Below are 57671 nucleotides of genomic sequence, written 5' to 3' on the forward strand. Positions count from 1 at the left end.
CACCACCACGCTCTACCGATCTGCACCCCCCACCAGGCCATTGTCGTCCGACCTCCCCTGTCCCTCACCACCGCAGCCACCCGCCCCACGCCCGCGCCGCCGCCCCCCCCGGAGGGCGGGGGCAGCGGCGCGTGCGCGGCCGGGGGTCACACCCCGGACGAGACTTCCGCCTTGTCGTCGTCCGACTGACCAGAGCCTTCCCCGAGACGGCGGTTGCGTACCACCGACGACCAGTAGGACGCCGCGATCAGGACAACGCCGACCAGGCCGGTGATGACCTCGCTGACGTCGTACTTGATCGTGATGAGCAGGATGACCGCCAGCGCGCCGATCGCGTAGTGCGCGCCGTGCTCCAGGTAGACGTAGTCGTCCAGGGTGCCCTTGCGGACCAGGTAGACGGTGAGCGACCGGATGTACATCGCGCCGATGCCCAGACCCAGGGCGATCTCGAAGATGTCGTTGCTGATCGCGAAGGCGCCGATGACGCCGTCGAAGGAGAACGACGCGTCGATGACTTCCAGGTACAGGAACATGAAGAACGCGGCCTTGCCGGCCAGACCGACCGTCCGGGCCACGTTGGCGCCGCTGGTGGCCGCGGGGACCTTGGCGCCCAGCGAGGGTTCCTCGACGGCCTTGGGGCCCTCGCCGTCCTCGTCGCCGTCCTCGTCCTCGTCGTCCTCCAGCCGCTCCTCGAAGAAGCCGGAGATGCCGCCGACCACCAGGTAGGTGATCAGACCGGCGACACCCGCCAGCAGGACCGTCTCGGCCTTGTCGACCGTGCCGTGCCCGCCGTGCAGCGGCACCGAGTCCGCGACCGTGGTGCCCGCGATGACCAGGACGATCATCGCCACCGCCACCGACAGCATGTCCAGCTTGCCGAGCTTGGCCAGCGGCTTCTCCAGCCAGGACAGCCAGTTGATGTCCCGCTCCTCGAAGATGAAGTCGAGGAAGATCATCAGCAGGAACATGCCACCGAAGGCGGCGATCGCCGGGTGGGCGTTGGAGACGAGGTTCTCGTAGCGGTCGTGGTCGTTGACCGCGATCCGGACCGCTTCCCACGGGCTGAGCTTCGCGGTGACGGCCACGATGATGATCGGGAAGACCAAGCGCATGCCGAAGACCGCGATCAGCACACCGATGGTGAGGAAGATCTTCTGCCAGAACGCGTTCAGCTTGCGGACGATGCCCGCGTTGATGACCGCGTTGTCGAAGGAGAGCGAGATCTCGAGGATGGACAGGATCGCCACGATGGCGAGCCCTTTGCCTCCCCAGAGGATGCCGGCCAGGGCCAGGCCGGCGGCAGTGATGCCGAGTGACCAGCCGAATGTTCTGAGGAGCACGTGCTTCCCACCCAATCCCTTGTGATCCCTTGAGCCAAGGGTCCCCCGCGCGGTGCGCGGCTTTACGAAACGTTGACCCCGAAGTCTAGGGCGATACCGCGCAGCCCCGAGGCATACCCCTGGCCTACTGCACGGAACTTCCACTCGCCGCCGTACCGGTACAGCTCGCCGAAGATCATCGCCGTCTCGGTCGAGGCGTCCTCGGTGAGGTCGTAGCGGGCCAGTTCGACGCCGTCGGACTGGTTGAGCACGCGGATGTAGGCGTCGCTGACCTGCCCGAAGGTCTGCACCCGGGCGTCGGCGTCGTAGATCGAGACGGGGAAGACGACCTTGTCGACGGTGGCCGGCACCTTCGTCAGGTCGACCAGGATCGTCTCGTCGTCACCGCCGCTGCCGCCGGTGAGGTCGTCGCCGGTGTGCTCGACGGAGCCCTCCGGGCTCTTCAGATTGTTGTAGAAGACGAAGTACTCGTCCCCCAGCACCCGGCCGCCGGAGCACAGCAGCGCGCTGGCGTCCAGGTCGAAGTCGGCACCGGTGGTCGAACGGGCCCTCCAGCCGAGGCCGATCTGCACCTGGGTGAGATTCGGCGCGGCCTTGGACAGGGAGACGTTGCCCCCCTTGGCGAGCGTGACGCCCATCGTGGTCCTTTCCCCCTCAAACGTGGTGGTGGGCAGCGTGCCGGCGGTCAGACGTTGACGCCGAAGTCCTGGGCGATGCCGCGCAGGCCCGAGGCGTATCCCTGGCCGATCGCGCGGAACTTCCACTCCGCGCCGTGCCGGTACAGCTCGCCGAAGACCATCGCCGTCTCGGTCGAGGCGTCCTCGGTGAGGTCGTAACGGGCCAGTTCGGCGCCGTCCGCCGCGTTGACCACGCGGATGTAGGCGTTGCGCACCTGGCCGAAGCTCTGCTGGCGCGGCTCGGCGTCGTAGATGGACACCGGGAAGACGATCTTCGCCACGTTCGCCGGCACGGTGGCCAGGCTGACGTTGATCACCTCGTCGTCGCCCTCGCCCTCACCGGTGAGGTTGTCGCCGGTGTGCTCGACCGAGCCGTCCGGGCTCTTGAGGTTGTTGAAGAAGACGAAGTGCTGGTCGGAAAGGACCTTGCCCTGCTCGTCGGTGAGCAGCGCACTCGCGTCGAGGTCGAAGTCGCTGCCGGTGGTGGTGCGGGCGTCCCAGCCCAGACCGACGACGACCGCCGTGAGGTTCGGCGCCTCCTTGGTCAGCGAGACGTTGCCACCCTTGCTGAGGCTGACTCCCACGAGTCCTCCTGTCGGTTTCCCCGCCCGTCGGTGCGGTGTGGGTCGTTGTGTGCTGCGCTTGCTGGATCAACGTCCAGAGCTTAGTGACCCGTTCCCGATTGGCTACAGCGCGGACAGCGCTTTCGCGTACTGGCCGAGATCACGCGCGTCCGGCAGGCCGTTCACCACGGTCCACCGCACCAGACCCTGCCGGTCGATCACGAAAGTGCCGCGCAGCGCGCAGCCCTTCTCCTCGGCGAAGACGCCGTAGGCGCGGGAAACCGTTCCATGCGGCCAGAAGTCGCTCAGCAGCGGGAAGTCCAGGCCCTCGGCGTCGGAGAAGGCGCGCAGTGCGTGCATGGAGTCGCAGGACACCGCGAGCACCTGGTTGTGCTCGTTCTGGAACGAGGCCAACTCGTTCTGGATCGCCTGGAGTTCGCCCGAGCACACGCTGGTGAAGGCGAACGGGAAGAAGATCAGCAGGACGTTCTTGACGCCCCGGAAGTCGTCCAGGGCGACGGTGCGGCCGTGCTGGTCCCTCAGCCGCAGATCAGGTGCGGGTCCGCCCGCGTCGATCGGCATGAAAACGGCTCCCTGCGCCAAGCGGACATGAGGTTCCCCCCGCCCCGGGTGCGGCCGTGCCTACCCGGGGCGCGGGGAACCGCGCGACAAGCCACGGCGGCGGCGCGGCCGGAAACGGACCGCGACCCACTACGGCGCGGTCCGTACCGCCTACCGCTTGCCGGCTTTGGCCGCCTTCGGGGTCACCAGACGGCTGCCCGTCCAGTCCTTCGCCGCGTTGACACTGCTGGTCTGGGCCAGGCCGGCAGTCTGCGCCGCTTCACCGATCTCGCTCGGCTCCACGTGGCCGTCACGCCCGGTCTTCGGGGTCATGAGCCAGATCGGGGCGCCGGGGTCGATCGTCGACGTGGCGTCGACGAGCGCGTCGGTGAGGTCGCCGTCGTCCTCGCGGAACCACAGCAGGACGGCGTCGGGCACGTCGTCGTACTCCTCGTCGGCGAGCTCCTCACCCGTGAGCTCCTCGATCCCCTCACGGAGCTCCTGGTCGCAATCCTCGTCGTACCCGAGCTCCTGGACCACCTGTCCGGGCTCGAAACCAAGCCGGCTCGCCGGGTTGGTCCGCTCCTCCGCGTGGTCCGCGGTCGCGCTCACGCTTTGCCTCCTGTCATGGGCACAGATTTCGTGCGGGTCTTCATGGTCTGTATGTGCCCGCGACGGTGCGAGCTTATTGGCGGTAGTCCACACGGGCGGGGCGGATCGCGCAAGTACCCGCCGTACGAGACCGTCGAAACGGTGATGATTCGACCGTCTTCATGGCAAGTTCCCCGCTTCACCGCCGCCCTGCGCACTCTCCCATGGTGACGCAGATCACGGACATCTGCCGGGGTTGCCCGTTTTGCAGAGTGTTGGCACCGCGAGTCGGTCGTACGTCCGACTGGGCGTAGAGTTCGGATTTGGCCGCCCACCTGGGGTTACCGCCCGGTAGAGATGACGTATCGAACGGCCTCGGTACACGATGGACGCGGCGCGTGCCGCCGTCGGCGGCCACTCCATCACGTCCAGAGACATCCCGTAGCAGTCCTAGTGAGCGAAGGAACAGCGTGGCTTCCGGATCAGATCGCAACCCGATCATCATTGGCGGCCTTCCCAGCCAGGTCCCGGATTTCGATCCCGAGGAGACGGCGGAATGGCTCGACTCGCTCGACGCGGCCATCGACGAGCGGGGCCGGGAGCGCGCCCGCTACCTGATGCTCCGCCTGATCGAACGGGCCCGCGAGAAGCGTGTCGCGGTCCCCGAGATGCGCAGCAGCGACTACGTCAACACCATCGCCACCAAGGACGAGCCGTTCTTCCCCGGCAACGAGGAGATCGAACGCAAGATCCTCAACGCCACCCGGTGGAACGCCGCGGTGATGGTCTCGCGCGCCCAGCGCCCCGGCATCGGGGTCGGCGGCCACATCGCGACCTTCGCCTCCTCGGCGTCGCTGTACGACGTGGGCTTCAACCACTTCTTCCGCGGCAAGGACGACGGCCTCGGCGGTGACCAGGTCTTCTTCCAGGGCCACGCCTCGCCGGGCATCTACGCGCGCGCGTTCCTGCTCGACCGGCTCACCGAGGCGCAGCTCGACGCGTTCCGGCAGGAGAAGTCGAAGGCCCCCGACGGCCTGTCCAGCTACCCGCACCCGCGGCTGATGCCGGACTTCTGGGAGTTCCCGACCGTGTCCATGGGCCTCGGCCCGCTCGGCGCGATCTACCAGGCCCGGATGAACCGCTACATGGAGGCGCGCGGCATCGCCGACACCTCCAAGTCGCACGTGTGGGCGTTCCTCGGCGACGGCGAGATGGACGAGCCGGAGTCGCTGGGCCAGCTGTCCATCGCCGCCCGCGAGGGCCTGGACAACCTGACCTTCGTGGTCAACTGCAACCTCCAGCGGCTCGACGGCCCGGTGCGCGGCAACGGCAAGATCATCCAGGAGCTGGAGTCGCAGTTCCGCGGCGCCGGCTGGAACGTCATCAAGCTGGTCTGGGACCGCTCCTGGGACCCGCTGCTGGCCCAGGACCGCGACGGCCTGCTGGTCAACAAGATGAACACCACCCCGGACGGCCAGTTCCAGACGTACGCCACCGAGACCGGCGCGTACATCCGCGAGCACTTCTTCGGCAGTGACCAGCGGCTGCGCAAGATGGTCGAGGACCTCACCGACGAGCAGATCCTGCACCTCGGGCGCGGCGGGCACGACCACCGCAAGGTCTTCGCCGCCTACACCGCGGCCCTGGCGCACAAGGGCCAGCCGACCGTGATCCTCGCCCAGACCATCAAGGGCTGGACGCTGGGCCCGAACTTCGAGGGCCGCAACGCGACCCACCAGATGAAGAAGCTCACCGTCGACGACCTCAAGCGCTTCCGGGACCGGCTGCACCTGCCGATCACCGACCAGCGGCTCGACGAGGGCTACCCGCCGTACTACCACCCCGGCCGGGACTCCGAGGAGATCCAGTACATGCACGACCACCGCAAGGCGTGCGGTGGCTACGTACCGACCCGGATCGTCCGCGCCAAGCCGCTGACGCTGCCGGAGGACAAGGTGTACGCGGCGGCGAGGAAGGGCTCCGGCCAGCAGTCGATCGCCACCACGATGGCGTTCGTCCGCATCCTGAAGGACCTGATGCGGGACAAGGAGATCGGCAAGCGGTTCGTGCTGATCGCCCCGGACGAGTACCGCACCTTCGGCATGGACGCGTTCTTCCCGAGCGCGAAGATCTACAACCCGCTCGGCCAGCAGTACGAGTCGGTCGACCGCGAACTGCTGCTCGCCTACAAGGAGTCGCCGACCGGCCAGATGCTGCACGACGGCATCTCCGAGGCGGGCTGCACCGCCTCGCTGATCGCCGCGGGCTCGGCGTACGCCACCCACGGCGAGCCGCTGATCCCGGTCTACGTCTTCTACTCGATGTTCGGTTTCCAGCGCACCGGCGACCAGTTCTGGCAGATGGCCGACCAGCTCGCGCGCGGCTTCGTGCTCGGCGCGACGGCCGGCCGGACCACCCTGACGGGTGAAGGTCTCCAGCACGCCGACGGCCACTCCCAGCTGCTGGCCTCGACCAACCCGGCCTGCGTCGCCTACGACCCCGCGTACGGCTTCGAGATCGCGCACATCGTCAAGGACGGCCTGCGCCGGATGTACGGCGAGACCGCGGACGGCAAGCCCGGCGAGGACGTCTTCTACTACCTCACGGTCTACAACGAGCCGATCCAGCACCCGGCCGAGCCCGCCGACGTGGACGTCGAGGGCATCCTCAAGGGCGTGCACCGGTTCCAGCCGGGCAGCGCGGGCGAGATCCCGGCGCAGATCCTCGCGTCCGGTGTGGCGGTGCCGTGGGCGCTGGAGGCCCAGCGCATCCTCGCGGCGGAGTGGAACGTGCGCGCCGACGTCTGGTCGGCCACCTCCTGGAACGAGCTGCGCCGCGAGGCCGTGGCGGTCGAGGAGCACAACCTGCTGCACCCCGAGGAGGAGCAGCGGGTGCCGTGGGTGACCCGCAAGCTGTCCGGGGCGCAGGGGCCGTTCGTGGCCGTGTCGGACTGGATGCGGTCGGTGCCGGACCAGATCGCCCGCTGGGTGCCGGGGCGGTACGCCTCGCTCGGCGCGGACGGTTTCGGCTTCGCCGACACGCGGGGGGCGGCGCGCCGCTTCTTCCACATCGACGCGCAGTCGGTGGTGCTGGCGGTGCTCACTGAGCTGGCTGCCGACGGGAAGGTCGATCGCTCGGCGCTCAAGCAGGCGGTGGACCGCTACCAGCTGCTGGACGCCTCCGCGGCTCACCCGGGTGCGGCGGGCGGCGACGCGTAGCGCTGCGCTGCGCTCCGCGGTCAGCGAGACCACGGGTGGGCCCGCACCGGTTTTTCCGGGGCGGGCCCACCGTGCGTTCGGGGGTGACGGGACCGCCCGGGCGGGGGCGTTCTGTCCGTCCCCGGACCACCTGCCGGTGGGGGGCTTGTCGCGCAGTTCCCCGCGCCCCCGAAAAGACCCGCCCGGGCAGGGGGCACTGCCCACACCCGGACCACCTGTGAGCGGTGGGCTTGTCGCGCAGTTCCCCGCGCCCCTGAAAAGACCCGCCCCGGGCGGGGGGCACTGCCCACACCCGGACCACCTGCCGGTGGGGGGTTCTCGCGCAGTTCCCCGCGCCCCTGAAAAGACCCGCCCGGGCACGGGTGTTCTGTCCGTCCCCGGACCACCTGCCCCGCGCCCCTGAAAAGACCCGCTCGGGCAGGGGTGTTCTGTCCGTCCCCGGACCACCCGCCCCGCGTCCCCGAAAAGACCCGCCTGGGCGGGGGTGCCCGCGGCGGGGCCCAGGGGGAGCACTTCGGGTGCCGGTGGGCGGGGTGGGCGGGCGCGGCGGCGGGGTGAGGGGTGGGGGGTGCCGTAGCATCCCGGACGAACCGTAGGAAGTGACCGCAGCCCGTACATCCCCCGGGACGGAGCCCGCAAGGCATGAGCGAGTGACGCTGCCGCCCGCACGTACGGGCACGCTGTCCCCGAGTGGTGGGCGCCCGGTCAGGGGTCCGCACGGACGGGTCGCCGTGCCCGCGAGCCGGGCGCCGAGGGACGCGCCCGTGGGCGTGTGGGCGCCGGCCGGCGGGCGGGGACGGCGCACCGGGGGGCGGAGGCGCCAGGGGCTCCCGGGCGGGGCGCGTCCGCTGGTGGCCCTGGCGGTCATCTTCGTGCTGCTGGCGACCACCGGGTGGACGGCCACGCTGTCGCCGCGCGCGGCGAAGGACGCGATGGCCGCCGCGCTCGCCGCCTGGACCCACGGCACCGTCGGCGCCCGGCGGCTGCCGGACCCGGACGCGCCGCCCGGCGCCGTCGCCCGCTTCTTCGCCTCGCTCACCGGCGCCCAGCGGCTCGGCCTGGCCCGGCGCTACCCCCTGGTCGTCGGCAACCTCGACGGGGTCGACCCGGCCCTGCGCTACCGCGCCAACCGGCTCGCGCTGACCCGGCAGCGGGCCGCCGCCCTCGCCGACGAGCGCAGCGACGCGCTCACCCCGGTCGGCCGCGCCGCCATGACCGACCTCGCCGACCGCTACACGTCCCTGCTCGCCGGCCACCGGCAGATCCTCGCCTTCGACCCGACCGGCGACGGCCACATCGCCGAGGTGCTCGGCGACCTGCGCACCGCGACCCACGTCGCGGTGGTCGTCCCCGGCGTCGCCACCGACCTGGCCGACTTCGAGCGGGACGACGCCAAGCGGTACGCCGCCACCGCCGGCATGGCCCGCGCGCTGTACGGCGCCGAGCGGCTCGACCGGCCGGACGCCCGCACCGCGGTGATCGCCTGGGCGGGCTACACCGCCCCGGACGGCCTCGGCCTGGAAGCCTCCACCGGCACCCTCGCCGCCCGAGGAGCGGTCCGGCTCGAATCGCTCCTCGCCGCGCTCCCCCGCCGCCGCGACGTGGCGCTGTTCTGCCACTCCTACGGTTCGGTGCTGTGCGGGCTGGCCGCTCCGCACCTGCCGCCCGGCCGGGTCCGCGACATCGCCGTCATGGGCAGCCCGGGCATGCGTGCCCGCGACGTCGCCGCCCTGCACACCACCGCGCACGTCTGGGCGGCCCGGGACTCCGGGGACTGGATCGGCGACGTGCCGCACGTGGAGTTCGCCGGGCTCGGCCACGGCCCCGACCCGGTCTCCGGCGGCTTCGGCGCCCGGGTGATCAGTACCGACGGCGCCGACGGCCACGGCGGCTACTTCGTCCCCGGGACGACCAGTCTCGCCAACTTCGCGGACATCGCTCTCGGCGACTACTCGGCGATCACCTGCCCCACGGAGAACACCTGCACCAGTGGTCTTGGCTGAGCCGGGCGCGGCCGGGAAAACCCGTCCCCCTTTCGATGACGCGCGTAGCGGGTAAGGGGCGCAGTCCGCCGAGGCGGCCATAAGCTGGGCCTTATGGGTGAAGTGCTGGCCGGGAGCAACGCCGTGTGGGAATTCGAACCCGACGCCGTGGTGATCCGGTACAGCAGAGGCGTACGAGGCTCCCGGCTACTCCAGGCGCTCGGTGAGCGGCGGGTGCCGCACGAGGCGCTGGAGGACGTGGAGCTGGTGCCCGGCCGCCGCGGCACCGTGGTCCTGCGCGCGACCCCGCACCCCGGCGTCGACCCGCTCATCGAGGTCGCCGGCGGGCAACTGCGGGAGAGCGCCGATCCCTACCGGCTGGTGCTGCCCGAGCAGAGCGCCGAACTCGCCGAGGCCGCCCGGGACGACCTGCTGGCCGCCGTCCGCACCGCCGCGGTCACCGCGGACCCGCCCGGCGGGCGCTACCTGGTGCCGGCCCCCGCGGTGCCGCGCTCCTTCAAGGCGTACGACGCGAAGGCCACCTTCGACGGCCACGCGGTCGGCTTCCACTGGTTCCGCACCGGCGCCTCCACCGCGAAGTGGAACTCCGGCGACCAGACCTTCCCCGTCGAGGAGTTGTGCGGCGTCGACTGGCGCTCACCGGAGCAGGTCCACGGCCACCTGCGGCTGCTGCTGCGCGACCCGGCCGAGCCGCTGCCCCCCGCCGACCGCGACCCGGCGAGCGTGATCTTCGGGCTCGGGTACGGCTCGGTGCACGAGTCGCTCCCGTTCGCCGCGGCGGTGCTGGCGGCGATCCGTACCAGCCGCGTCAGGCCGTAGGACGGGGACGGCGGCGGCGCGGCGGCGCTCCGCTCACGCGGTCCGTTCCGGCGCCCGGGAGCAGGCGTAGGTGCTGATCTTGTGGTCCAGCACCGTGAGGGTGTCCTGGAGTTCGGCGATCCGCCGGACCACGTCCACCCGGGTGGACTCCAGCAGCGCCTGCCGCTCGCCGTAGGTGTGGTCGCCGGCCCGCACCATCTCCGCGTACGTCACCATGTCCGCGACCGGCATCCCGGTCAGCCGCAGCTTCCCGACGAAGGCGAGCCAGTCCAGGTCCCGGTTGCTGAACCGGCGCTGGCCGGTGTGCGAGCGGTCCACGTGCGGCATCAGCCCGATCCGCTCGTACCAGCGCAGGGTGTGCGCGCTCAGCCCGGTGAACTCCGCGACCTCGCTGATCGTGTACTGGTCCTGCCCGTCCGGCCGCAGATGCGTCTCCGGGTCCTCGCAACTCGCTGTGTTGCTCGGCTTGCTCTTCGCCACCTGCACGACCGTCATACCTCTTACGCTAAGACCTTCGAGCGCACTCTAGGCAAGTAAGCAAGGCGCCCCCGGTGGTGGACGTCTTCCCGCGGGGCGAGCCGCGCATGTTCAGGGGCGCGGGCAACTGCGCGACCGGCCCCGACTCGCAGGTGGTCCCGGAACCGGCAGAACCCCCCACCCCGTAGGGTCAGGCCCCATGGACAGCTTGGCGATGATCGCGCAATGGCCGGTGCCCAACGCCTCCGCCGGCGTGGTCCGGGCGGACGGCACCGTGGCCGGGACGTACGGCACCCTCCAGCGGAGCTACCCCCTGGCGTCGGTGACGAAGCCGCTCGCGGCGTACGCGGTACTCGTGGCCTGGGAGGAGGGCGTGTTCGAGCTGGACGACCCGGCGGGCCCCGAGGGCGCGACGGTTCGGCACCTGCTCGCCCACGCCTCCGGCCTCGCCTTCGACGCCCCGAAGGTGATGGCCGCCCCCGGCACCCGCCGCATCTACTCGAACTCCGGGTTCGAGGCGCTGGGCGAGGCCCTCGCGAAGGCGGCCGGCATCCCGTTCGCGGAGTACGCCCGCCAGGCGGTGCTGGAGCCGCTGGGCATGGCGGACACCACGCTGGACGGCTCCCCCGCGGCCGACGGCGTCTCCACCGTCGCGGACCTGCTGAAGTTCGCCGCCGAGGTGCAGGCCCCGCGGCTGCTGCACCCCTCCACCGTCGCGACCGCGACCTCCGTGGCGTTCCCCGGCCTGAAGGGCGTACTGCCCGGCTACGGCCGCCAGGACCCGAACGACTGGGGCCTGGGCTTCGAGATCCGCGCCGCCAAGTCCCCGCACTGGACCGGCGCGCTCTCCTCCCCCGCGACTTTCGGCCACTTCGGCCAGTCCGGCACCTTCCTGTGGATCGACCCGGTCGCGGGCGCGGCCTGCGTGGCGCTGACCGACCGCCCCTTCGGCGAGTGGGCGCTGCCCCTGTGGCCGCGGCTGACCGACGCGGTGCTCACCGAACTGCGGGCGGCCGGATGACCGCGGCGGGCGAGGTGTGGCGGGCGGAGCGCCGCTACACCGGCGGAGACCCGTCGGCCGGGATCGAGACGCGGCACGCGTTCTCCTTCGCGGGCTTCTACGACCCGGCGAACGTACGGTTCGGGCTGCTGCTGGCGTGCAACGAGGAGCGGTTGGCGCCCGGCGCGGGCTTCGCCGAGCACACCCACCGCGACACCGAGATCGTCACCTGGGTGATCGAGGGCGAGTTGGAGCACCGCGACACCGAGGGCGTCGCGACCCGGCTGCGCGCCGGCGACGCCCAACTGCTCAGCGCGGGCGGCGGCGTACGCCACGTCGAGCGCAACCCGGGCGCCGATCCGTGCCGTTTCCTCCAGATGTGGCTGCACCCGGACCCGGCCGGCGGCCCGTCCCGGCACTCCGTGGCCACCGACGTCGCACCGCCGGGGCCCGGCCCCTACCTGCTCGCCTCCGCCGCGCCGGACGCGCCGCTGCCGCTGCGCCAGCCGCACGCCGCGCTGCACCTGGCGCGCGGCTCGGGCCCGTTGCCGGACGCCCCGTTCCTCTACCTGCACGTGCTGCGCGGCACGGTCCGGGTGGACGGCCGCGAACTCGGCCCCGGTGACGCCCTGCGCGCCGCCAACTCCCGCGCCCGGCAGGCCGAAGCGCCCCCCGACGCCGAGTACCTGGTGTGGCGGATGACCGCCGAACCGTCGTACGGATAGCCGAAACGGACAACCCGCCACCTGCGCGGCCACACCCATAAGGCAGGCTTGGACCGTGCCTCCTCCCGCGCAACGCCCGCAGAACCCGCAGAAGCGGCAGCCCCCGCACGCCTCCTCGGAGCCGCCCCGCGGCGACCACGCCGCGACCCTGCGGCGGCTGGAGAAGTCCGCCGGCCGGCTGGCCGCGCACGCCATCGCGCGGATGGACGAGCAACTTCCCTGGTACCGGGCGATGCCCCCGGAGAACCGCAGCTGGATCGGGCTGGTCGCGCAGGCTGGTATCGCCGCGTTCACCGAGTGGTTCCGCCACCCCGAGGCCCCGCAGGCGATCAGCACCGACGTCTTCGGCACCGCGCCGCGCGAGTTGACCCGGGCCATCTCGCTGCGCCAGACGGTGGAAATGGTGCGCACCACCATCGAGGTCATGGAGTCGGCGATCGACGAGGTCGCCGCGCCCGGCGACGAGGGCGTGCTGCGCGAGGCGCTGCTCGTCTACGCCCGGGAGATCGCCTTCGCCACCGCGCAGGTCTACGCGCAGGCCGCCGAGGCGCGCGGCGCGTGGGACGCCCGGCTGGAGTCGCTGGTGGTCAACGCGGTGCTCTCCGGGGAGGCCGACGAGGGCGTGCTGTCGCGGGCCGCCGCGCTCGGCTGGAGCTCGCCGGACAAGATCGTGGTGGTGCTGGGCACCGCGCCCAACGGCGACAGCGAGCTGACCGTGGAGGCGATCCGGCGGGCCTCCCGGCACGCCAAGCTCCAGGTGCTCACCGGGGTGCTCGGCGAGCGGCTGGTGGTGATCGCCGGCGGTGACGACGACCCGATCCGGGTGGCGAAGGCGCTGATCGGGCCGTTCGCGCCGGGTCCGGTGGTGGCCGGCCCGGTGGTCGGCGACCTGCTGTCCGCGACCAGGTCCGCGCAGGCCGCCGCGGCCGGCCTCAAGGCGTGCCGGGCCTGGCCGGACGCGCCACGCCCGGTACTCACCGACGATCTGCTACCGGAGCGTGCGATGGCGGGCGACCGCTATGCTCGCAGTCAGCTGGTGGAGGAGATCTACAGGCCGCTTGAAGAGGCGGGCTCGGCGCTACTGGAGACTCTGAGTGTCTACCTGGAGCAGGCATCCTCGCTCGAAGGTGCCGCACGGATGCTGTTCGTGCACCCCAATACGGTTCGCTACCGGCTGCGACGTGTGACTGATGTCACCGGTTGGTCACCTTCCGACGTGCGTTCGGCGTTCACCCTGCGCATCGCGCTGATCCTGGGACGTCTCTCGGACGGCGACCGGCCTCGCTGACTCGTTTGTTGGACACCCACAAATCGGCTGACACTTCTTCGTCCTTGTCCCCACGGGCGGTGACACCCGCCCGCGAGAGAGAGTGTGAACGTGCTCGTACTCGTCGCTCCCGGCCAAGGCGCCCAGACGCCCGGCTTCCTGTCCCCCTGGCTCGACCTGCCCGGCGCGGCCGACCGCCTCGCGGGCTGGTCCGACACGGTCGGCCTCGACCTGGTCCACTACGGCACGAAGGCCGACGCGGACGAGATCCGCGACACCAAGGTGGCCCAACCGCTGCTGGTGGCCGCCGGGTTGCTGTCGGCCGGTGAGCTCGGCCTGTTCGGCAACGGCGGCACCGGCCGGCCCGACGCGGTCGCCGGCCACAGCGTCGGCGAGATCACCGCGGCCGTGCTCGCCGGGGTCCTCTCCGAGCAGGACGCGCTGTCGTTCGTGGCCACCCGCGGCCGCGCGATGGCCGAGGCCGCGGCGGTCACCGAGACCGGCATGTCCGCGGTGCTCGGCGGCGACCAGGACACGGTGCTCGCCCACCTGACCGGCCTCGACCTCACCCCGGCGAACATCAACGGCGCCGGCCAGATCGTGGCGGCCGGCACCCTGGAGCAGCTCGGCGTGCTCGCCGAGCAGCGGCCGGAGGGCTCCCGGGTACGGCCGCTGGCGGTGGCCGGCGCCTTCCACACCGCCCACATGGCCCCCGCGGTGGCCGCGCTGGAGGCGCTCGCGCCGAATCTGACCGTCGCGGACCCCTCTTTGCCGTATGTCTCGAACGCGGATGGGCAGAAGGTGGACAAGGGCGCGGAGGTCGTGCGCCGACTGGTCACGCAGGTTTCGCACCCGGTGCGCTGGGACCTGTGCATGGAAACGTTCAAGCAGCTCGGGGTCACCGCGATCATCGAGGTGTCGCCGGGTGGCACGCTGGTCGGCCTGGCCAAGCGCGCCCTGCCAGGGGTCCGCACCCTGGCGCTGAAGACACCGGAGCACCTGGCGGCCGCGCGCGAGCTGGCCGCCGAGACGGCGGGCAACCCGCCGCAGGGTGCGCCGGCAGACTCCATCCCGCAGGACGCGACAGAGGAGCACCCGCAGCGATGACAGCGAAGATCAGCCCCAGCAAGGGTGCCCCCCACGCACGCATTCGCGGGGTGGGCGGCTACCGCCCGGTCCGGGTGGTTCCCAACGAGGTCATCCTCGAACACATCGACTCCAGCGACGAGTGGATCAGGTCCCGGTCCGGGATCGCCTCCCGGCATTGGGCCGGGCCGGACGAGACCGTCGCGGAGATGTCGATCGAGGCGGCCGGCAAGGCGATCGCCGACGCCGGCATCGACGCCTCCGAGATCGACGCCGTCGTGGTCGCGACCGTCTCGCACTTCAAGCAGACCCCGGCGGTCGCCACCGAGATCGCGCACCGGATCGGCGCGGGCAAGCCGGCCGCGTTCGACATCTCGGCCGGCTGCGCGGGCTTCACCTACGGCCTGACCCTCGGCAAGGGCATGATCACCGACGGCACCGCCGGCCATGTCCTGGTGATCGGTGTGGAGCGGCTCAGCGACCTCACCGACAAGGAGGACCGGGCGACCGCCTTCCTCTTCGGCGACGGCGCGGGCGCGGTCGTGCTCGGCCCGTCGAAGGAGCCCGCCATAGGACCGACGGTCTGGGGCTCCGAGGGCGACAAGTCCGGCACCATCACCCAGACGGTGGCCTGGGACCAGTTCCGCGGCGGCGACGTGTCGCAGCTGCCGGTGGACTCGCACGGCGAGGTCAAGTTCCCGGCGATCACCCAGGAGGGCCAGGCGGTCTTCCGCTGGGCGGTCTACGAGATGGCCCGGGTGGCCCAGGAGGCGCTGGACGCCGCCGGGATCTCCGCCGCGGACCTGGACGCCTTCATCCCGCACCAGGCCAACATGCGCATCATCGACTCCATGATCAAGGCGCTCAAACTGCCCGACCACGTCGCGGTGGCCCGGGACGTGGAGACCACCGGGAACACCTCGGCGGCCTCCATCCCGCTCGCGATGGAGCGGCTGCTCGCGTCCGGCGCGGCCAAGAGCGGCGACACCGCTCTGATCATCGGGTTCGGGGCGGGGCTGGTCTACGCGGCCACGGTCGTTACTCTCCCCTAGACACACCTCGCGGCGCCGCAGTCCCGCACGCCGCATCGACAGCGAAACATCAAGGAGCGCCCCAGACATGGCAGCCACCAAGGAAGAGATCGTCGCCGGTCTCGCCGACATCGTGAACGAGATCGCCGGCATTCCCACCGAGGACGTGCAGCTCGACAAGTCCTTCACCGACGACCTGGACGTCGACTCGCTGTCCATGGTCGAGGTCGTCGTGGCGGCCGAGGAGCAGTTCAGCGTGAAGATCCCGGACGACGACGTCAAGAACCTCAAGACGGTCGGCGACGCGGTCGACTACATCCTCAAGGCCCAGAACTGAGTCGGCTCCCCAGCCGCCTCACCCCCCGTGACGGGTCCCGCGCGGACCCGTGAACACCCGGACGACGCGCCTGTCGCCCGCCCTTCTAGACGTGGAGAGACAATTCCTGTGAGCCCGACCAATCACACCGTGGTCGTCACCGGTATCGGAGCAACCACACCGCTGGGTGGCGACAGCGCGTCGACCTGGGAAGCGCTGCTGGCCGGCCGTTCCGGTGTCCGGACGCTTCCGCAGGAGTGGGCGGCCGAGCTGCCGGTGCGCATCGGCGCGACCATCGCCGTCGAGCCCGGCGAGGTCCTGCCCCGCCCGCTCGCCCGCAAGCTCGACCGCAGCGCGCAGTTCGCGCTGATCGCGGCGCGCGAGGCATGGGCGGACGCCGGGTTCACCGCGAAGGCCGGCGAGGACCCCTCGGTCGACCCGGACCGGCTGGGCGCGGTCATCGCGTCCGGCATCGGCGGCGTCACCACGCTGCTCGACCAGTACGACGTGCTGAAGAACCAGGGCGTCCGCAAGGTCTCCCCGCACACCGTGCCGATGCTGATGCCCAACAGCCCGGCGGCGAACGTCGGCATCGACGTGAACGCCCGCGCGGGCGTGCACACCCCGGTCAGCGCCTGCGCGTCCGGCGCGGAGGCGATCGGCTACGCGATCGAGATGATCCGCACCGGCCGGGCCGACGTGGTGGTGGCCGGCGGCACCGAGGCGGCCATCCACCCGCTGCCCATCGTGGCCTTCGGCAACATGATGGCGATGTCCAAGAACAACGACGACCCCGAGGGCGCCTCCCGGCCCTACGACGCGGCCCGCAACGGCTTCGTGCTCGGCGAGGGCGCCGGCGTGGTGATCCTGGAGTCCGTGGAGCACGCCGCCGCGCGCGGCGCGCGCGTCTACTGCGAGGCGGTCGGCCAGGGCATCTCCGCCGACGCGCACCACATCACGCAGCCGGAGCCGTCCGGGCGCGGCATCGCCTCGGCGCTCCAGCACCTGATGGAGAACACCGACATCAAGCCGGCCGAGATCGTGCACGCCAACGCGCACGCGACCTCCACCCCGCAGGGTGACATCGCCGAACTCAAGGCGCTGCGGAAGGTGTTCGGGGACGACGTCGACCACATGGCGATCTCCGCGACCAAGTCGATGACCGGTCACCTGCTCGGCGGCGCCGGCGGGATCGAGACGGTGACGACCGTGCTCGCCCTGCACAACCGGCTCGCGCCGCCCACGATCAACCTGGAGAACCCGGACCCGGAGATGGACGCGGATGTCGTCCGCGGCGAGCCCCGTCCGTTGCCCGCCGGCACCATCGCGGCACTCAACGACTCCTTCGGGTTCGGCGGCCACAACGTCGTCCTGGCCCTGCGGACACTGCCGCAGTAACGGGACCCTCCGGGGTGCCCGCACCCCTGGTGCCGGGACCTTGCGGTCCGTGGATGGCTGTTCGCGCGGTTCCCCGCGCCCGTTGGTAAGGGCGGCCCCTACCGACGGACGCGGGGAAACGGCTATTCCTGCGGGAAGCTCGCGAAGTAGTTGGCCGCCATGTCGTCCGCGCCGTGGCCCTGTTCGGCGGCGCGCCGGAAGCGCTCCGCCCCCGCGGCCGCGAGGTCGAGCCGGACTCCGTTGCGCTCGCCGGCGTCGGCGATGAGCCGTAGGTCCTTGAGGGCGCCCTCGACCGTGAAGGACGGCGTGTAGTCGCCGGAGCGGATCGCCGCGGCCTTGAGCCGCAGATACGGCGTGTCCATCGGCCCGCCCTCGATCGCCTCGAAGAAGCGGTCCGGGTCCACCCCGAGCGCTTCGGACAGGGCCATCACCTCCCCCGCCGCGTTGGTGATCGCCAGCACCCAGCTGTTGATCACCAGCTTGAGCGCGCTCGCGGCGCCGCCGGCCCCGTCGTCGCCGACCCAGATGACCTTGCGGCCGATCGCCTCGAAGACCGGCCCGGCCAGCGCCTTCGCCGCGGCGGGCCCGGCCGCGAGCACCGTCAGGTCGCCGCTCTCCGCGGGCGCCTTGGTGCCGAGCACGGGCGCGTCGAGGAAGAGCAGGCCGTTCGCCGCGGCGACCGCGGCCAGTTCGCTCTGCGCGTCCGGCCCGACGGTGCTGCTCTGCACCCACACCGCGCCCCGCTCCAGCGCGGGCGCGGCCGTGCGCATCACGTCGAGCACGGCGGGCCCGTCGAGCAGCATCGTGAGCACCACGTCGGCGCCCCGGACGGCCTCGGCCGGGTCGGCGGTGACATGGACCCCCGCCTCGGCGAGCGGCTGCGCACGGGCGATCGTACGGTTCCAGGCGCGGACCTCGTGTCCGGCGGCGGCGAGGTTGCGGGTCATACCGGCACCCATGATGCCGGTGCCCAGGACTGCGACGGAGAGCTTCTGCGATGGCATGCGAGCAGGCTATTGCGCGGCCGCGGCGAACACAGGACGGCGCGTACGACGGGACGCGGCACGGTCGTCCGGCTGGTCGTACGACTGGTCATACGGCGGTGGCGCGGCCGGACGGACGGCGCGGGGTGTCGCGGGCGGTCAGACCACCTGGTGCAGCCAGCGGACCGGCGCGCCCTCGCCCGCGTAGCGGAAGGGCTCCAGTTCGTCGTCCCAGGGTTTGCCGAGCAGCCGGGACAGCTCTGCCTCCAGGTCGGCCTCGCCTTTGCGGGCGCGCTGCATCGCGGCGCGCAGCCGGTCCTCGGGGATGAGGATGTCGCCGTGCATGCCGATGACCGCGTGGAAGATGCCGAGTTCGGGGGTCGCGCTGTAGCGCTCGCCCTCCGCGGTCGCGCACGGCTCCGCGGTGACCTCGAAGCGCAGCAGCTGCCAGCCGCGCAGCGCGGACGCCAGCTTCGAGGCGGTGCCGGGCTCTCCCTGCCAGGAGAACTCGGCGCGCCAGGTGCCGGGAGCCGCGGGCTGCCGGACCCAGTCGAGGTTCACACGCACGCCGAGGACGCCCGCGACGGCCCACTCCACATGTGGGCACAACGCGCGCGGTGCGGCGTGCACGTACAGAACACCACGTGTCGTCACCGGTACCTCCAGTGTGGGACGAGGTTCGCCTTCCCCAGCGGCCTCACCCTCGTACTGGTTGAACCCGGGGCAACATGACACATTCTGCACTATTCAGCTGAATCAGGACAACTTTCGTCACCGTCGCCCGTCGGCCGTCGACCTCCCGTCAGATCGGTTCGCCTGTCAGGGAAAAGCTACCCTGCGGCGTCTTCCTGGGAGTGGCGTACGGTCGGGCTGACGGCAGATGTCACCCACTCGTCGGAGGGAAGAAGCGCATGCGGATGCTGTCGCGACACGCTCTGGCACTCACCGTGACCGCGGTTCTGCTGGGCGGATGCGGATTCGGCGGCGGTGCGCCGCACGGTGGCCGGGGGACGCCTCCCGCACACAGTTCGCAATCCGGGTCCGCCGCGCCCTCCGGCGGCACCCCGCGCGAGGCGGCCCCGGCGCGGCCGTGGAACACCCACCCGAGCAGCGTCGCCGCGCTCGGCGACTCCATCACCCGCGGCTTCGACGCCTGCAAGCCGGTGTCGGACTGCCCGGACGTGTCGTGGGCCACCGGCGGCCGGCAGCAGGTCGACAGCGTCAGCACCCGGCTGGGCGCCGCCAGCAGCTGGAACGTGGCCCGGTCGGGCGCGCACGTCGCCGACCTGCCCGACCAGGCCCGCGCCGCGGCGGCCCACCACCCGGCGATGGTCACCGTGCTGATCGGCGCGAACGACGCGTGCGCGGCCGACACCGGCACCATGACGTCGGTGGCCGACTTCCGTGCCTCCTTCGACAGCACCCTGTCCTATCTGCACCGCACGCTGCCCACCACGCAGGTGCTGGTCGCCAGCATCCCCGACCTGCAACGGCTCTGGTCGGTCGGCAAGGCCAACCCGCTGGGCCGCGAGGTGTGGAAGCTCGGGCTGTGCCCGACGATGCTGGACGACCCGACCTCCGACAGCCCGGCCGCCACCCAGCGGCGTACGGCGGTGCGCGACCGCGTGCAGGCGTACAACACGGTGCTCGGCCAGGTCTGCGCGACGTACCAGCGCTGCCGTTACGACGGCGGCGCGGTCTTCGCCTACCGTTTCGACACGAGCGACCTCAGCGACTGGGACTGGTTCCACCCCAACCCGCAGGGAGAGTCCCAACTGGCCCGGATCATGGCGGCGGTGGCCGGCCGCCCGGCGACGGCGACGAGCTAGCCGGCGCCCTCCGAAAGGCGCCGGCGCCCCCTGCGCAGACCTACCGAAACGACAGGAAGCGAGCCCATGGACTCGATCCGCATCCGCACGGCCCGCCTCGACGAACTGCGGCTGCTGCAGGGCGTGGAGGCCGCCGCGGGGCGGTGTTTCCGCGAGATCGGCATGCCCGAGATCGCCGACGACAGCCCCCTCCCGCTCGCCGAACTCGCCCATTACCAGCAGGCCGGGCTCGCATGGGTCGCGGTCGACGCGCGAACGGGGCAGGGCCCGGGTCCGGACACGGACACCGGCCCGGGAGCGGGCGTCAGCGCGGGCCCGGAAGCGGGCGCCGGGCGGGACAAGGAGACGCCCGTCGCGTATCTCATCGCCGACCCCGTCGACGGCAACCTCCACGTCGAGCAGGTCTCGGTCCACCCCGACCGCGCGCACCGGCGGATCGGCCGCGCCCTGCTGGACCACCTCGCCGACCACGCCTCGGCCCGCGCGATCCCCGCGCTGACGCTCACCACCTTCACCCAAGTGCCGTGGAACGCGCCGTACTACGCGCGCTGCGGATTCCGCGCCCTGGACGACGCCGAGCTCACCGCCGGGCTCCGCCGTATCCGCGCCCGCGAGGCCGCCTACGGCCTGGACCGCTGGCCCCGGGTCTGCATGCGCAAGGACCTGTGACCCGGCCGGCGACGCCGAAGACCCGCCGTGCCGCGCGCCTCAGCCGGCCGGGTGGGAGAGGACGGCGGACAGCCGGGAGTCGGCGCCGGAGCGGGCCGCGTCCAGGGTGAACGGCCCCGGCGCCGGCCGCCATCCGCCGGCCGCCTCGTCCCAGAACTGCGCGGCCCGCAGCGGCAGTTCGAGCACGGCCTCGGCGCTCCGGCCCGGCTCCGCCGTCACGGTCGCGAACCCGGCCAGCCGGCGGGAGCCGCCGGACGGTGTGAGGTAGACCTGCACCACCTCCCGGCCGGCCCGGTCGCCGCTGTTGCGCACCGTGACCCGTACCGTGGCCAGCACGCCGTCCGCCGGGGAGGGTTGCGCCTCCAGCGCGGTGTACTCCCAGGTGGTGTAGCCCAGTCCGTGCCCGAAGGGGTACGCGGGGGCGGGCCCGGTGCGGGCGGCCCAGGCGCGGTAGCCGATCGACGGCCCTTCGTCGTACCGCAGTTCGCCGTCCCGCGGGGTCACCTGGCTGATCGGGGCGTCGGCCAGCCGGGTCGGCCAGGTGGTGGGCAGCCGGCCGCCCGGCTCCTCGGCGCCGAGCAGCACGTCGGCCAGCGCCGCCCCGGCCTCCTGGCCGGGGAACCACGCCAGCAGCACCGCCGCCACGTCCTCGCGCCACGGCATCTCCACCGGCGCGCCCGCGTTGACCACCACGACCGTGCGCGGGTTGACCGCGGCCACCCGCGCCACCAGCTCGTCCTGCCGGCCCGGCAGCCGCAGGTCGGTCCGGTCGAAGCCCTCGGACTCCACCCGCTCGGTCGTCGCGACCACCACCACGGCGGTCTCCGCGGCAGCGGCCGCCGCGACCGCCTCGGCCAGCAACTCCTCCGGGTCCCGCTCCGGTTCGCCGTGCAGCAGGCTGAACCCGACGGCCTGGATGGGCAGTTCGGCCAGCTCCGGCGGCAACTCGTAGCGCAGCGCGACCCGTACCGGCTGGTCGGCGGCCAGCTCCACGGTTCCGCGCTCCGCCGGGCGGCCGAAGAACGCCTCGAACGGGTCCTCGTGCGCGTCTGCCTGGACCCCCTCGAAGAGCACCCGCCCGTCGACCTCCAGCCGGAACCCGCCGTTGCCGCGCGTGCCGAAGCGGTGCGCGCCGGCCACCGCCGGCACGAACTCCCCGCGCACCTCGACCGCGCTCACCTCCTCGTACACCACGCCCTCGGGCAGGTCGCCCATCCACTGCACCTGCCCGCTCGGCAGCGGCTCGCTGCCCAACTCCCGCCCCCGCGCGTCCAACGCGACCGCGTGCAGCGCGAAACCCGGCCCGGCGGTGCCCAGTTCGTCACTCGGGTCAGCGCCCACCGCGTACACCAGCGGCTCCTGCCGCGGCAGCGCCGCCCGCAGCCCGTCCAGCGGCGAGACCACATGGTCGGGGAAGACCTGCGCCGACCCCCCGCCGAGCACCCGGGCGTGCCGCGCCGCCGCGCCGATCAGCGCCACCCCGCCGCCGTACGGGTCGATCGGCAGCACCGGGCGGCCCTGCCGCGGCTCGTTCCGCAGCAGCACGCAGCCGCGCACGGCGACCTCGCGGGCCAGCGCCGCGCCGTCCACCTCGGCCGGCGGTTCCACCACGTCCGCCGGCGCCCCCGCGAGCACTCCGGCCCGCGCCGCCAGCCGCAGCACCCGCGCCGCCGCCTCGTCGACCAGCCGCTCGTCCACCTCGCCGGCCCGCACCGCCGCGACCAGCGCCTCGCCGTACACCGTCATCGGGCCGGGCATCGCGATGTCCAGCCCGCCCACGAGCGCGCCCACCGTCGACCGCGCCCCGAACCAGTCCGACACCACCACGCCGTCGAAGCCCCACTCCTCGCGCAGCACCCCGCGCAGCAGCGCCTCGTGCTCCGTCATCGACACGCCGTTCACCGCGTTGTAGGCCGCCATCACCCCCCACGGCCGCGCATCCCGCACGATCGCCTCGAACGGCGCCAGATACAGCTCCCGCAGCGCCCGCTCGCCCACCACGTTGTTCACCGTGAACCGCTCGCTCTCGGCGTCGTTGGCCACGAAGTGCTTCACCGTGACCCCGACCCCGCCGTCCTGCACGCCCCGGACGTACGCCGTGCCGATCACGCCGGTGAGATACGGGTCCTCGCTGTACGCCTCGAAGTGCCGCCCGCCCAGCGGGCTGCGATGCAGGTTCACGGTGGGCGCCAGCAGCACATGGACCCCCTTGCGCCGGGCCTCCTGTGCCAGCAGCCGCCCCACCCGCCGGGCCAGTTCCGGGTCCCATCCCGCCGCCAGCGCCGTCGGGCTCGGCAGCGCGACCGACGGGTCCACCGCCGTCCAGCGCCGCCCCCGCACCCCGATCGGCCCGTCCGACATCACCAGCTCCCCCAGCCCCACCTCGGGCACCGCCCCCAGGGCCCACATGTCCTTGCCCGCCAGCAGCCCCGCCTTCTCCGCCAACCCCAACTTCCCCAACGCCTCGGCGACCACCCGTTCGACCGCGCCCTGCTCCGCCATCCCGCCATCCCTCCGCCGCCGACGACTGATCCGCGGCCCCAGTATCACCGCCCGCCCCCACCCAGGAGGAGACCTCGGCAGGTCCGGGCCCATGACGCCGCTCGCCCCCCGGCAGGGCGCCGGGGGGCGAGCGGGGAAAGCGAAAGGGCGGCGAAACGGAGCGGGGCGGGTCAGATCACGCTGAGCCGCACATCCACGTTCCCGCGCGTCGCGTTGGAGTACGGGCACACCTGGTGCGCCTTCTCCACCAGGTCCTTCGCCGTGGCCTCGTCCACCTTGGGAATCGACACCGCGATCTCGACGGTCAGCCCGAAGCCGCCGCTCTCGATCTTCCCGATCCCCACCTTCGCGGTCACCCGCGATCCGGAGATGTCGGCCTTCGCCTGGCGCGCCACCACGCCCAGCGCCCCCTGGAAGCACGCGCTGTACCCCGCCGCGAAGAGCTGCTCCGGGTTCGTCCCCGCCCCGCTCCCGCCCATCTCCTTCGGCGGGTTCACCACCACGTCGAGCTTGCCGTCGTCACTCGCGACCCGGCCGTCCCGGCCGTTCTCCGCGGTGGCAACCGCCGTGTACAGGACATCTACGGACTGGATGGTCATGAACGGTTCCTCCTGAGGAACGGTCTCGCGTCGCGCCTGCAATGTTTCCTTGCCTAATGAACGATGTCCTTGATGTTTCAGATTGTCAAGGAAACAGGTACCCTCGCCCCCATGACCCGCCGCATGGACCCGCTCACCGCCGAGGTGCTCGACCTCATCGGCACGGTCGTGGCGCGCTACCACCAGGAGTACGACGCGGCCGCGGCCGTGCACCACCTGACCGGCGCGCAGGCCCGGGTCCTGGCGCTGCTGGCCACCGACCCCTTGCCGATGCGCAAGATCGCCGAGCGGCTGAAGTGCGAGCCGTCCAACGTCACGGGCATCGTGGACCGGCTGGAGGCGCAGGGCCTCGCCGAGCGCCGCAACGACCCGGCCGACCGCCGGGTCAAGCTCGCCGCGGCCACCGACCGGGGGCGCGCGACGGCCGAACAGCTCAGGGACTCCCTGGAGTTCGCCCGCGAACCGCTGGCGGCGCTGTCGGAGGGGGAACGCGGCGTGCTGCGGGACCTGCTCGCCCGCATGGTGCGGTAGGGCCGCACGGCTCGGCAGGCCCGGACGGTTCGGCGAGCACCGTACGGATCGGCGAGCACCGGACGGATCGGCGGGCACCGTACGGCCATCCGCACCGGTGCGACGCCGCTACCCCGCCCGCTTCGTCGTCACCCCGCCCCACATCGCCAGGCCCCGCACCCTGATCCGCGGCGCCCCCGCCACCCCGGGCCCGCTCGCCTTGCGCCCGAACAGCCCCAGGAGCCCCACCCCGTTGACGTACACCTCGGCGTCCGCCGGGACCACGATCTTCATCCCGCCCCAGAACGCGTACGCGCGGATGCGGGTTTCGGCCCCGGTGAACCGCGCCTCGCTGAGGTCGATCACGCCGCCGCCCCACACGCACAGCGCCGTCATCGAACGCGGCACCGCCCAGGCGCCCTTGCGCGCGAACCCGCCGAAGACGGCGACCGCCCACCGCGACCCCCACCCCGCCCGGGCCGCCGACGCCCCGCTATCCCCACCCGCGCCCGCGGGCAGGTCCCGGGTGAGAGCGTCCAACTCGGCGTAGCGCTTGGCGCCGTAGGCCGCGCTGATCCGCGTGTCGAGTTCGGCGAAGTCGATCCGCCCCTCGGCCGCCGCCTCGCGCAGCGCCTCGGCGACCTGCTCGCGGTCGCGGTCGGAGGGCCGCAGCTCCTCCCGGCGGACCCGCGCGGGGAGTTCCGTCATGCCCCGATGCTCTCACGCACCGGCCGCGGAAGGGCCGACGCGGCCGAGGATTCAGGCGGCGGTGACCGGGCGACGAGTCAGGCGGCGGCGACCGGGCGGGGCCCGCTCGATTCGCGCACGACCAGTTCGGGCTTGATGAGGCGGCGCACCGGTGGGCTCGTCTCGCCGGCGACCCGCTGGAGGACGAGCGAGACGGCGAGTTCGCCGATCAGCCGGGTGGGCAGGCGGACCGAGGAGAGCGAGGGGCGCATCCACGCCGAGTATGCGTGGTCTCCGTAGCCGACCATGCGCACGTCGTCCGGCACGCGGATGCCCCGCTCCGCCAGCGCCCGGGCGACCCCGAGGGCGAAGTAGTCGTCCCCGACGGTGACGGCGTCGAAGGCGGTGTCCGTGTCGAGGAACTCGCGGCAGGCGCGATACGCCTCCTCCGGTCGCCAGTCGGACTCGCCGGTCTCGAACCGCCGGCTCGGCACCGGAACCGTGCGCGAGGTCGTGCCGGCCACCTCGGCGAGCGCGCGGGCGAACCCGCGCTGCCGGTTGGCGATGGTGCTGATCGCCAGGTCCTCCTCGAAGCTGACGATCGACCGGGCGCCCCGGCTGAGCAGATGGCGGACGGCGGCGTACTCCCCGGCCTCGCTGTCGACCCCGACGAAGTCGCAGCTGAGCTGGTCGATCTCGCGTGACACGGCGACGACGGGGATGCCCTCGGCGCGGACCCGGGCCCACGGGTCGCGCTCGCCCTGGACGGGGATCACCACGGCTCCGGCCAGGCCGGCGTCGGTGATCTGCGTGGCGATGCCCGCCTCCTGGCTCGCGCTCTCCTCGGTGACGAAGAGATCGAGCGAGTAGCCGGCCGCGCGGGCGCCGGCCTCGATCGCCCCGATCAGCTCGGAGGCGAAGACGTGGGTCGAGGACGGGATCGTCAGGCCGATGGTCCGCGACCTCGACCGGGCCGAGGGGGCGTCTTCCGTGCCGGGGCGGGACGCGCCCGGCGTGATGTACCCGATCCGGACGGCCTCTTCGAGGACGAGGTCGCGGGTGCGGGTGCCCACGCCATCCTTTCCTCTCAGCGCCCGGGAGACCGTGTTGACCGACAGGCCGAGGTTCTCGGCGAGGTCGCTCAGGGTGCTGCGTCGCATGGTGGCCACCGTCCTCGACCCGCCTCCTTGTCGTCACGTCACTCTATCCACCGCCGCCTCGGCCGGTTCCCGCTCCCCGCCGCTCCCCGCCGCTCCCTCGGCCTGGTCCCGGGTCCCGCTCCCGGCCGGCGCTCACTCCTTGAGGGCGAGGTAGATCCGCGCCAGCGGAGCGGTGCGCCCGCCGGAGCGCCGGACGACCAGCCGCAGCCAGTGGCCGAAGTCGCGCAGCGGGAGGGTGATCAGGCCGCCGGCCGCAACCTCGACGGCGGGCGCCTCGTGGTCGACCCAGGCGAGACCGTCGGCGGACACCTGCGGGGTGAGGGTGACGGTGGCGTCCTCGCCCGGTTCGAGGAACTGCACGAACCAGCGGGCCTCGCCCGCCCACGCGACTTCGAACGGCTCGGTGGCGAACTCGTCCTCGACGCGGATGCCGCGTTCCAGGACGGCGGTCTGGGATTCACGCATGGTGGTCACCAATCTGCCGAGATCACGACGGAGTCGAGGTAGAGGAAGTTGCGCTGCCCGCTGAGCGTGCGCACGGAGAAGTAGAAGTTGAGCAGGTTCTCCAGCGAGCCGTAGCGCTCCTCGTAGGGCGGGACGGGGACGTGCGACCAGTCCATGGTCCGGTCGTTGAGCTGGAGTTCGACGTTGCGGCGCGCCTCCGTGTCGATCACCCAGCGCAGGTAGTGCCAGTTGACCTTGGTCGGCACCTCGTTCATGCACAGTTCCTGCGGGTCGCCGTAGGGCCGCCAGTCCTCCGGGTTCGGCGCCGTGAAGTCGGCGGTGTACGGGTGGTCGACCTTGCCCTCGAAGTGCTCCCGCGGGGTCGGCTCGGGGACGACGGGGTACATCCACTGCCGCCGCATCCGGCCCTCGGCGTCGGCGTTCTGGTAGCGCGCCACCGTGTGGTAGCGCAGCCCGCCGTCGCCGCACAGGTCCGTCGCGACGGTGAAGGCGCCGAACTGGGCCTCCGACGGGTGCTGGTTGCCGTCCCACGCCATGTCGCCGAACCCGTCGACGGCATCGGGCCCGACGGTGGCCTCGGCCTTGTAGGCGAGGTACGCCTCGATCTGGAGCAGGCCGCGACCGCTCATCGTCAGCCGGCGGATCGCCGTCGCCGTGTGGCCGGGGTGGGGGCGGGTGGCGAGCTTGAGCGCGTAGGTGCCCGACATCGCGCCGTGGGTGCCGACGTCGAAGAAGTCGCACGAGGACAGCTGCGGCGGGCGGAAGTCGCGGAAGTGGCGGTCGAGCGAGTCGTAGTCGCCCCGCCCGTTGTAGTTGCCGCCGAGCTCCACCCAGCCGTGCAGGCCGGAGTTGAAGTCGTCGTGGGCGAGTATCCGGCGCAGGGGGTTGAACCGGGACAGCGCCGGGTCGGTGCTGCGCAGGGCGTCACGCAACTGGGACCCGAGGTCGCCGTCCGGGGTGGACGTTGAGGTCGTCATGGTCGTTAACGTTATTGCTAACGTGAAAAAAATACAAGAACCTTGATTCTTGGCGGATGCGGTCGTTAGGGTGCCGATGTCCACTGACGGAAGGTTCAGCAATGGCGCGAACTCGACGGCTCACGCGTACCACCCTCGCTTCCGCGGTCGGCAGCGCCCTTGAGTGGTACGACTTCTCCCTCTACGGCACGGCGGCGGCGCTCGTGCTGCCCAAGGTGTTCTTCCCCGGCGACGGTGCGACGGCCGGGACCCTCGCGTCGCTGGCGACGTTCGCGGTGGGCTTCTTCGCCCGACCGGTCGGCGGCATCGTCATCGGCCTGCTCGGCGACCGGTTCGGGCGCCGGCAGATGCTGTTCGTGACGCTGCTGCTCATGGCGGCGTCCTCGGTCCTCATCGGCTGCCTGCCGTCCTACGGGCAGGTCGGGGTCGCCGCGCCGGCGCTCCTCGTCGTCCTGCGGGTGTTCCAGGGACTCGGCGCCGGCGGGGAGTACGCCGGGGCCATGCTCCTGTCGGCGGAGCACGCCGAGAAGGGCTCCCGCGGCTTCCACGCCTCGATACCCAGCGTCGGCAACGCCTTCGGTTCGGTGATCGCGACCGGGATCTTCTTCCTCTTCCAGCAGACCCTCTCCGAGCACGCGTTCCTCGCGTGGGGCTGGCGCGTGCCGTTCCTGCTCAGCGTGGTCCTCGCCGCGGCCGGCTACCTCATCCGGCGCAAGGTGGAGGACAGCCCGGAGTTCACGGCGGCCGTGCGGACGAAGGGCGTCGTCCGCGGCCGGTTCCCGGAGATGCTCCGGCTCAGCGGGCGCCGGGTGCCGTTCGCGATGCTCATGAGCATCGCGCCCAACGTGCTCACCTACCTGCCGTCGGTCTACGCCCTGACCTACCTGTCGAAGACCGTCGGCGTCTCCGGCTGGATCGGTCTCGTCGGGATCATCATCGCCAACATGATCAAGTTCGTCACCATCCCGACGGCGGGCCGGCTCGCCGACCGGATCGGCGGTCGCCGCGTGATGATCATCGGATCGGTGGCCGGCGCGATCCTGCTCTACCCGTTCTTCGCGATGCTCGACACCGGGACGCCGGTCGTGGTCTGGGCCGCGCTCGTGATGATCTTCACCCTGTGCTGCGACATGACGCTCGCCTCCCAGGCGGCCATGCTGTCAGGGCTCTTCGATGTCCGCGTCCGCTACACCGCGGTGACGTTCAGCCGGGAGATCACCGGTGCCGTCGTCGGCGGCACGATCCCCTTCGTCGCCGCCGCCCTCACCTCCGCGGGGGACGGCCGGCCGTGGCTGGTCTGCGTCTGCTGCGGGGTGCTGTGCGCGCTCGGCGTCATCGGCACCGCCTTCCTGCCGGAGGACCGGCGCTCGGCCGACACCGCGCCCGCCGCACTGGTCGCCTGAGCCCGCGCTCCGGAGCCGGGCGGCCGTCGCCTCCGGTCCGGGGTCGGCCGGGTGCGGTGAACGGCCGCTCCTCACCCGGCCGTTACCCGCACCACCACAGCACCTGCTTGCACGGGGTCTGGGTCGGGGAAGGGGAGGACGAGGGCGGCGGCGGGGTGGTCGGCGCGGTGGACGGGCTCCGGGACGGCGGCTTGGGGCTGATCGAGCCGGTCACCGGGGACGCCGGCGTGCTCGGGGTGCCGCCGCCGGGAGTGGCGGTGGGCGACGCGGAACCGGACGCGGTGGGCGAGGTGGTGGGGGTCCCGGACGAGGAGGTCTGCGGGCCGCCGCTCGGCGCGGCGTGGTCGGGGCCGGCGCCGGACCCGTCCGGCGAGGTGTCGCCGGAGGTGGGCGCGGGCGGGTTGTGGTCGAGCGGGGTCGGCGGGGTCCCGTCGCCGCTGGACCCGCCGGACAGCGCCGCCACCGAGAGCATCGCCGCGGCGCCGACCGCGGCGATCACGCCGATCCCGTAGACCGTGGCCCGCTGCCGGCCGCGCCTGGCCTGGTGGGCCGCCTGCCCGCGGGCCGCGAGCCGTCGCGCGGCCCGCCCGCCGCCGTGGGCCGCGTCGTCGGCGGGACCATCCCCGTCCGCGCCGACCGCCGGGAGTTGGGCGGTCTCGCCCACCGCGGGCAGCGCGAGCCGGTCGGCAGGGGTACCGCATCCCGGGCACGAGTAGGCGCCGTTGAGATGGCGTCGGCACGCGTAGCAGTAGTCCATGGCGGAAGGGACACTAGGGGACGGGTGTGGCGAGAGGGAACCCTCGCTTTCCGCTTGCCGTGCGTTTGCCCGGAAACTCCGCGGCGGGCGACCGCCGATGGCGGGAACGGGACGTCCCCAAGGGCGGCGAAGGACACCTTCGCCAGGGCCGGGCCGGCCGACCGTAAAGAGGTGGCCAAGGTCGGGTGAGCCGCCCCACATCGGGTCCGGTTTGCCGCGGATTGCGTGCACCCGCGGGCTTGACGCGTACCGGGCGGGGTCCGTACTAATAAGGGTGACCTAAGCTAGGGCAGCCTCCCCTTAGCTCCCTTACCGCCAAGCTCCGGCCGCCCCGCGCCGGCACCGACAAGGACCCCTATGCTCCCCACGTTCGTGATCGGACTCCGCGAAGGTCTCGAAGCGGCCCTCATCGTGGGCATCATCGCCTCCTTCCTCGGCCAGCAGGGCAGGCGCGACGCGCTGAAGAAGGTGTGGATCGGCGTCGGCATCGCGGTGGCGATCTGCGTGGCGGTCGCCGTGGCGCTCCAGATCTTCTCCAGCGACCTGCCGACCCGCCAGCAGGAGCGGTTGGAGACGGTGGTCGGCGCGATCGCCGTCGTCATGGTCAGCTACATGGTGCTGTGGATGCGCCGGCACTCCCGCGACCTGCGCAAGGACCTGGAGGGCGCGGCCGGCCGCGCGCTGTCCGAGGGTTCGGCGTCGGCGCTGGTGATGATGGCCTTCCTCGCGGTGCTGCGCGAGGGGTTCGAGACGTCGGTGTTCCTGCTCGCGACCTTCAACGAGAGCAACAACCCCTGGTACGGCGGCGCCGGCGCCACGCTCGGCATCCTGGTCGCCGTGGTGGTCGGCTACGGCATCTACCGCGGCGGGGTGCGGATCAACCTCTCCCGCTTCTTCCGGATCACCGGCATCGTGCTGATCCTGGTCGCCGCCGGCCTGGTCTCCACCGCGATCATGACCGCGTACGAAGGCGGTTGGATCGACCGGAACAACCAGGCGTTCGACCTGTCCTGGCTGGTCCGCCCGGGCACCCCGACCTCCTCCGTGGTCACCGGCGTCCTCGGCATCCAGCCGTTCCCGAGCTGGGCCATGGTGATCGGCTGGCTGGTCTACACGGTCCCGATGCTCGCGGTCGTGCTGTGGCCGGCCCGCCGCAAGAAGGCCGCCGCCAAGCAGCCCTCGGCCGAGCCCGTGCAAGCCGGCTGAACCCGCGCGCGCCGGCCGGTTCGTACCGGCCGGCCGCCCCTCCCCCGCGTGCCGGCCGGCCCCCGGAACCGGCCTACGGCCCTCGCGCCGCCCCGTGCACACCGCACCACCACCGTCTTCCGCCGTGCCCCGCGCGGCCTCACCAAGGAGCCCTCGTGAACCCCGCTGCCACCCACCGCCGAGTCCTGGCCTGCGCCGCGACCGTGATAGCCGCGGGCATGCTGCTCACCGCCTGCGGCGGCGACAAGGGAGACAAGGGCTCCTCCGGCACGGACGCGAAAGCGGCCGGCGCGAAGACCTCCAAGGTCACCATCACCATCACCGACAAGGGCTGCGCGCCCAGCCCCGCCAAGGCACCGGCCGGCACCGTGAAGTTCACCGTCGCCAACAAGAACTCGGCGAAGGTCACCGAGGCGGAGTTGCAGGACCACGGCAAGATGCTCGGGGAGAAGGAGAACCTGACCCCGGGCCTGTCCGGCGACTTCACCCTCAACCTCGACAAGGGCACGTACTCCGTCTACTGCCCCGGCGCGAGCACCAACCGCTCCGCGTTCACCGTCACCGGCGCCGTCAAGAAGACCTGGAAGGACGACCCGCAACTGGTCGCCGCCACCCAGCAGTACGGCACCTGGATCGACGGCGAGGTCAAGCAGCTCGTCACCACCACCGCCGCGTTCACCGCCGCGGTCAAGGCCGGCAAGCTCGACGAGGCGAAGACCCTCTACGGCAAGGCCCGCGTGCACTACGAGCGGATCGAGCCCACCGCGGAGATCTGGGGCGACCTGGACGGCCGGATCGACGGCCGCGCCGACGACGCCGCCACCCCGGCGGACTTCACCGGCTTCCACCGCATCGAGCAGGCGATCTGGCAGCAGAAGTCGCTGGCCGGCATGGGCAAGCTCGCCGACCAGCTCAACGCCGACGTCAAGAGCCTCAACGACCAGGTGCCGACGGTCGAGTACCAGCCCGCGGTGATCGCCAACGGCGCCACCGACCTGGTCAACGAGATCCAGTCCTCGAAGATCACCGGCGAGGAGGAGCGGTACTCGCACATCGACCTGCTCGACTTCGACGGCAACCTGGCCGGCGCCAACGAGGCGGTCGACGTGCTGATGCCGACGCTGAAGAAGAAGGACCCGGCGCTGGCCGCCGAGGTCACCCAGCGCTACCAGGCCACCGCGGCCGCCCTGAAGAAGTACGCCGCCACGCCCGGCTACGAGGACAGCGGCTACGTGGACTACCGGAAGGTCACCGCCGCCCAGCGGCGTACCCTGTCCCAGACCGTGGACGCCTACGCGGAGTCCGTCTCCAAGATCGCCGGAAAGATTGCCTGACCAGTGACCGACAGCACCCCGGACATCACTCCCGAACCCGAAGAGCGGCGGCCCGAGGCGGCGGCCGCCGTGAGCAGGCGCCGGCTGCTGGGCGCGGTCGGCGCCGGGGCGGCGGTGGCCGGGGCCGCCGTCGGCGTGGGCGGCACCGTGCTGGCCCGGGGCGGCTCGTCCGGCTCGGGCGGCAACGGCTCCGGCGGCGCGGCCAAGAGCCAGATCGTCGCCTTCCGGGCCGGCCACCAGGCGGGGATCGCCACCCCGTCGCAGGACCGGCTGTGCTTCGCCACCTTCGACGTGACGCCGGGCGTGACCCGCGCCGACCTGGCGGAGCTGCTGAAGACGTGGACGGCCGCCGCGGAGGCCATGACGCTCGGCAAGCCGGTGCCCGGCGACGTCGGCGACCTCAACGCCCCGCCGGACGACACCGGCGAGGCGGTCGGCCTCGCGCCCGGCAACCTCACCATCACCATCGGGTACGGCCCCTCGCTCTTCGACGGCCGCTTCGGGCTGGCCGCGCGCCGCCCCTCCGCGCTCAAGACGCTGCCGCACCTGCCGAAGGACAACCTCGACCCGGAGAACTCCGGCGGCGACCTGTGCGTGCAGGCGTGCGCGGACGACCCGCAGGTGGCCTTCCACGCGATACGCAACCTGCGCCGGCTGGCCTTCGGCACGCTGGCGCCGCGCTGGATGGAACTCGGCTTCGGCCGCACCTCCTCCACCACGCCGCAGCAGGCCACCCCGCGCAACCTGCTGGGCTTCAAGGACGGCACCCGCAACATCGACGCGACCGACGCGGCGCTGATGGGTCAGCACGTGTGGATCGGCGACGAGGAGCCGCAGCGCTGGGCCCGCGGCGGGTCGTACCTGGTCAGCCGGAAGATCCAGATGCGGATGGAGCAGTGGGACCGGGACCGGCTCGGCGACCAGCAGGACGTGTTCGGTCGGTTCAAGTCCAGCGGGGCGCCGCTGACCGGGAAGGCCGAGTACGACACCCCCGACTTCCACGCCAAGTCCGGCGGGCAGTACGTCATCCCGGCCGACGCGCACATCCGGCTGGCGGCCCACGAGAACAACAACGGGCTGCGCATCCTGCGGCGCGGCTACTCGTACACCGACGGGATCGACCCGGAGACGGGCGACCTGCTGGGCGGGCTGTTCTTCGTGGCGTTCATGAAGAGCCCGGACCAGTTCAGCACCCTCCAGCGCATCCTCGGCCAGCACGACGCGCTCAACGAGTACATCCAGCACATCGGCAGCGGCGTCTTCGTCACCCCGCCCGGCCTCGCGGCCGGCCAGGACTGGTCCACCCAGCTGTTCGGCTGACCGGCCGGGGCCTGGTCGGCCCGACGCCGGTCGAAGGCGGCCTGCCGCCGACGGCTGATCAGCGGCTGGGCAGCGGGCGGTGGGCCAGCACCCGGCCGCGCAGGGCGACTTCGAGTTCGAAGCGGGCGTCGGCGTCGGCGAGCGCGGGGCCGAAGAGATGCTGGACCTGGTGCAGCCGGCGGCGGGCGGTCTGCGGGTGGATGCCCAGCCGCGCGGCGACGTCGGGCGCGCTGCCCCGGTTGGTCTGGAGCCAGGCGAGCAGCGTCTCGGCGAGCCGTTCGCCGCGTTTGGGGGTGAGCGCCGCCAGCGGGCGCAGCCGCCGTTCGGCGATCAGCCGGACCAGCGCAGGGTCGCCCAGCAGCATCAACTCGGGCAGGCAGCGGTCGCAGTCGACCAGCCCGCCGCGCTGCCCTTCGGGCAGGCACGCCAGGATCGCCCGGGCCCAGCGCAGCGAGTCCGCGGCCAGCGCGACCGGCACGGTCGGCCCGATCACCGCGGTCCGTTCGTGCAGCACCCGCTGGACCTGCCCGTCGCGCAGGTAGAGCGCGGGCTCGGGCACCAGGAGGAACGGCTGCGCGCCGTCGGTGTCGGCGAGCACCAGATCGGGCAGCCGGGCACGGGCGGCGGGTGGGCCGGGCGCGGGCGGCGGCCCGAGCGCCACGCAGGCCACCGCAGCCGGCAGCGGCCAGTCCGCGGTGCCGGCCGCCTCCCGTACGGCGTCGGGCGCCGCGGGGCCGACCAGCAGGTCCAGCAGCCGGTGGCGGCGCCGGACGAGGGTGCCCGCCTCGTCGGCCCTCGCCTCGGTGTAGCCGCGCACCGCGGCGGAGGCGAGTTCGTCGAGGCAGGCGAAGATCGCCTCGGCGAGGACGACCATCAGGTCCGCGCCGAGCCCGGAGCGGCGCGCCACCCGGGCGTAGCGGCGCCAGGCGACCCGGCCGCCGAGCCGGTAGGCGGCCTGGAGCGCGTCGAGGCTGCGGCCCTCGGCCAACTCGCCCCGGCCCAGGGCGCGGTGCACCCGCAGCCGGTCCTCGCTGAAAGCGCCCTCGGCCCGGCCGGCGGCCAGCAGGTCGGCGAATTCCGCGAGGGCGCTCTCCACGCCCTGCTGGATTCCGGCACCGAAATTCCCGGCGAGCGGCCGGGCGAATTCGGGCACCTGGCGCCGTATCTCGCTGATGATCTCGGCGGCGAGCGAGGAACGCTCCTTTCGCACCTCCACGGCGAATCGCGGCGGAAAGCGCGTCCACGGTCCGTCCACCGGTGACCTCCGTCGGGCCGGGCTGCGATGCGGTGCGTCCCGGCCCGACACGGCCGGTCCGGCCGGTGCTGGTGGCCCACAGGGGAGTATGCGGCGATGTTACCGGCGAGTCAACAGGTGGGGCAGGGGCGGCTGTTCTTCTGCCGCCGATGACAGTTCCGCATTGCGGGCGCACGGTTTCCTGGCATCTCCGCACGCGCTTTTCCGGGCGTCCGGCCGAGGCCGTTGACCGGCCCGACGGCGCTTCCTAGCATCACCGATCGCCGCACTGCCGGAATTCGCATTCCCGAACAAGGGACGGTAACGCCACATGAAACGCACCCTTCTGCGCGGCTGCGCGACGGCCGCCGCCGCGCTCGGCCTGACCCTGGCCGGCACCCAGGGCACCTTCGCCGCTGCCTCCACCACCTCCGCCTCCACCGCCTCCGCCACCTCTGCCGCCGCCTCCTCCGCTTCCCCTTCCGCCGGCACGGACGCCGCCGCACCGGCCGCGTCGGGCCGGCTCCCGGTGAACTACCACTTCAGCACCGGCTTCGTCGGCGGGTTCTTCAGCCCGACGAAGGCCCCGGCCGGCGCGAACAACTGGTCGTGCACGCCGAGCGCCGCGCACCCGTACCCCGTGGTGCTGGTGCACGGCACCCTCGAGAACATGAACGACAACTGGGGCGGCGCCGCGCCGCTGCTGGCGAACAACGGCTACTGCGTCTTCGCCTTCGACTACGGCGGCTCCTCGGCGTCCGCCGCGATCCAGGGCACCGGTCCGGCCGAGGACGGCGCGGCGCAGCTCTCCGCGTTCGTCGACCAGGTGCTGGCGGCGACCGGCGCGGCCAAGGTCGATCTGGTCGGGCACTCCCAGGGCGGCATGATGCCGCGCTACTACCTGAAGAACCTGGGCGGCGCCGCCAAGACCGACAAGCTGATCGCGCTGTCCCCCAGCAACAACGGCACCACCCTGGACGGCCTCACCGAGTTCGGCCGCCAGCTCGGCCTGCTGGAGCCGGCCAACCAGTTCGTGGTCGGCCCGGCCTGCGCGGCCTGCGTCGAGCAGGAGGTCGGCTCGGACTTCCTCACCTCGCTCAACAGCGGCGGCGAGACCGTGCCCGGCGTGACGTACACCGTGATCACCACCACCGGTGACGAGGTGGTCACGCCGTACACCAACGCGCTGCTGCCCGCCGCGCCCAACGTCACGAACATCACCGTGCAGGACCAGTGCGGGCTGGACGCCAGCGATCACCTGGAGATCGCGTACGACCCGATCGCGCTGACCGACGTGCTCAACGCGCTCGACCCGGCGCACCCGCGGCCGGTGCCGTGCGAGGTGGTCCTGCCGGTCACCGGGCCGCTGACGTAGCGGACCCGGGTGGGCGGGACTCCGGCGGGGTGGCGGGCCGTAGCCAGGGATCGCGGGTCCCTGGTTGAGCCGGGCCTTCATCCGGTGCGCGGACGCGCGCAGGCTGGTGAGCGAAGGCGGAGACCGCAGGCCGTACGGACGGTACGGCCGCCGCCCACCCGCGAGGAGCAGACCGCCATGACCCAGCAGACCGAGACCCGCGACCGCGTCGCCCTGATCACCGGCGCCAACCGCGGGCTGGGCCGCAGCACCGCGCTGCGGCTCGCCGCGGAAGGCGTCGACTCGATCATCACCTACCGCTCGCACGCCGACGAGGCGCAGGCCGTCGTCGACGAGATCACCGCGCTCGGCCGCACCGCGCGGGCCCTGCCGCTGGACACCGGCCGGCTGGAGGACTTCCCCGGTTTCGTGGCGGAGGTGCGGCGGACGCTGAAGGAGGGGTGGCGGCGCGAGGACTTCGACTACCTCGTCAACAACGCCGGGCAGGCCGCCGCCGCGCCCTTCGCGCAGGCCACCGTCGAGGACTTCGACGCGCTGTTCGCGGTGCACGTGCGCGGCGTGTACTTCCTCACCCAGGCGCTCGCGCCGCTGATCGCCGACGGCGGCCGGATCATCAACACCTCCTCCGGGTTGACCCGCTTCAGCCGCCCGGGCATGTCGGCGTACGCCACGATGAAGGGCGCGGTGGAGGTCTTCACCCGCTACCTGGCGCTGGAGCTGGGCGAACGCGGCATCACCGCGAACACCGTGGCCCCCGGGCCGATCGCCACCGACTTCGGCGGCGGCTACCTGCGGGACAACGCGCAGGTGCGCGAGCAGCTCGGCGCGGAGACCGCCCTCGGCCGGGTCGGCGAGCCCGACGACATCGGCGGCGTGGTCGCGTCGCTGCTGTCGGAGCACACCGGCTGGATCAACGGCCAGCGCGTCGAGGCGTCCGGCGGCACCCTGCTCTAGCGGAGGACCGTGCCGGCGGGGAACGGCGGCCGGGCGGGCGAGGGAGACTGGGATCATGGACCGAGAACAACTGGCGGACTTCCTGCGCACCCGGCGGGAGGCGCTGCAACCCGAGGACGTGGGGCTGCCGCGCGGGCAGCGGCGCAGGACTAGGGGGCTGCGGCGCGAGGAGGTCGCCGCGCTGTGCGGGATGTCCGCGGACTACTACGGCCGGATCGAGCAGGCCCGCGGCCCGCAGCCGTCCGAGCAGATGCTCGCCGCGATCGCCCGCGGCCTGCACCTGTCGCTCGACGAGCGCGACCACCTCTTCCGGATGGCCGGCCACGGCACCCCGCGCCGCAGCCTGCGCGCGGACCACGTCAGCCCGGGCATGATGCGGATCGTGGACCGGCTGGCCGACACCCCGGCGCAGGTGATGTCGGTGCTCGGGGAGACGCTGCTCCAGACGCAGCCGTCGATGGCGCTGGTCGGCGACCAGACCGGGTACTCCGGCCTGGACCGCTTCATGGTCTACCGCTGGTTCACCGACCCGGTGGCCCGGCTGACCTACCCCGAGCCGGACCACCCGCGGCACAGCCGCTTCTTCACCGCCGGGCTGCGCGAGGGGTACACCGCGCTCGGCCCGGACTCGCCGGCCGGCGAACTCGTGGACGCGCTGCTGGCGTCGAGCGAGGAGTTCGCCGGGATCTGGGGCGACCACGAGGTGGGGCTGCGCAGGGTCGAGATCAAGCGCATGCTCCACCCGGACGTGGGCCTGCTCGAACTGCACTGCCAGAACCTGCTCGACGAGGAGCAGTCGCAGCGGCTGCTGGTGTACACGGCCACGCCGGGCTCCGAGTCGTACGACAAGCTCCAGTTGCTGTCGTCCCTCGGCGCGCGGCGGCCCGGCACCTGAACGCCCCCGCTGCCCCGGTCCGCACCCGGTCCGCGCAGGGAACGTGTTCCAGGCGTCGAGGCGTTGAGGCGTCGATACGTCAACCGGTGCCGCTGCCGCAGACCTTCGGCAGCCAGACCATGGTCCGCCGCTTCCGCACCCCATCCAGGATCGTCAACTGGTGCTCCAGCGAGGCGGGTTCGGCCAGGTAGCGCAGCGCGGCGAGTTCGAAGGCGTCCCGCATCACCGCGGGCATCGCGTCGGAGGCGTCGTAGCAGCGTACGGTGCCGGGCGAGTCGAGGGTCCTGGCCGCAGCGAGGCTGACCGGGTCGGCGCCGTAGGCGGAGGTCCGCACCGCGCGGTCGGCGGAGAACGCGGACTGCGACAGGCTCCACTTCTGCTGGACCTCGGGCCGCGCCAGGTAGCTGATCAACTTCCGTGCCTGCGGGGTGTCGTGCAGCATCGCGGCGAGGTCGCCGGAGACCTCCCAGGCGTCCTGGGCGCTGTCCGACCCGGGGATGAGGTCCGCGGAGTGCACGAAGTCCGCGTCGGAGCGCTTGGGGTCCGCGCTGTTCGCCCAGCCCGCGTCGGCCCGTATGAACGACGACTGGTGCTCCAGGGTGCACGCGGCGCCCCCGCCGGCCGCGGTGCGGGAGACCACGTCGTAGGGGCGCGTCACCGCGGGCCGGACGTACGCGGCCTGGCCGGCGCCGACCATGTCGCCCCAGGTCCGCCAGGCCCGTGCGACGCGCGCGTCCGTCCACCGCAGGCGCCCGCCGGCCCACTGCTGGTAGACGGCGGGACCGGCCTGCTGGAGCAGGATGTCCTCGATCCAGTCGGTGGCGGGCCAGCCGGAGGTGGCGCCGGAGACCATGCCCAGGCACCAGGAGCCGGGGGCGGCCGCGGCCGCGGTGCGCTGTGCGGCCGTCATGCCCTTCGGGTACCACACCGCGCTCTTCAGGTCGGTCTTGATCGGCAGCCAGTAGTAGTGCGCGCCCTCGCCCGGGGGGCCGTCGACCTTGCGCGCCCAGGGCGCGTTGAAGTCCTTGCCGTCGATCAGGCCGTCCAGCGAGGCGAGTTGGCCCTTGGACGCGTAGTCGGCGAGTTCGCCGGGGCCGGGCAGCACCGCGATGTCGGGCGGCGCGCCGGCCTCGGCGTCGGCGTCGAGCACCTGGCTCTCGGCCGAACTGCCCTGGTAGAGCACGTGGATGTGCTCCTCGGCCTCGAACGGCTGGATCACCTGCTGCCGGAAGAGCGTCTCGTCACCCCCGCTCCAGTTCGCCAGCAGCGTCACCGAGCCGTTCCCGCCGACCGCCCGCACCACCACGACACCCACCACGGCGACCACCACCAGGCACAGGCCGATGACGCCGTATCCCCGCGCGTCCGGCCGCCTCATCGGGACGCCTTGACGCGGTACTCGTTGATCCGCGGCACCAGTGCCCACACGACCAGAACCATCAGTGCCACTCCCCCGGCCACTATCCAGCCGGCCGCCGCGGCGCGGAAGCCGGTGTCCGCCATCCGCCGGGCGACTTCCGCCCCCGCGGTGCTGATCTGCCCGCCCGCGTGCGGCCGCTCCAGCAGCCTGCGGGCATGGAACAGGCCGGTGTGGGTCTGCCAGGTGAAGGCCGCGAGGACCACCGCACCGCACACCAGCAGGCCGCCGGCCGCGCCGAGTTGACGGTTCCAGCGGCGCCGGAACCGGGCCCGGTGAAAGCGGTGCGCCTCCACCAGCGCGGCGGTCAGCGCGACGACCAGCACCGCCGACAGGCACCAGCCCAGCACCAGCGGCCACCCGAACGACGCCTGCCGGCGCGCCACCGCGAGTTGCGCCTGCTGGAGCGCGTTGAGCCGGCTCATCAGCGACGCACCGGTCACCGCGTCACCGGGCGCGCCCAGCACGTTGGCCGCGTCGTGCATGTAGCCGTCGTGCAGCGGCGAGTCCCTCGGGACCTGTCCGGCGAGCCCGATCCAGTACGAGTACGCCGAGATCAGGCCGGTGACCGTCTTGAGGGTCAGCCGGCCGCTCGGCCCGGTGACGTCCTCGGCCGCGGCCGAGGTGAGGATCTGGTTGGCGACCGCGACCTGGGTGGAGAAGCTGCTGGTGCCTGCCGCGTCGGAGGCCGCGTCCTGTTCCGCGTCGGACTTGGCCTGGAGCAGCGCGTCCTTCGCGGTGTCCACGTCGAGCACGCCGGACGCGGTGGACGACGCCAGCGGCACCGCGTCGCTGTGCACCCCGGCGTAGGAGCCGAGCAGGGCCAGCGTGGTGACCGTGATCAGGGCCGTCAACAGCCAGAGCCGGTGCCACAGTTCGCGCGAGGTGGTGCTCATGGCGCCTCGACTCTCGGCGTGAGGCGGTGCCGGCAGTGCGGGCAGAACTTGGCGTTCGACGGGATCGGGGCCCGGCACTTCGGGCAGCCGACCAGCCCGGCCACGGGCCGCACCTGGAGGTCCCCGCCGGGCAGGCCGTCGGAGGTGGGGCCGTGCGTGGTGTGGGTGCTCGCGGTGATCAGGTGCTCGAACGCGTCCCGGGTCACGCCCTCGCGCAGCACCACGTTCCCGTTGGCCGGGTCGCGGATCTCCACGATCCGCTGGAGTTCGGCCAGTTGGCGATGGGCGTTCAGCTCGTGGGCGAGCATGACCGCGATCCCGAGCAGCCGGACCGCGGCTTCGCGCTGCCCGACGCGGAACGCCTCGGCGGCCCGCCCGGCGGTGTCGCCCAGCCGCCGGTGCTTCTCGAAGTGCTCGTCCTCCTCGTTGCCGGTCAGCGCCGGCACCGGGTCGTCGGTCCACCGCACCCGGCACGGCTTGGCCGGTGGCAGCCGCAACTCGCCCGGCCCTGGCGGGTGTCCGCCCGCCGGCCGGAACCGGCTGCCGGGCGCCACCACCTCCACGACCGCCGCCTGAAGGTCCTCGTCCAGCGCCCGCCCCTCCGGATCGACCGTCAGGCACAGCTGGTACCTGCGCACCTCGTTGCCCCAGGCGCGGGTGGTGAAGGCGACCGCGGCACCGGTCGCGGTCTCGGTCGCCGTCTGCGGCAGGATCAGCTCGTTGGGGAACATCTGGCGCAGGTAGCGCAGCCGGCTGCCGGGTGAGGGAGTCACCCGGATCTCCAGCTCCGGTAGCGGCTTGGCCAGCAGCCGCTCGACCAACGCCGCGTAGGCGGACGGCAGTTCGGACTCGTCGTGCACCGCGTCCGCGCTGCCGTGCAACCGCGTGGTGACGTCCACCAGCACCTGCGCGTCCCAGTCCTTGCCGATGCCCCAGGCGTCGCACAGGAAGCGGCCCTGCCAGGTGTCGAGCACCGCGGCGAGCGGGTTGCGGTCGTCGTGCTCGTTCCGGCCGTCGGTGAGCATCAGCACGTGCGGGATCGGCGCGGACTGCTCGGCGAGCAACGTGCCTGCCAGGTCGAGCCAGTTGCCGACGCAGGTGCCGCCGCCGGCCTGCATGGCGTACACCGCGAGCGCCGCTTCGGCCCGGGTCGCCGCGGAGGCCGGGCGCATCGGTCCGGAGGGCGGGTAGACGGTCACCGCGTGGTGGGTGCCCTTGACGATCGCGAACGGGGTGCCGTCCGGCAGCGCCTTCAGCGCGGTGACGGCGGCCTGCCGGGCCGCGTGGATCTTCTTCTCCGGCACGTTCATCGAGACCGAGCAGTCCACGACGAGGACTTCGGCGAGCGGCGGCCCGTCGGCGCCCGCGGCGGCGCCCGTGGCCGCGGCCTCGTCGATGCCGTCGACGTGCACGGTCAGGATGGCGTGCAGATCCTGCGCGCCGGCTCCGGCCGGGAGGTACATGCGCTGGCTGATCCCGAGCCCGACGGCGGGGCCGGCCGCGTCCTGGCGGTGCGCGGCGCCCTGGTCCTGGCGTTGGTCCTGGTCCTGGTCCTGGTCCTGGCCCTGGTACGGCGGCGGGCCCGAACCCGCTTCCGCGCCAGGCCCGTTGGGCGGGACCGGCGGCCCGGAGCCGGGCCCGTCACCGTACGCGCCCGCGTCCCCGCTCGTGCTCCCGTGAGTGTCCACTGCTGCCTGCTGCTCCTCACCGCTCGCTCGGTCGGTCGCCTCGGTAGGTCGGTCGCTCGGTAGGTGGGTAGATAGGTCGGTCGGAGGGCCCGTGGCCGGCACGGGTCCGCCGCCGGTGCCGTCAGAACCTGCTCTCCGGACGGACCGCGTAGGCCCGGTCGAGAAGGTCGCCGCGCTCGGCCGCGTCGTGCCCCTGGTCGGCCAGGTCGTGCAGCGACTCGTGCAGCAGCGTGGCCAGCCGGCGTCCGTCGGCCGCGCCCTCGAAGAGTTCGCCGGGCGGCAGCGCGGGGAACGGCCGGTCGAGCCAGGCGCCGTCGGGACCGGTCGGCGGCCGGTGGGCGCCGAGCACCGGCAGGCGGGCGAGCCGACCGCGTAGTCGCGTCAACACCCCTTCTGCTTGCTCGGGTTGGCCGACGGGAGTGGCGCCTCGGCTGTGCGCTGCCTCCTCGGGTCCGCCCGGCGACGTCGCCGCCGCCAGCCGTCGCGCGTACTCCTGCTCCCGCACCTCCGCGACCAGCCGCTTCTTGGCCGCGCCGGAGGGCTGTTCGGCGATCCGGTCGGCGGCGTCGCGCAGGTCGGCCGCGGTGGGGTCGGCGCCCGGCAGCCGCCCGGTGAGCACCCGGATCATCGCGATCCGCGCGGTGTCGTAATGCCGTGAGGTGGAGGGGACCTCGCCCAGCACCCGGACCGCCGCCGTACGGTGCCCGGCGCGCAGGTGGCCGCGGGCCAGGCCGAACGCGGCGCTGCCCTGGGTGCGGTCGCGTTCCCAGACCGCCTCGTAGTAGCGGCTGACGTCCTGCTCGGGGTCGCGCAGGCGCTCGGCGCAGTAGCCGAGCGCGAGCTTGGGCGCCCACTCGCCGGGCACGATGTCGTAGACGGCCTCGAAGTAGCCCTGTGCCGTGTGCACTTGGTCGTTCATCAGGTCGCGCAGGCCGCGGTGCCAGGCGAGCCGCCAGTCGTAGGCCGCGGCGTCCGGGCCCATCAGCCGCTCCGCCTCGGCCAGCCACGCCGCGGCCTGTTCGGCCGCCTCCTCGCCGCCGCGCCACAGATAGCCGCGGCACAGCCACAGCGCCACCTCGACCGTACGCAGCGGCGGATCGTGCAGCACCCGCTCCGCGACACGCTCGGGCACCGCCGCGCCCAACCGGCCGAGGAAGACCACGGCGCCGTCGTCCGGGTCGGGGATCGGCACCGGCAGCGCGCGGGCCACCTCCTTCGGGCCGGGCGCGCCGAACTCCAGCTCCGGTGCGGTCCCGACGGCCTGCCCGGCCTGCCCGGCTTGCCCGGTCCGCCCGGTCCGCCCGCCCCGCCCCGTCCAGTAGCCGGTGCCCGGGGCCTCGCCGAGCACCGCGCCGAAGAGCACCGCGGTCGGTTCGAACCGGGTGGAGCGCTCGGGGTGCCGCTCGTGCCGGCTCAGCGCGCGGTGCTCCCGCAGCACCTCCCACAGCTGCCGGGACATCTGCGCCGCCGAGGTGAAGCGGGCGGCCGGGTCGTCGTGCGTGGCGCGGGCGATCAGCCGGTCGAAGGAGCGCTCGGCGAGCCCGGCGGCCGGCACCGCCTTGTCGTACAGCTCGTTCAGGGTGCGGCCGACCGTGAACAGGTCGCTGTCGACATGGAACCCGCGCTGGCTCAACTCCCTTGACGGCGGGGCGTAGTTGCGGGTGTACGACAGCCGGGTGGCGCGGTCGTCCTTGCGGCGCACCGCACCGAGGTCGATCAACTTGATCTGCCGGCCGTAGTGGATGACGTTCGCGGGCTTCATGTCGCAGTAGAGCAGCCCCTGGTCGTGCAGGTACTCCAGGGCGCCGAGGATCTTGCAGCCGTACGTCACCACGTGGTCGAGGGCGAACGGCTCGCCGAACAGCTCCTCCAGCTCGTCCGGGTTCGACCTCAGCAGCAGGTTCAGCGGGCGCCCGGCGACGTACTCCATCACGATGTAGTCGGTGGGCTCCTCCTCGCCCGGCGCGAGGTGCTTGCGCGAGGAGATGACGCCGACCACGTCCCGGTGGTGCAGCGAGGCGAGCGAGCGCATCTCCTCGACCGCGCGCAGGCGGGCGATCGCGTCGCTGTTGTTGATCTGGGCCTTGAGCACCACCCGCAGGTCCTTCAGCTCGGTGTCCTCGGCGAGGTACACCCAGCTCGTGCCGCCCGGCGAGAGATAGCCGAGCACGCGGTACGTCTGCCGGCTCGCCTCGCCGATCTCGTCGCCGACGCGCAGTTGCGGGCGGAAGGAGTACGGCGTGCCGCACTCGGGGCAGTAGCCGTGGTCGGGTGGCGGCCCGCCGTCGTACGCCAGCCCGATGGTGCCGGGGCACTCCGGGATGCCGCAGGGCCGGCCGCCGACCGGCGGCGGGCTGGGGGCGCGGGCGATGCTGGCGAGCGGCGGCGCGGGGATGTCGGGGAGCGGGACGAGGCCGTCGCTGTCCAACGTGTCGAAGTTGGGGACGGCGGGGGCCGGTGCGAGGCCGGGCCGGGACGCGGCGTCCTCGGCGGAACGGCCGCGGTCACCCTGGCGGTCGCGGTCGCGGTCACGGTCACGGTCGCGGTCGGCGGTACGGCGCGTGGCGCGCTGCCGGCGGGCGCGCTCGCGGCGGCTGTCGGTACGGCCGGACTCGCCGTCGGGTAAGTCCGCCGAGCTGTCCGCGCCGGTACGGGGCCCGGGCGTGCGGGGCCGGTCCGGTCCGGGACCGGCTCCTTCACGGGCGGGTGTGGCCGCGGGTGTGGCCGCGGGAGCAGGCGCAGGGGTGGGCGTCGGCGGGGACGGGGGCGCGGGTGCGGGGGCAAGCGGAGGGGTGGGGGCAGGCGCGGGCGCGGTCCTCGGTGGGGATACGGAGGTGACGCCACGAGGGGCCGCCGCGGGCGGCATCCGGGAGCAGGTGTCGCAGAAGCCGGTGGACATGAGGGTGCCGTCGCATCCGGGGCGCGGGCAGCGCACGGGCGGGTCGGTCACGGTCGGGGCTCGCCTCCCTCCTGATCCGGTTCACGTAAAGGGACTTGGCCGCGCTCGGAAGCGTGGCGGGGTCCGGCGGCGCGGTACGGCCCGGCACCGTGGTTCGGCGCGGCACCGTGGTTCGGCCCGGCACCGTGGTTCGGCTCCACCTCGTGGTTCGGCTCCGCACGACGGTTCGGCGACGCAACGTGGTGCACCTCCGCCCCCTCCCCCGCACCGTCCCCGCTCCCCGGCTGCCCGTCCGCCCCCGGGCCCGACGGCCCCCGCCGTTGCGGGTGCCTGCTGCTCCATCGCTCGATGAAGCCGGCGTACTCGCGCATCGCGACCTCCGCTGCGGCCAGGTCGCAGGGCCGGGCGTGCAGCAGTTCGTAGGCGGCCTGGTAACGGTCCTCCGCGGCCAAGTCCTCGCTGTCCAAAGCCGTTTGGTGGAGCACCTGGTACGAGTCGAGGCGTCCGATCAGCTCCGCGCGGCGCTCGATCAGCGGGTCGAGGCGCTCGACGGCCTCCCTGATCCGCCGCTCGGCCCGGACCGCCACCCGCTCGAACCGGGCGAGGTCCGGGTGCCCGCCGCGTCCGGCCGCCACGCCGACCGTGCCCGCCATGGTGGTCCGTACCGCGTGCGCCTTGACCAGCGCGTCCAGCGCCCGGTCGCAGTCGGCGCGCACCTCGGCCATCCGCTCGTGCAGCGCGTCGGCGAGCGGGCCGGTGATCTCGGTGAGCATCCCCACCAGCCGCGCCTGCCGTTGCTGGCTCGGCTCGATCACCAACTGGCTCTCCGCGCGGGCGACATGGGCCCCGTCGCGGCGGAAGACCAGCAGCATGCGGTCGCCGTGCACGCGCAGTCGGGCGAGCAGGTCGAGCAGCCCGTCGGGGTCGGGCGCCTCGTCGACCCCGACCAGGACGAGGGTGAGGGTGGTCGAGGCGGCGAGGATGCGCCGGACGATCGCGTCGATGCCCGTGTCGTCGATGTCCTCCCGGCCCTCCGGGAGCACGCCGAGCCGGTCGGCGACCCGCTCGGCGATCCACAGGGTGCTGCGGCCGGACGCGCTCAGCGCCAGGTCGAGGCCACCGGGCGGCGGGTCGGTCTCCGCGTCGCCGGCGGCCGGGCCGGGCAGTTCGCGGTCGGCGAGCCGGAGGGCACGGCAGAGCGTGGTCACCCGCACCGGGTGGTCGGCGCGGACCTGGCTGATCTTGACCTGGCTGCCGTCGCCGGTACGCCGTCGGGTGCGGGCCGGACCGGGCCGGACCGGCACGCCCGGCGCATGCGGCGCGCCCGGCGGGCGCGGCACGGACCTCGGGCGGTCACCGCGGAACCACTCCGCCAGCCGCTGCGCGAAGTGCGGGTCGAACATGCCCCGTTCGCGGCCGAGCACGTCCAGCCGCTCGTCGACGGCGGCCCATCCGCGGGTCCAGCCGCGGGCGCGCGGCAGGTGGCGTACGACGGTCTCGGCCGGGCTCAGATACGGGCCCGCGCGGTCGCCGTTCACGTTTCCGGGCAGCGCCACGCCGACGATGTCGCCGGTGGCGGCGTCGGTGACCCCGGCGCCGCCGAAGCCCGCCGCGCCCGGACCGGCCGGCGCCAGCCGGACCCGCCCGTCGGTGCCGCTCGCCACGGCTTCCGTGGCCGCGGCCATCCACCGCCCGGTGCCGTCGGCGGCCGGGAAGCCGTACATCCGCACCCTGCGGTGCGGCACGGACAGCCGGCGCAGCGAACCGGCCGCGCCCGCCGGGCCGGACCCGTCCAGCCGCAGCAGCGCCACCCCGCCCGCCTCGGCCGCGCACACCTGGTCCGCGACCGCGTGCAGCGAGACCCCGCCGGCGCCGACCAACTCCGCGGTGACGCGCTCTCCTTCGGCGACCGCCCCCGCGTGCGTCAGTACCCATTCCGGGTCGACCAGCACTCCGGCCCCCGCGATCGTCCCATCGCCCCGCCGGATACGTACCGCCCACGACGGCGCCGCCCAGGAGCTCCGGCCGCCGATTCCCCCTTCGGCTTCCATATCAGGCACTCTACGCCTGACGCCCCATCATGTCCGCCCGGTTGGACGGACGATCACCCGTGACCGCGTGGAGCCAGGCGCGCGGAGCCCGGGCATGGGCGCCGTCCGGCGTCGAGGCTCCGCCGAACCGATCCCCACGCCCACCCCGCACCGATCTCCACACCCGTCCACGCACCGAATCACCGCACCGATCGGCAACCTCTCCTGCTGATCGCCGCCCGCCGTGCACGCGAAAAGTGCCCTCCGCGCTGGGACGACGAACCTTCGGGTCGCGCCGGTCCAGGTGGCGGGCACTTTCCGCGTACCGGGCCCCGGTACGCGGCCCCCGTGCGTGGGCCTCGGCCTCACGTTCCGCCGACGGTGCCGGCAGGGCCGGTCGTCGCGCCGGGCGTCAGGAGCGAACCGGGCGGGTTCGGCGCCTCGCTGAGGAGACGGGTGCCGCCCCAGCCGGTGCAGCCGCGGACCCCTGAGGCCGGCAGGACACAGACCCTGACCGTGGCCACGGGCGCAAACGGATCGGCCCAGGGCGCAACTCCCTTTGCCCGAGCGGACACGCGGCGGAGCCTCGGCGCACCCCGGCCTGTCCCGGGTCCGGGTCCTGGTCCCGGTCCGGGTCCTGGTGGGCCGAGGAGGCGTGACAGCCGGCCCGCGCCGTTACGGCTACGGCACGGCCACGGCACGGCTACCAATGGGGCTACGGCTGTGCCTGGCCGCCGCAGAGGCGCAGCGCGCTCTCCGCACACAGCTCCGCCGCCTTGTCGTTGGTCAGCAGCCCGGCCGCGACCTGGTCCACGGCGGTGTGCTGGAGCCCGAGGATGGCGGCGGCGAGCCAGTCCGCGGGCAGCGCCGGGTCGAAGTCGCCCGCGTACTGGCCGCGTCGGACGAGCCGGGCGAGCCGCGGGGGCACGAAGTCGTGGGGGTCGTGGGCGGGCCGCGGGATCTGGGCCGTGGCGGAGTGCAGCAGGAGGGGGTAGCGGTCGAGGAACCGCCAGCCGGCGTCGAGGTACCGGGTCAGCGCGTCGGCGGGCGGGGCGGTGTCGAGAGCGGCCTCGTCGAGCAGCGCGGCGAACTCGGCGGACGCGACCTCGACGAGAGCCGCGACCAGGACCTCCCGCGAGGAGAAGTGCGCGTAGACGGTCTGGCGGGTGACGCCGGCCGCCGCGGCGATGTCCTCCATGCTCGCGTCGGGCCGCTCGCCGAGCACCACCCGGGTCGCGTTGAGGATCGCGTCGATGCTGCGCCGGGCGTCGGCCCGGCGGCGCCGTGACGGCGGCGGCAGTGCGGGGGTGTCGTACGGGGCGGGGACGTCGTGCGGTGCGGGGGTGTCGTGCGGGTCGTGCGGGTCGGCCATGCCGCGACGATATGCGCCCGACCGTAACCTTGACAAGCCGACAGAGTTAGCCAACTCTTACGGCATGTCAAAGAAAAGCTGGAGTGGAGCACCCGGGAGCGGAGACGACCATCCGGCGATCGAGGCACGCGGCCTGGTCAAGGTCTACGGCGAGAGCCGGGCGTTGGACGGGATCGACCTCACGATCCGGCGCGGCCAGGTGTTCGGGTTCCTCGGCCCCAACGGCGCCGGCAAGACCACCACGATCCGTATCCTCGCCACGCTGACCCGCCCCTCGGCCGGCACCGCCCGCGTCCTCGGCCACGACGTGGTGACCGAGGCCGACGCGATCCGCGCCCGGGTGGCGGTGACCGGCCAGTTCGCCTCCCTCGACGAGGACCTGACCGGATACGAGAACCTGCTGGTCCTGGGCCGGTTACACGGCCTGACCCGGGCCGCCGCCAGGCGGCGCGCCGACGACCTGCTCGCCGCGTTCGACCTGACCGGGGCGGCCGGGCGGCCGGTCGGCGGCTACTCGGGCGGCATGCGCCGCCGGCTCGACATAGGCGCCAGCCTGGTCGTCACCCCCGACCTGCTCTTCCTCGACGAGCCGACCACCGGTCTCGACCCGCGCAGCCGCAACCAGGTGTGGGAGCTGGTCCGCCACGTCGCCGCGGCCGGCACCACGGTGCTGCTCACCACCCAGTACCTCGAAGAGGCCGACCAGCTCGCCGAGCGGATCGCGGTCATCGACAACGGCCGGATCGTGGCCGAAGGCACCAGCGCCCAGCTCAAGTCCCGGGTCGGCTCGGGCACGTTGCACCTGCGGCTCCTCGACGGCGAGCAGCGTCCGAAGGCCCGCGACATCCTGGCCGGCAGCCTGGAGGGCACGATCCGGCTCGCCGCCGACCCGCTCGCCCTGTCCGTATCGCTCACCACCCGGCCGGACCCGCAGGGCAGCCAGGACGCGCAGGGCACGGCCGAAGCGCGAGGCGTGAACGGGACCCCGGGCGCGCAAAGCACGGACGGGGCACGGGACATGGGCCGGCTGGTCGGGCGCGCCATGACCCGGCTCGCCGACGCCGGCGTGGGCGTCGCCGACCTCTCCCTCGGCCGGCCCAGCCTCGACGAGGCGTTCCTCGCGCTGACCGGCCACCCGGCCGGACCGGCCACCGCCGACGACCGCAAGGACCCGACCGTATGAGCACTTCCGCCGCCTCGGCCTCCTCCGCTGCCACCTCCGCCTCCGCCCGCCCCACCCCCGCACCGGCCGACCCGATCGACGCCCTGCTCGCCGCCGGACGCTCCGCCCGCCGCGCCTCCGCGCTCACCGCCTCGGCCACCTTCGGCCGGCGCGCCCTGCTCAAGATCAAGCACGACCCCAAGCAGCTCGTGGACTCGGCCGCCATCCCGATCCTGTTCACCGTGCTGTTCACCTACCTGTTCGGCGGCGCGATCAGCGGCTCGACCGGCGACTACCTCACGATCCTGCTGCCCGGGGTGCTCAGCATGAGCATCGCCATCGTCACCATGTACGGCGGCGGCCGCCTCGCCCAGGACGTGCGCAGCGGCGCCTTCGACCGCTTCCGCGGCCTGCCGATCTGGAGCGGCGCCTTCGTGCTCGGCGGCCTGCTCAGCGACGCCGCCCGCTACCTGTTCGCCTCCGCCATCGTGGTGGGCCTCGGCCTGGCCATGGGCTACCGCGCCGACGGCGGCGTGCCGGGCGTGCTCGCCGCCGTCGCCCTCGTCGTCGCCTTCGGACTGTCGCTGTCCCTGCTGTGGGCCGCGGTCGCCCTGCTCGTCCGCGACCCGGCCGTGGTCATCAGCATCGCCAACGCCGTCCTCATGCCGCTCTCGTTCGCCAGCAACATCTTCGTCCAGCCCCGCACCATGCCCGGCTGGCTCCAGGCCGTCGTCCGCGTCAACCCGCTCAGCCACGTCGCCACCGCGGCCCGCGACCTGATGAACGACACCGGCCACACCGCCGGCGCGGTCGCCTGGTCCCTGACCGCCACCGCCGCCCTCGCGCTCGTCTGCGCCCCGATCGCCCTGCGCCTGTACAGCAAGCAGAGGTGAGCGACCGCCTGGGACCCGCCCGGACCCGCGGCAGCGGCGCTCAGGCGTGGAGGCCCGCCTGGCGGCCGCCCCGGGCGAGCAGTTGGGTGCGGGTGCCGGATTCGGCGAGTTGTCCTTCGTCGAGGACCAGCACGCGGTCGGCCCGGGCGGCGAGGCTCACGTCGTGGCTGACGGACGATGACGATGGTGCGGCCGGCGGACAGGCCAGGCAGCGCGGGGAGGAGGTCGTGGGCCGCCCGCGAGTCGAGTGCGGTGGTCGGCTCGTCGAGGACGAGGACGGGCGTGTCGCGCACGAGGGCGCGGGCGACCGCGATGCGCAGGAGCCGCCGGACAGCCGGGTGAAGCGGCCGTCGTCGAGCGCGGTGACGAATCCGTGCACCCCTGCCGTACGGGCGGCCCGCCGGATCTCTCGTCGGTCGCGCCCGGCCGGCCGCAGACGATGTTCTCCCGGACGCTGCCGCTGAGGATGCGGGTGCGCTGCGGCAGCAGCGTGACCGTCTGCCGCAGCCGGTGGAGCGGCAGGTCCCCGAGGTCGGCGCCGTCCAGCCGGATCGGCCCCGCGTCCGGGTCGTAGGAGAAGCGCATCAGCAGCGCGAGCAGCGTGGACTTGCCGGCGCCGGGACAGCCGAAGTGGACTCCGCGCGGGTCGAGTCGGCCGATGCGGGAGGCGGCAGTGGGATACGGCGTGACCGTCGCGCCGCCGGTGCGCAGGGTGGCGGTGGGGCCGGCGCCATCGGGTGCGGAGGCCGCGGGGTCCTTCACGGACGGCTGCGCGTCGAGGATGCCGATCAGCCGCTCCGCTCCCGCGGCGGCCGCCGTGGCGGTCAGCCCGGACCCCGTCGACCCAGGCACCGCCGACCCGGACCCCGTCGAACGGAACCTCGCCACCGACGCCCCGAACCGCGCCGCCCGGCCCGTCCCCGCGGACTCGTCCGATCGGAGGAAGCGAGACTCCCGGGCCCACCCCGGGCTCATCGGCCGTTCGAGGGTCCCGCGAAGGCCGCCGCGGGAAGGCTCGGCAGAGCGGTTTCCGCAGGTGGGTCCGGGTGGCGGGGAAGGCCGGCAGGGTGGGGCGGGTGGGACTCGAACCCACGACCGACGGATTATGAGTCCGCTGCTCTAACCGGCTGAGCTACCGCCCCGTGCGGCGTGCCGTGCGCGCCGTCTGCCGCAGCATAGCCGCTCATACGATCTGTCGCCCTCGCGGGTGTACGGACGCGTCGTCAGGTGGACGCGACGCGACCGGAGGTGAGGGCGGGACAGCGGCCCGGGGGACGAAAAAGGACCCCGAAGGGTCCTGATTCCGCGCTCCCCCGACTGGACTCGAACCAGTAACCTGCCGGTTAACAGCCGGCTGCTCTGCCAATTGAGCTACAGGGGATCAGCTCCCCCGACTGGACTCGAACCAGTAACCTGCCGGTTAACAGCCGGCTGCTCTGCCAATTGAGCTACAGGGGATCGCGCTACATGCACCGAATGCACCCCCCAGGGTCCTCCCGGAAGGCGCGCTCTCGGTGCGACACATACATTAGCGCAAGCAGGGGGGTGCTCCGCCAACTGCTTGCACGGGGTTGCCCCCGGCGACGCAGGGTAGGCGCGCCACAGGTCCGGCAGAACCGGAGTTAGGAAGGGTGGAGCCATGCGCTACCGGCTGACGTTCATCACCGGAGCCCTGGTCGGTTTCGTGCTCGGCGCGCGTGCCGGGCGGGAGCGGTACGAGCAGATCCGGGAGGCCGCCCGGAAGCTCGCGCAGAACCCGGCGGTGCGGAACACCGCGGAGTCCGCGATGCAGCAGGGCCGTACCGCCGCGGGCAAGGCGAAGGAGACGGTGACGGCGAAGGTCGGCGACCGGATGCCCGACGCCCTGGCCGGAAAGATGCGCGCGGGCCGCAACGGCAACGCGCCCGACAGCGACTGGGGCACCTCGAACACCTGACCCGCCGCACCCCCGTCCCGTCGCGCGGGCGCCCGGCCGTACCCGGCCCGGGCCCCGCGCGCCCGCATGTCCGTGCACGCCTCCGGGTGAACGTCACTGCGCGCACGTCCGTACCCGGACGTGTGCGGACCCGTCCGCTCTGCCGCCCCCGCGGGCATCCGTCCCCATTCGTGATCCCCGGGAGGGGCGCGCGCCGGGCCCGCCGTACGGCATCATCGGCGCATGGGGAAAGTCGCCGGTATAGACAGCTCGACCACAGGCACCACCATCGTCGTGTGCGACACGGACACCGGGGCCGTGGTGCGGCAGGGCCACGCCCCGCATCCCCTCGACGACGGCGAGAAGCCCACCGAGATCGACCCGCAGGCGTGGCTGCTGTCGCTGGGCGAGGCGGCGACCGGCGGGGTGCTGGAGGGCGTGCAGGCGATCGGCATCGCCGGGCAGCAGCACGGCATGCTGGCGCTGGACGCCGGCGGCGTGATGGTGCGCCCGGCGCTGCTGCGCGGCGACAAGCGGGCCCAGGTGCAGGCCGCGGACCTGGTGGACGAGCTGGGCGGCCCGGCCGGCTGGGCCGAGGCGGTCGGCGCGGTGCCGCAGGCGTCGCACCCGGTGGCGAAGCTGCGCTGGCTGGCCCAGCACGAACCGGCCGCCGCCAAGCGCGTCTCCGAGGTGATGCTCCCGCACGACTGGCTGGTCTGGCAGTTGCTGGGCCGCCCCGAGCGCCGTACGACCGACCGCGGCGACGTGTCCTGCACCGGCTACTGGTCCGCGGCCACCGGCGAGTACCGCCCCGACCTGGTGGAGCGCGCCCTCGGCCACAGCGTCCGGCTGCCGGAGGTGCTCGCCCCCGCCGAGCCCGCCGGGCAGACCCCCGAGGGCCTGCTGATCTCGGCCGGCACCGGCGACACCATGGCCGCCGCGCTCGGCCTGGGCCTGGGCCCCGGCGACGCGGTGGTCTCGCTCGGCGCGGCCGGCACCGTCTTCGCGGTGCACCACGAGGCGCTGAAGGACCCGACCGGCACCATCACCTCGTACGCCGACGCGACCGGCCGCCACCTGCCGCTGCTCCAGGTCCGCAACGCGGTCCGCACCCTGCGCGGCACCGCGGAACTGCTCGGCACCGACCTGCCGGGCCTGTCCGAGCTGGCGCTGACCTCCACGCCGGGTGCGTACGGGCTGGTGCTGCTGCCTTACCTGGAGGGCGAGCGCACCCCCGACCTGCCGCACACCGCGGGCACGCTCAGCGGGCTGCGGCGCGACTCGATGAAGCCGGAGCACCTGGCGCGGGCCGCGTTCGAGGGGATGCTGTGCGCGCTGACCGACGCGCTGGACGTGCTGCGCGGCAAGGGCGTCGAGGTGCGCCGGGTGTTCCTGCTGGGCGCGGCGGCCGAACTGCCCGCCGTACAGCGGATCGCCCCGCCGCTGTTCGGCGCCGAGGTGGTGGTGCCGCAGGCCGGGGAGTACGCCGCGCTGGGGGCCGCCCGGCAGGCCGCCTGGTCGCTCGGCGCGGTGCTCGGGTCGCAGGCCCAGGGCGAGGCGCCGGAGTGGGAGCCGGCGGGCGCCCGGCGGTTCGAGCCGGGTGACGACGCGGCCGTGGGCACCGCGGTCCGCCAGCAGTACACGTCGGTACGCGAGCACACGCACCCGGGCGCCTTCGACGCGCTGCGCTGACCCGGGGGCGGGGCCGGGGGGCTGGGGGCGAAGGACGGGGGCCCGCGAAGGGCCATGCGGGCGGGCCACCCGGACCGGCCCCCGCACCGTAACGCCCGGACGGGACCGTGCTGCCCGGTCCGGACCGTACGGCCCGGACCGGATCGGCAAAATCCGGGTTATCCCGGTGCGCCGCCGCCATGCCGGAGGATAGGTTGATCCGTCGCTCAACCCTCCGGGCGGCCGCCGCGTCCTTACGGTCAGCGTCCCAGCCCGTGCCCTGCCCGAGGCAACCCGAGGAACCCGATTGTGCTGATCCGACTCCTACGGTCCCACCTGCGACCGTACAAACGCCCCATCGCGGTACTGGTGCTGCTCCAGCTGCTCTCCACGATCGGTGCCCTCTACCTGCCGACCCTCAACGCCGACATCATCGACAACGGCGTGGTCAAGGGTGACACCGGCTACATCGTCGGGCTGGGCGGGGTCATGCTCGGTGTGACCGTCGTGCAGATGGCGTGCGCGATCGGCGCGGTCTTCTACGGCGCGCGCACCGCGATGGCCGTCGGCCGCGACATCCGCAGGTCCGTCTTCACGCAGGTGCAGAGCTTCTCCGCCCGCGAGGTCGGCCAGTTCGGGGCGCCGTCGCTGATCACCCGGACCACCAACGACGTCCAGCAGGTCCAGATGCTGGTGCTGATGAGCTTCACGCTCATGGTGGCCGCGCCGATCATGTGCGTCGGCGGCATCATCATGGCGCTCGGCCAGGACGTCCCGCTGTCGGCGCTGCTGCTCGTGGTGGTGCCGGTGCTCGGTGTCTCGGTGAGCCTGATCGTCCGCAGGATGCGCCCGCTCTTCCGCACCATGCAGAAGCGCGTCGACTCGGTGAACCGGGTGCTGCGCGAGCAGATCACCGGTATCCGCGTGATCCGCGCGTTCGTCAAGGACGGCTACGAGCAGCGCCGGTTCGGCGCCGCCAACGACGAGCTGACCGCGGTGTCGCTGTCCACCGGGCGGCTGATGGCGCTGATGTTCCCGACCGTGATGGCGATCGTGAACATCTCCAGCGTGGCCGTGCTGTGGTTCGGCGCGCACCGGATCGACAGCGGCGGGATGCAGATCGGCGCGCTCACCGCGTTCCTCAGCTACCTGATGCAGATCCTGATGTCGGTGATGATGGCCACCTTCATGTTCATGATGGTGCCGCGCGCCGAGGTCTGCGCCGAGCGGATCGAGGAGGTGCTCGGCACCGACTCCAGCGTGGTCCCGCCGACCGCGCCGATCACCTCCCTGCGCCGGCACGGCCACCTCGAACTGCGCGGCGCCACCTTCGCCTACCCGGGCGCCGAGGTGGCCGTGCTGCGCGAGGTCGACCTGGAGGCCCGGCCCGGCCAGACCACCGCCGTGATCGGCTCCACCGGCAGCGGCAAGTCCACCCTGCTCGGCCTGATCCCGCGGCTGTACGACGCGACCGCCGGCCGGGTGCTGGTCGACGGCGAGGACGTCGCCCAGGTCGATCCCGCGCTGCTCGCCGAGACCGTCGGCCTGGTGCCGCAGAAGCCGTACCTGTTCTCCGGCACCGTCGCCAGCAACCTGCGCTACGGCAAGCCGGACGCCACCGACGAGGAGCTGTGGCACGCGCTGAAGGTCGCGCAGGCCGAGGACTTCGTCCGCAAGCTCGACGGCGAGCTGGAGGCGCCGATCGCCCAGGGCGGCAGCAACGTCTCCGGTGGCCAGCGGCAGCGGCTGGCGATCGCCCGCTGCCTGGTGCGCCGCCCCGAGATCTACCTCTTCGACGACTCCTTCTCCGCGCTCGACTACGCCACCGACGCGGCGCTGCGCCGCGCGCTCGCGGAGGAGACCGCCGAGGCCACCGTCGTGATCGTCGCCCAGCGGGTCTCCACGATCCGCGACGCGGACCGCATCATCGTCCTCGACGAGGGCCGGGTGGTCGGCACGGGCACCCACACCGAGCTGATGCAGGACAACGAGACCTACCGGGAGATCGTGTTGTCCCAGCTCACCGAGCAGGAGGCGGCGGCGTGAGCGGCGAGAGCGCGGGCGGGGACCCGCTGAAGAAGGCGCCCACGCGGCGCGGGCCGGCGCCGATGGCGGGGCCGGGCCGGTTCATGGGCGGCGGCCCGATCGAGCGGTCCATGGACTTCAAGGGCTCGCTGAAGCGGCTGATCCGGCTGATGCGGCCGGACCGGATATGGATGTACCTGGTGCTGGCCCTCGGCACCGCCAGCGTCGCGCTGACGGTGACCGGCCCGCGCATCCTCGGCCACGCCACCGACCTGATCTTCGCCGGGGTGATCGGCCGGCAGACGCACGGCGCCAGCAAGCAGCAGGTGCTGGACACGCTGCGCGCGCACGGCAACGGCAAGGTCGCGGACCTGATGTCGGGCATCGACTTCACCCCCGGCAAGGGCATGGACTTCGGTGCGATCGGCGGCGTGCTGCTGATCGCGCTGTGCGTGTACCTCGGCGCGGCCGTGCTCAGCGTGCTGCAGATGCGCACCGCGACGAAGGTGATCAACCGCGCGGTGTACCGGCTGCGCCGCGACGTCGAGGACAAGCTGTCCCGGCTGCCGCTGTCGTACTTCGACCAGCAGCCGCGCGGCGAGGTGCTCAGCCGCGTCACCAACGACATCGACAACATCGGCCAGACCATGCAGCAGACCATGGGCCAGCTGGTGAACTCGCTGCTGACCATCATCGGCGTGCTGGCGATGATGTTCTGGATCTCCTGGCTGCTGGCCCTGGTCGCGCTGGTCACCGTGCCGGTGACGCTGCTGGTGGCCACCCAGGTCGGCAAGCGGGCGCAGCCGCAGTTCGTGCAGCAGTGGAAGACCACCGGCACGCTGAACGCGCACATCGAGGAGATGTACACCGGGCACTCGCTGGTGAAGGTCTTCGGCCGGGCGCAGGAGTCCGCGGAGGTCTTCGAGAAGGAGAACGAGGCGCTGTTCCGGTCCGGTTTCCGGGCGCAGTTCATCTCGGGCACCATCCAGCCGCTGATGATGTTCATCGGCAACCTCAACTACGTGCTGGTGGCGGTGATCGGCGGGCTGCGGGTCGCGTCCGGCACGCTGTCGGTCGGCGACGTGCAGGCGTTCATCCAGTACTCGCGGCAGTTCAGCCAGCCGCTCACGCAGGTCGCGAGCATGTCGAACCTGATCCAGTCCGGGGTGGCCTCGGCCGAGCGGGTCTTCGAACTCCTCGACGCCGAGGAGCAGTCCGACGAGCCGCAGCACCCGGCCCGCCCGCAGGAGCTGCGCGGCCGGGTGGCGCTGGAGAAGGTCGACTTCCGCTACCTGCCGGACAAGCCGCTGATCGACGACCTGTCGCTGAAGGTGGAGCCCGGGAACACCGTGGCGATCGTCGGGCCGACCGGCGCGGGCAAGACCACCCTGGTGAACCTGCTGATGCGGTTCTACGAGGTCTCCGGTGGCCGGATCACCCTGGACGGCACGGACATCGCCGCGATGTCCCGGGAGGACCTGCGCTCCTCGATAGGCATGGTGCTCCAGGACACCTGGCTGTTCGGAGGGTCCATCGCGGAGAACATCGGCTACGGCCACGAGGGCGCCACCCGCGAGCAGATCGAGGAGGCGGCGAAGGCCGCGCACGCCGACCGCTTCATCCGCACCCTCCCCGAGGGCTACGACACGGTCATCGACGACGAGGGCACCGGGGTCAGCGCGGGCGAGAAGCAACTCATCACGATCGCCCGGGCGTTCCTCTCCGACCCGGTGATCCTGGTGCTGGACGAGGCGACCAGTTCCGTCGACACC

General features: G+C 73.0%; 49 protein-coding genes and 3 tRNA genes (1 of these 52 running past the window's edge). 26 read left to right on the forward strand and 26 right to left on the reverse strand.

Annotated features, from left to right (window positions below):
• Positions 1–146: 146 nt before the first annotated feature.
• From AB0399_RS13380 to AB0399_RS13400, 5 genes are all read right to left on the reverse strand, one after another.
• Positions 147–1340 carry a DUF475 domain-containing protein gene (locus tag AB0399_RS13380; protein WP_329369751.1) on the reverse strand — a complete coding sequence of 398 codons (1194 nt, stop codon included), beginning with the start codon at positions 1338–1340 and terminating at the stop codon, positions 147–149.
• 62 nt (positions 1341–1402) lie between these two features.
• The gene (locus tag AB0399_RS13385; RefSeq protein ID WP_329369749.1) at positions 1403–1978 is read right to left on the reverse strand and encodes a TerD family protein; all 576 of its coding nucleotides are present in this window, start codon (positions 1976–1978) and stop codon (positions 1403–1405) included.
• Positions 1979–2025: 47 nt separating this feature from the next.
• Positions 2026–2601 (reverse strand): TerD family protein, encoded by a 576-nt coding sequence (locus AB0399_RS13390; RefSeq protein WP_103883544.1) that lies wholly within the window; start codon positions 2599–2601, stop codon positions 2026–2028.
• Positions 2602–2703: 102 nt separating this feature from the next.
• Positions 2704–3162: a peroxiredoxin gene (locus AB0399_RS13395; RefSeq protein WP_329369747.1), complete on the reverse strand. Its 459-nt coding sequence runs from the start codon at positions 3160–3162 to the stop codon at positions 2704–2706.
• 150 nt (positions 3163–3312) lie between these two features.
• Positions 3313–3753, reverse strand: coding sequence for a DUF3052 domain-containing protein (locus tag AB0399_RS13400; RefSeq protein ID WP_103883542.1), 441 nt, complete (start codon positions 3751–3753; stop codon positions 3313–3315).
• Between the two features lie 449 nt (positions 3754–4202).
• Here AB0399_RS13400 and aceE point away from each other — a divergent pair, with 449 nt between their 5' ends.
• From aceE to AB0399_RS13415, 3 genes are all read left to right on the forward strand, one after another.
• Complete coding sequence (aceE, locus tag AB0399_RS13405) at positions 4203–6950, forward strand: pyruvate dehydrogenase (acetyl-transferring), homodimeric type (protein ID WP_366411365.1); 2748 nt, start codon at positions 4203–4205, stop codon at positions 6948–6950.
• Positions 6951–7801: 851 nt separating this feature from the next.
• Positions 7802–8953 (forward strand): alpha/beta hydrolase, encoded by a 1152-nt coding sequence (locus AB0399_RS13410; RefSeq protein WP_366411366.1) that lies wholly within the window; start codon positions 7802–7804, stop codon positions 8951–8953.
• Positions 8954–9046: 93 nt separating this feature from the next.
• Complete coding sequence (locus AB0399_RS13415) at positions 9047–9772, forward strand: DUF4429 domain-containing protein (RefSeq protein WP_328463676.1); 726 nt, start codon at positions 9047–9049, stop codon at positions 9770–9772.
• Positions 9773–9805: 33 nt separating this feature from the next.
• Here AB0399_RS13415 and AB0399_RS13420 read toward each other — a convergent pair whose 3' ends face one another.
• Positions 9806–10267 carry a MerR family transcriptional regulator gene (locus tag AB0399_RS13420; RefSeq protein ID WP_328463677.1) on the reverse strand — a complete coding sequence of 154 codons (462 nt, stop codon included), beginning with the start codon at positions 10265–10267 and terminating at the stop codon, positions 9806–9808.
• A 181-nt stretch (positions 10268–10448) separates the two neighbouring features.
• Here AB0399_RS13420 and AB0399_RS13425 point away from each other — a divergent pair, with 181 nt between their 5' ends.
• The 7 genes from AB0399_RS13425 to AB0399_RS13455 all read left to right on the forward strand — a co-directional run bounded on the left by AB0399_RS13425 (position 10449) and on the right by AB0399_RS13455 (position 17072).
• Positions 10449–11270, forward strand: a complete 822-nt coding sequence (locus AB0399_RS13425; RefSeq protein WP_329369737.1) for a serine hydrolase domain-containing protein — start codon at positions 10449–10451, stop codon at positions 11268–11270.
• The gene (locus AB0399_RS13430) at positions 11267–11974 is read left to right on the forward strand and encodes a pirin family protein (RefSeq protein WP_329369736.1); all 708 of its coding nucleotides are present in this window, start codon (positions 11267–11269) and stop codon (positions 11972–11974) included. Before AB0399_RS13425 ends, AB0399_RS13430 begins: the two co-directional genes overlap by 4 nt.
• Before the next feature lie 148 nt (positions 11975–12122).
• Complete coding sequence (locus AB0399_RS13435; protein WP_328474050.1) at positions 12123–13262, forward strand: helix-turn-helix domain-containing protein; 1140 nt, start codon at positions 12123–12125, stop codon at positions 13260–13262.
• A gap of 90 nt (positions 13263–13352) precedes the next feature.
• On the forward strand, positions 13353–14348 hold the full coding sequence (locus AB0399_RS13440; protein ID WP_366411367.1) for an ACP S-malonyltransferase: 996 nt from the start codon (positions 13353–13355) through the stop codon (positions 14346–14348).
• Positions 14345–15379 (forward strand): ketoacyl-ACP synthase III, encoded by a 1035-nt coding sequence (locus AB0399_RS13445; protein ID WP_329369733.1) that lies wholly within the window; start codon positions 14345–14347, stop codon positions 15377–15379. The genes AB0399_RS13440 and AB0399_RS13445 overlap by 4 nt, the downstream gene beginning before the upstream one ends.
• Before the next feature lie 67 nt (positions 15380–15446).
• Positions 15447–15695 (forward strand): acyl carrier protein, encoded by a 249-nt coding sequence (locus AB0399_RS13450; RefSeq protein WP_328463685.1) that lies wholly within the window; start codon positions 15447–15449, stop codon positions 15693–15695.
• A 108-nt stretch (positions 15696–15803) separates the two neighbouring features.
• Positions 15804–17072 carry a beta-ketoacyl-[acyl-carrier-protein] synthase family protein gene (locus AB0399_RS13455; protein ID WP_329369731.1) on the forward strand — a complete coding sequence of 423 codons (1269 nt, stop codon included), beginning with the start codon at positions 15804–15806 and terminating at the stop codon, positions 17070–17072.
• A gap of 122 nt (positions 17073–17194) precedes the next feature.
• Here AB0399_RS13455 and AB0399_RS13460 read toward each other — a convergent pair whose 3' ends face one another.
• The gene (locus AB0399_RS13460; protein ID WP_366411368.1) at positions 17195–18076 is read right to left on the reverse strand and encodes an NAD(P)-dependent oxidoreductase; all 882 of its coding nucleotides are present in this window, start codon (positions 18074–18076) and stop codon (positions 17195–17197) included.
• 138 nt (positions 18077–18214) lie between these two features.
• Entirely contained in the window at positions 18215–18709 is a 495-nt protein-coding gene (locus tag AB0399_RS13465) for a DUF3145 domain-containing protein (protein WP_202233532.1), read from the reverse strand.
• A gap of 263 nt (positions 18710–18972) precedes the next feature.
• Between AB0399_RS13465 and AB0399_RS13470 the strand changes: the two genes are divergently transcribed.
• Together AB0399_RS13470 and AB0399_RS13475 are read left to right on the forward strand one after the other, a co-directional pair.
• Positions 18973–19884: an SGNH/GDSL hydrolase family protein gene (locus tag AB0399_RS13470; RefSeq protein ID WP_366411369.1), complete on the forward strand. Its 912-nt coding sequence runs from the start codon at positions 18973–18975 to the stop codon at positions 19882–19884.
• Positions 19885–19950: 66 nt separating this feature from the next.
• Positions 19951–20553, forward strand: coding sequence for a GNAT family N-acetyltransferase (locus tag AB0399_RS13475; RefSeq protein WP_329369722.1), 603 nt, complete (start codon positions 19951–19953; stop codon positions 20551–20553).
• A gap of 39 nt (positions 20554–20592) precedes the next feature.
• Here the strand turns inward: AB0399_RS13475 and AB0399_RS13480 are convergent, their stop codons facing one another.
• Both AB0399_RS13480 and AB0399_RS13485 read right to left on the reverse strand, forming a co-directional pair.
• Positions 20593–23055 (reverse strand): glycoside hydrolase family 3 C-terminal domain-containing protein, encoded by a 2463-nt coding sequence (locus tag AB0399_RS13480; protein WP_366411370.1) that lies wholly within the window; start codon positions 23053–23055, stop codon positions 20593–20595.
• A 170-nt stretch (positions 23056–23225) separates the two neighbouring features.
• The gene (locus AB0399_RS13485; RefSeq protein WP_366411371.1) at positions 23226–23654 is read right to left on the reverse strand and encodes an organic hydroperoxide resistance protein; all 429 of its coding nucleotides are present in this window, start codon (positions 23652–23654) and stop codon (positions 23226–23228) included.
• Between the two features lie 111 nt (positions 23655–23765).
• Between AB0399_RS13485 and AB0399_RS13490 the strand changes: the two genes are divergently transcribed.
• Positions 23766–24185, forward strand: a complete 420-nt coding sequence (locus AB0399_RS13490) for a MarR family transcriptional regulator (RefSeq protein WP_329369716.1) — start codon at positions 23766–23768, stop codon at positions 24183–24185.
• Positions 24186–24293: 108 nt separating this feature from the next.
• On the opposite strand, the gene AB0399_RS13495 is transcribed toward AB0399_RS13490, so the two are convergent.
• The 4 genes from AB0399_RS13495 to AB0399_RS13510 all read right to left on the reverse strand — a co-directional run bounded on the left by AB0399_RS13495 (position 24294) and on the right by AB0399_RS13510 (position 27453).
• Positions 24294–24872 carry a DUF1707 domain-containing protein gene (locus AB0399_RS13495; protein WP_366411372.1) on the reverse strand — a complete coding sequence of 193 codons (579 nt, stop codon included), beginning with the start codon at positions 24870–24872 and terminating at the stop codon, positions 24294–24296.
• Positions 24873–24949: 77 nt separating this feature from the next.
• Entirely contained in the window at positions 24950–26011 is a 1062-nt protein-coding gene (locus AB0399_RS13500) for a LacI family DNA-binding transcriptional regulator (protein WP_366411373.1), read from the reverse strand.
• Between the two features lie 132 nt (positions 26012–26143).
• Positions 26144–26476, reverse strand: coding sequence for a hypothetical protein (locus tag AB0399_RS13505; protein WP_329369710.1), 333 nt, complete (start codon positions 26474–26476; stop codon positions 26144–26146).
• Between the two features lie 5 nt (positions 26477–26481).
• Positions 26482–27453, reverse strand: coding sequence for a DUF6772 family protein (locus AB0399_RS13510; protein WP_366411374.1), 972 nt, complete (start codon positions 27451–27453; stop codon positions 26482–26484).
• Between the two features lie 101 nt (positions 27454–27554).
• Between AB0399_RS13510 and AB0399_RS13515 the strand changes: the two genes are divergently transcribed.
• A complete protein-coding gene (locus tag AB0399_RS13515) occupies positions 27555–28856 on the forward strand; it encodes an MFS transporter (RefSeq protein ID WP_366411375.1) in 1302 nt (433 codons plus the stop codon).
• 82 nt (positions 28857–28938) lie between these two features.
• Here the strand turns inward: AB0399_RS13515 and AB0399_RS13520 are convergent, their stop codons facing one another.
• Positions 28939–29613, reverse strand: coding sequence for a hypothetical protein (locus AB0399_RS13520; protein WP_366411376.1), 675 nt, complete (start codon positions 29611–29613; stop codon positions 28939–28941).
• Positions 29614–29970: 357 nt separating this feature from the next.
• Here AB0399_RS13520 and efeU point away from each other — a divergent pair, with 357 nt between their 5' ends.
• From efeU to efeB, 3 genes are all read left to right on the forward strand, one after another.
• Complete coding sequence (gene efeU, locus AB0399_RS13525) at positions 29971–30819, forward strand: iron uptake transporter permease EfeU (protein ID WP_328463717.1); 849 nt, start codon at positions 29971–29973, stop codon at positions 30817–30819.
• A 155-nt stretch (positions 30820–30974) separates the two neighbouring features.
• Positions 30975–32153, forward strand: coding sequence for an iron uptake system protein EfeO (gene efeO / locus AB0399_RS13530; protein ID WP_329369703.1), 1179 nt, complete (start codon positions 30975–30977; stop codon positions 32151–32153).
• 3 nt (positions 32154–32156) lie between these two features.
• Positions 32157–33473, forward strand: a complete 1317-nt coding sequence (gene efeB, locus AB0399_RS13535) for an iron uptake transporter deferrochelatase/peroxidase subunit (protein WP_328463722.1) — start codon at positions 32157–32159, stop codon at positions 33471–33473.
• A gap of 58 nt (positions 33474–33531) precedes the next feature.
• Here efeB and AB0399_RS13540 read toward each other — a convergent pair whose 3' ends face one another.
• Positions 33532–34683 (reverse strand): helix-turn-helix domain-containing protein, encoded by a 1152-nt coding sequence (locus AB0399_RS13540; protein WP_329369699.1) that lies wholly within the window; start codon positions 34681–34683, stop codon positions 33532–33534.
• Positions 34684–35038: 355 nt separating this feature from the next.
• Here AB0399_RS13540 and AB0399_RS13545 point away from each other — a divergent pair, with 355 nt between their 5' ends.
• From AB0399_RS13545 to AB0399_RS13555, 3 genes are all read left to right on the forward strand, one after another.
• Entirely contained in the window at positions 35039–36082 is a 1044-nt protein-coding gene (locus AB0399_RS13545; protein WP_366411377.1) for an alpha/beta fold hydrolase, read from the forward strand.
• Positions 36083–36259: 177 nt separating this feature from the next.
• On the forward strand, positions 36260–37036 hold the full coding sequence (locus tag AB0399_RS13550) for an SDR family oxidoreductase (protein ID WP_366411378.1): 777 nt from the start codon (positions 36260–36262) through the stop codon (positions 37034–37036).
• A 55-nt stretch (positions 37037–37091) separates the two neighbouring features.
• Entirely contained in the window at positions 37092–37931 is an 840-nt protein-coding gene (locus AB0399_RS13555) for a helix-turn-helix transcriptional regulator (RefSeq protein WP_366411379.1), read from the forward strand.
• Between the two features lie 79 nt (positions 37932–38010).
• Here the strand turns inward: AB0399_RS13555 and AB0399_RS13560 are convergent, their stop codons facing one another.
• The 6 genes from AB0399_RS13560 to AB0399_RS13585 all read right to left on the reverse strand — a co-directional run bounded on the left by AB0399_RS13560 (position 38011) and on the right by AB0399_RS13585 (position 48233).
• Positions 38011–39309, reverse strand: a complete 1299-nt coding sequence (locus tag AB0399_RS13560; protein ID WP_366411380.1) for an extracellular solute-binding protein — start codon at positions 39307–39309, stop codon at positions 38011–38013.
• Complete coding sequence (locus AB0399_RS13565; protein WP_366411381.1) at positions 39306–40244, reverse strand: hypothetical protein; 939 nt, start codon at positions 40242–40244, stop codon at positions 39306–39308. The genes AB0399_RS13560 and AB0399_RS13565 overlap by 4 nt, the downstream gene beginning before the upstream one ends.
• The gene (locus tag AB0399_RS13570; RefSeq protein WP_366411382.1) at positions 40241–41932 is read right to left on the reverse strand and encodes a VWA domain-containing protein; all 1692 of its coding nucleotides are present in this window, start codon (positions 41930–41932) and stop codon (positions 40241–40243) included. The genes AB0399_RS13565 and AB0399_RS13570 overlap by 4 nt, the downstream gene beginning before the upstream one ends.
• A 121-nt stretch (positions 41933–42053) precedes the next feature.
• Positions 42054–44831 carry a tetratricopeptide repeat protein gene (locus AB0399_RS13575; protein ID WP_366411421.1) on the reverse strand — a complete coding sequence of 926 codons (2778 nt, stop codon included), beginning with the start codon at positions 44829–44831 and terminating at the stop codon, positions 42054–42056.
• Positions 44832–44878: 47 nt separating this feature from the next.
• Positions 44879–46882: a serine protease gene (locus tag AB0399_RS13580; RefSeq protein ID WP_366411383.1), complete on the reverse strand. Its 2004-nt coding sequence runs from the start codon at positions 46880–46882 to the stop codon at positions 44879–44881.
• 694 nt (positions 46883–47576) lie between these two features.
• Positions 47577–48233 carry a TetR/AcrR family transcriptional regulator gene (locus tag AB0399_RS13585; RefSeq protein WP_366411384.1) on the reverse strand — a complete coding sequence of 219 codons (657 nt, stop codon included), beginning with the start codon at positions 48231–48233 and terminating at the stop codon, positions 47577–47579.
• A 64-nt stretch (positions 48234–48297) separates the two neighbouring features.
• Here AB0399_RS13585 and AB0399_RS13590 point away from each other — a divergent pair, with 64 nt between their 5' ends.
• Positions 48298–49416 (forward strand): ATP-binding cassette domain-containing protein, encoded by a 1119-nt coding sequence (locus tag AB0399_RS13590; protein WP_366411385.1) that lies wholly within the window; start codon positions 48298–48300, stop codon positions 49414–49416.
• On the forward strand, positions 49413–50288 hold the full coding sequence (locus AB0399_RS13595) for an ABC transporter permease (RefSeq protein WP_366411386.1): 876 nt from the start codon (positions 49413–49415) through the stop codon (positions 50286–50288). The genes AB0399_RS13590 and AB0399_RS13595 overlap by 4 nt, the downstream gene beginning before the upstream one ends.
• Positions 50289–50444: 156 nt before the next feature.
• Here the strand turns inward: AB0399_RS13595 and AB0399_RS13600 are convergent, their stop codons facing one another.
• From AB0399_RS13600 to AB0399_RS13615, 4 genes are all read right to left on the reverse strand, one after another.
• Positions 50445–51140 (reverse strand): ABC transporter ATP-binding protein, encoded by a 696-nt coding sequence (locus AB0399_RS13600; protein WP_366411387.1) that lies wholly within the window; start codon positions 51138–51140, stop codon positions 50445–50447.
• 216 nt (positions 51141–51356) lie between these two features.
• Positions 51357–51430 (reverse strand) — tRNA-Ile (locus tag AB0399_RS13605).
• A gap of 166 nt (positions 51431–51596) precedes the next feature.
• Positions 51597–51669 (reverse strand) — tRNA-Asn (locus AB0399_RS13610).
• A 4-nt stretch (positions 51670–51673) separates the two neighbouring features.
• A tRNA-Asn gene (locus AB0399_RS13615) sits at positions 51674–51746 on the reverse strand.
• A gap of 181 nt (positions 51747–51927) precedes the next feature.
• Between AB0399_RS13615 and AB0399_RS13620 the strand changes: the two genes are divergently transcribed.
• From AB0399_RS13620 to AB0399_RS13635, 4 genes are all read left to right on the forward strand, one after another.
• Positions 51928–52224 (forward strand): YtxH domain-containing protein, encoded by a 297-nt coding sequence (locus AB0399_RS13620; protein ID WP_328463753.1) that lies wholly within the window; start codon positions 51928–51930, stop codon positions 52222–52224.
• A 222-nt stretch (positions 52225–52446) separates the two neighbouring features.
• Complete coding sequence (locus AB0399_RS13625; protein WP_329369675.1) at positions 52447–53895, forward strand: FGGY family carbohydrate kinase; 1449 nt, start codon at positions 52447–52449, stop codon at positions 53893–53895.
• Positions 53896–54183: 288 nt separating this feature from the next.
• Positions 54184–55920, forward strand: a complete 1737-nt coding sequence (locus AB0399_RS13630; RefSeq protein WP_366411388.1) for an ABC transporter ATP-binding protein — start codon at positions 54184–54186, stop codon at positions 55918–55920.
• Between the two features lie 62 nt (positions 55921–55982).
• Positions 55983–57671: the 5' portion of an ABC transporter ATP-binding protein gene (locus AB0399_RS13635; RefSeq protein ID WP_366411422.1), read on the forward strand. 228 nt of this gene lie beyond the right edge of the window; only the first 1689 of its 1917 coding nucleotides appear in the window; the start codon lies at positions 55983–55985; the stop codon falls past the right edge of the window.

Origin of the sequence: Streptomyces sp. NPDC088194 (assembly GCF_040702025.1) — a bacterium.
Taxonomy (GTDB): Bacteria; Actinomycetota; Actinomycetes; order Streptomycetales; family Streptomycetaceae; genus Actinacidiphila.

Bases quoted from the DNA above. Each gene is read 5' to 3' on its own strand.
- AB0399_RS13385 (WP_329369749.1), bottom strand. From the start codon at position 1,978: ATGGGCGTCACGCTCGCCAAGGGGGGCAACGTCTCCCTGTCCAAGGCC.
- AB0399_RS13395 (WP_329369747.1), bottom strand. From the start codon at position 3,162: ATGCCGATCGACGCGGGCGGACCCGCACCTGATCTGCGGCTGAGGGAC.
- AB0399_RS13415 (WP_328463676.1), top strand. From the start codon at position 9,047: ATGGGTGAAGTGCTGGCCGGGAGCAACGCCGTGTGGGAATTCGAACCC.
- AB0399_RS13420 (WP_328463677.1), bottom strand. From the start codon at position 10,267: ATGACGGTCGTGCAGGTGGCGAAGAGCAAGCCGAGCAACACAGCGAGT.
- AB0399_RS13425 (WP_329369737.1), top strand. From the start codon at position 10,449: ATGGACAGCTTGGCGATGATCGCGCAATGGCCGGTGCCCAACGCCTCC.
- AB0399_RS13430 (WP_329369736.1), top strand. From the start codon at position 11,267: ATGACCGCGGCGGGCGAGGTGTGGCGGGCGGAGCGCCGCTACACCGGC.
- AB0399_RS13445 (WP_329369733.1), top strand. From the start codon at position 14,345: ATGACAGCGAAGATCAGCCCCAGCAAGGGTGCCCCCCACGCACGCATT.
- AB0399_RS13450 (WP_328463685.1), top strand. From the start codon at position 15,447: ATGGCAGCCACCAAGGAAGAGATCGTCGCCGGTCTCGCCGACATCGTG.
- AB0399_RS13460 (WP_366411368.1), bottom strand. From the start codon at position 18,076: ATGCCATCGCAGAAGCTCTCCGTCGCAGTCCTGGGCACCGGCATCATG.
- AB0399_RS13470 (WP_366411369.1), top strand. From the start codon at position 18,973: ATGCTGTCGCGACACGCTCTGGCACTCACCGTGACCGCGGTTCTGCTG.
- AB0399_RS13475 (WP_329369722.1), top strand. From the start codon at position 19,951: ATGGACTCGATCCGCATCCGCACGGCCCGCCTCGACGAACTGCGGCTG.
- AB0399_RS13480 (WP_366411370.1), bottom strand. From the start codon at position 23,055: ATGGCGGAGCAGGGCGCGGTCGAACGGGTGGTCGCCGAGGCGTTGGGG.
- AB0399_RS13485 (WP_366411371.1), bottom strand. From the start codon at position 23,654: ATGACCATCCAGTCCGTAGATGTCCTGTACACGGCGGTTGCCACCGCG.
- AB0399_RS13490 (WP_329369716.1), top strand. From the start codon at position 23,766: ATGACCCGCCGCATGGACCCGCTCACCGCCGAGGTGCTCGACCTCATC.
- AB0399_RS13495 (WP_366411372.1), bottom strand. From the start codon at position 24,872: ATGACGGAACTCCCCGCGCGGGTCCGCCGGGAGGAGCTGCGGCCCTCC.
- AB0399_RS13500 (WP_366411373.1), bottom strand. From the start codon at position 26,011: ATGCGACGCAGCACCCTGAGCGACCTCGCCGAGAACCTCGGCCTGTCG.
- AB0399_RS13505 (WP_329369710.1), bottom strand. From the start codon at position 26,476: ATGCGTGAATCCCAGACCGCCGTCCTGGAACGCGGCATCCGCGTCGAG.
- AB0399_RS13510 (WP_366411374.1), bottom strand. From the start codon at position 27,453: ATGACGACCTCAACGTCCACCCCGGACGGCGACCTCGGGTCCCAGTTG.
- AB0399_RS13515 (WP_366411375.1), top strand. From the start codon at position 27,555: ATGGCGCGAACTCGACGGCTCACGCGTACCACCCTCGCTTCCGCGGTC.
- AB0399_RS13520 (WP_366411376.1), bottom strand. From the start codon at position 29,613: ATGGACTACTGCTACGCGTGCCGACGCCATCTCAACGGCGCCTACTCG.
- efeU (WP_328463717.1), top strand. From the start codon at position 29,971: ATGCTCCCCACGTTCGTGATCGGACTCCGCGAAGGTCTCGAAGCGGCC.
- AB0399_RS13545 (WP_366411377.1), top strand. From the start codon at position 35,039: ATGAAACGCACCCTTCTGCGCGGCTGCGCGACGGCCGCCGCCGCGCTC.
- AB0399_RS13550 (WP_366411378.1), top strand. From the start codon at position 36,260: ATGACCCAGCAGACCGAGACCCGCGACCGCGTCGCCCTGATCACCGGC.
- AB0399_RS13555 (WP_366411379.1), top strand. From the start codon at position 37,092: ATGGACCGAGAACAACTGGCGGACTTCCTGCGCACCCGGCGGGAGGCG.
- AB0399_RS13560 (WP_366411380.1), bottom strand. From the start codon at position 39,309: ATGAGGCGGCCGGACGCGCGGGGATACGGCGTCATCGGCCTGTGCCTG.
- AB0399_RS13565 (WP_366411381.1), bottom strand. From the start codon at position 40,244: ATGAGCACCACCTCGCGCGAACTGTGGCACCGGCTCTGGCTGTTGACG.
- AB0399_RS13575 (WP_366411421.1), bottom strand. From the start codon at position 44,831: ATGTCCACCGGCTTCTGCGACACCTGCTCCCGGATGCCGCCCGCGGCG.
- AB0399_RS13580 (WP_366411383.1), bottom strand. From the start codon at position 46,882: ATGGAAGCCGAAGGGGGAATCGGCGGCCGGAGCTCCTGGGCGGCGCCG.
- AB0399_RS13585 (WP_366411384.1), bottom strand. From the start codon at position 48,233: ATGGCCGACCCGCACGACCCGCACGACACCCCCGCACCGCACGACGTC.
- AB0399_RS13590 (WP_366411385.1), top strand. From the start codon at position 48,298: ATGTCAAAGAAAAGCTGGAGTGGAGCACCCGGGAGCGGAGACGACCAT.
- AB0399_RS13595 (WP_366411386.1), top strand. From the start codon at position 49,413: ATGAGCACTTCCGCCGCCTCGGCCTCCTCCGCTGCCACCTCCGCCTCC.
- AB0399_RS13620 (WP_328463753.1), top strand. From the start codon at position 51,928: ATGCGCTACCGGCTGACGTTCATCACCGGAGCCCTGGTCGGTTTCGTG.
- AB0399_RS13625 (WP_329369675.1), top strand. From the start codon at position 52,447: ATGGGGAAAGTCGCCGGTATAGACAGCTCGACCACAGGCACCACCATC.